Source organism: Pseudomonas sp. TH49 (assembly GCF_016650625.1).
Taxonomy (GTDB): Bacteria; Pseudomonadota; Gammaproteobacteria; order Pseudomonadales; family Pseudomonadaceae; genus Aquipseudomonas; species Aquipseudomonas fluorescens_H.
On sequence record NZ_JAEKFL010000001.1, the window covers coordinates 767,501 to 824,986 of the forward strand.

The 57,486-nt window shown below is 61.2% G+C and carries 51 protein-coding genes and 1 rRNA gene (2 of these 52 only partly in view); 33 read left to right on the forward strand and 19 right to left on the reverse strand.

The annotated features are described in order from the left end of the window. From JFU48_RS03620 to JFU48_RS03630, 3 genes are all read right to left on the reverse strand, one after another. Positions 1-723, reverse strand: a 16S ribosomal RNA gene (locus tag JFU48_RS03620); it reaches 814 nt to the left of the window's first position. A 629-nt stretch (positions 724-1,352) separates the two neighbouring features. Continuing rightward, positions 1,353-2,846, reverse strand: a complete 1,494-nt coding sequence (locus JFU48_RS03625; protein WP_003221397.1) for a CoA-acylating methylmalonate-semialdehyde dehydrogenase — start codon at positions 2,844-2,846, stop codon at positions 1,353-1,355. A gap of 76 nt (positions 2,847-2,922) precedes the next feature. After that, on the reverse strand, positions 2,923-4,272 hold the full coding sequence (locus tag JFU48_RS03630) for an aspartate aminotransferase family protein (RefSeq protein WP_003221395.1): 1,350 nt from the start codon (positions 4,270-4,272) through the stop codon (positions 2,923-2,925). Positions 4,273-4,410: 138 nt separating this feature from the next. Here JFU48_RS03630 and JFU48_RS03635 point away from each other — a divergent pair, with 138 nt between their 5' ends. From JFU48_RS03635 to JFU48_RS03665, 7 genes are all read left to right on the forward strand, one after another. Continuing rightward, entirely contained in the window at positions 4,411-5,331 is a 921-nt protein-coding gene (locus JFU48_RS03635; RefSeq protein ID WP_007968115.1) for a LysR family transcriptional regulator, read from the forward strand. A gap of 121 nt (positions 5,332-5,452) precedes the next feature. Continuing rightward, positions 5,453-6,841, forward strand: coding sequence for a uracil-xanthine permease family protein (locus JFU48_RS03640; protein WP_201135867.1), 1,389 nt, complete (start codon positions 5,453-5,455; stop codon positions 6,839-6,841). 87 nt (positions 6,842-6,928) lie between these two features. Next, positions 6,929-7,579: a TetR/AcrR family transcriptional regulator gene (locus JFU48_RS03645; protein ID WP_201135868.1), complete on the forward strand. Its 651-nt coding sequence runs from the start codon at positions 6,929-6,931 to the stop codon at positions 7,577-7,579. Positions 7,580-7,586: 7 nt separating this feature from the next. Beyond that, positions 7,587-8,168, forward strand: coding sequence for an IMPACT family protein (locus JFU48_RS03650; protein ID WP_103484554.1), 582 nt, complete (start codon positions 7,587-7,589; stop codon positions 8,166-8,168). Between the two features lie 536 nt (positions 8,169-8,704). After that, the gene (locus JFU48_RS03655) at positions 8,705-10,252 is read left to right on the forward strand and encodes an ABC transporter ATP-binding protein (RefSeq protein ID WP_201135869.1); all 1,548 of its coding nucleotides are present in this window, start codon (positions 8,705-8,707) and stop codon (positions 10,250-10,252) included. Positions 10,253-10,267: 15 nt separating this feature from the next. Then, positions 10,268-11,374, forward strand: a complete 1,107-nt coding sequence (locus JFU48_RS03660; protein WP_201135870.1) for an ABC transporter permease — start codon at positions 10,268-10,270, stop codon at positions 11,372-11,374. Next, the gene (locus tag JFU48_RS03665) at positions 11,374-12,300 is read left to right on the forward strand and encodes an ABC transporter permease (protein ID WP_201135871.1); all 927 of its coding nucleotides are present in this window, start codon (positions 11,374-11,376) and stop codon (positions 12,298-12,300) included. The genes JFU48_RS03660 and JFU48_RS03665 overlap by 1 nt, the downstream gene beginning before the upstream one ends. 78 nt (positions 12,301-12,378) lie before the next feature. Here the strand turns inward: JFU48_RS03665 and JFU48_RS03670 are convergent, their stop codons facing one another. Further along, positions 12,379-12,804, reverse strand: coding sequence for a hypothetical protein (locus JFU48_RS03670; RefSeq protein WP_201135872.1), 426 nt, complete (start codon positions 12,802-12,804; stop codon positions 12,379-12,381). A gap of 82 nt (positions 12,805-12,886) precedes the next feature. Here JFU48_RS03670 and JFU48_RS03675 point away from each other — a divergent pair, with 82 nt between their 5' ends. The 3 genes from JFU48_RS03675 to JFU48_RS03685 all read left to right on the forward strand — a co-directional run bounded on the left by JFU48_RS03675 (position 12,887) and on the right by JFU48_RS03685 (position 15,567). Further along, positions 12,887-13,237, forward strand: a complete 351-nt coding sequence (locus JFU48_RS03675) for a MerR family transcriptional regulator (RefSeq protein ID WP_103484559.1) — start codon at positions 12,887-12,889, stop codon at positions 13,235-13,237. A gap of 25 nt (positions 13,238-13,262) precedes the next feature. After that, entirely contained in the window at positions 13,263-13,949 is a 687-nt protein-coding gene (locus tag JFU48_RS03680; RefSeq protein ID WP_003221379.1) for an SDR family oxidoreductase, read from the forward strand. Between the two features lie 259 nt (positions 13,950-14,208). Then, positions 14,209-15,567, forward strand: coding sequence for an 8-oxoguanine deaminase (locus JFU48_RS03685; RefSeq protein ID WP_201135873.1), 1,359 nt, complete (start codon positions 14,209-14,211; stop codon positions 15,565-15,567). Between the two features lie 124 nt (positions 15,568-15,691). Here the strand turns inward: JFU48_RS03685 and JFU48_RS03690 are convergent, their stop codons facing one another. After that, positions 15,692-16,783: a calcium:proton antiporter gene (locus JFU48_RS03690; protein ID WP_201135874.1), complete on the reverse strand. Its 1,092-nt coding sequence runs from the start codon at positions 16,781-16,783 to the stop codon at positions 15,692-15,694. Between the two features lie 289 nt (positions 16,784-17,072). Between JFU48_RS03690 and JFU48_RS03695 the strand changes: the two genes are divergently transcribed. From JFU48_RS03695 to JFU48_RS03705, 3 genes are all read left to right on the forward strand, one after another. Then, positions 17,073-18,146 (forward strand): BMP family ABC transporter substrate-binding protein, encoded by a 1,074-nt coding sequence (locus JFU48_RS03695; protein WP_201135875.1) that lies wholly within the window; start codon positions 17,073-17,075, stop codon positions 18,144-18,146. A 143-nt stretch (positions 18,147-18,289) separates the two neighbouring features. Next, positions 18,290-19,255: a 2-oxoglutarate and iron-dependent oxygenase domain-containing protein gene (locus JFU48_RS03700; RefSeq protein WP_201135876.1), complete on the forward strand. Its 966-nt coding sequence runs from the start codon at positions 18,290-18,292 to the stop codon at positions 19,253-19,255. 82 nt (positions 19,256-19,337) lie between these two features. Next, positions 19,338-20,291 (forward strand): adenosine deaminase, encoded by a 954-nt coding sequence (locus JFU48_RS03705; RefSeq protein WP_103484564.1) that lies wholly within the window; start codon positions 19,338-19,340, stop codon positions 20,289-20,291. Between the two features lie 108 nt (positions 20,292-20,399). On the opposite strand, the gene JFU48_RS03710 is transcribed toward JFU48_RS03705, so the two are convergent. The 3 genes from JFU48_RS03710 to JFU48_RS03720 all read right to left on the reverse strand — a co-directional run bounded on the left by JFU48_RS03710 (position 20,400) and on the right by JFU48_RS03720 (position 23,886). Then, positions 20,400-21,779: an MFS transporter gene (locus JFU48_RS03710; protein WP_201135877.1), complete on the reverse strand. Its 1,380-nt coding sequence runs from the start codon at positions 21,777-21,779 to the stop codon at positions 20,400-20,402. A gap of 129 nt (positions 21,780-21,908) precedes the next feature. Beyond that, a complete protein-coding gene (locus tag JFU48_RS03715; RefSeq protein ID WP_201135878.1) occupies positions 21,909-22,640 on the reverse strand; it encodes an ArsR/SmtB family transcription factor in 732 nt (243 codons plus the stop codon). A gap of 316 nt (positions 22,641-22,956) precedes the next feature. Beyond that, a complete protein-coding gene (locus JFU48_RS03720; protein WP_007962958.1) occupies positions 22,957-23,886 on the reverse strand; it encodes a LysR family transcriptional regulator in 930 nt (309 codons plus the stop codon). A 118-nt stretch (positions 23,887-24,004) separates the two neighbouring features. On the opposite strand from JFU48_RS03720, the gene JFU48_RS03725 reads away from it, so the two are divergent. From JFU48_RS03725 to JFU48_RS03735, 3 genes are all read left to right on the forward strand, one after another. After that, complete coding sequence (locus JFU48_RS03725; protein WP_003221365.1) at positions 24,005-24,298, forward strand: putative quinol monooxygenase; 294 nt, start codon at positions 24,005-24,007, stop codon at positions 24,296-24,298. Positions 24,299-24,330: 32 nt separating this feature from the next. Then, positions 24,331-25,344 carry a zinc-binding alcohol dehydrogenase family protein gene (locus JFU48_RS03730; RefSeq protein ID WP_201135879.1) on the forward strand — a complete coding sequence of 338 codons (1,014 nt, stop codon included), beginning with the start codon at positions 24,331-24,333 and terminating at the stop codon, positions 25,342-25,344. Between the two features lie 153 nt (positions 25,345-25,497). Beyond that, positions 25,498-25,671 carry a hypothetical protein gene (locus tag JFU48_RS03735; RefSeq protein WP_003221361.1) on the forward strand — a complete coding sequence of 58 codons (174 nt, stop codon included), beginning with the start codon at positions 25,498-25,500 and terminating at the stop codon, positions 25,669-25,671. Between the two features lie 4 nt (positions 25,672-25,675). Here the strand turns inward: JFU48_RS03735 and JFU48_RS03740 are convergent, their stop codons facing one another. Continuing rightward, positions 25,676-26,878 (reverse strand): multidrug effflux MFS transporter, encoded by a 1,203-nt coding sequence (locus tag JFU48_RS03740; RefSeq protein ID WP_103484569.1) that lies wholly within the window; start codon positions 26,876-26,878, stop codon positions 25,676-25,678. A gap of 233 nt (positions 26,879-27,111) precedes the next feature. After that, positions 27,112-27,312, reverse strand: a complete 201-nt coding sequence (locus tag JFU48_RS03745; protein ID WP_041067976.1) for a heavy-metal-associated domain-containing protein — start codon at positions 27,310-27,312, stop codon at positions 27,112-27,114. A 148-nt stretch (positions 27,313-27,460) separates the two neighbouring features. Between JFU48_RS03745 and JFU48_RS03750 the strand changes: the two genes are divergently transcribed. The 3 genes from JFU48_RS03750 to cueR all read left to right on the forward strand — a co-directional run bounded on the left by JFU48_RS03750 (position 27,461) and on the right by cueR (position 30,842). Next, positions 27,461-27,844 (forward strand): hypothetical protein, encoded by a 384-nt coding sequence (locus tag JFU48_RS03750; protein WP_003221355.1) that lies wholly within the window; start codon positions 27,461-27,463, stop codon positions 27,842-27,844. 194 nt (positions 27,845-28,038) lie between these two features. Then, positions 28,039-30,432, forward strand: coding sequence for a heavy metal translocating P-type ATPase (locus tag JFU48_RS03755; protein WP_201135880.1), 2,394 nt, complete (start codon positions 28,039-28,041; stop codon positions 30,430-30,432). Further along, positions 30,429-30,842, forward strand: a complete 414-nt coding sequence (gene cueR, locus JFU48_RS03760; protein ID WP_007962968.1) for a Cu(I)-responsive transcriptional regulator — start codon at positions 30,429-30,431, stop codon at positions 30,840-30,842. Before JFU48_RS03755 ends, cueR begins: the two co-directional genes overlap by 4 nt. Here the strand turns inward: cueR and JFU48_RS03765 are convergent. The 3 genes from JFU48_RS03765 to JFU48_RS03775 all read right to left on the reverse strand — a co-directional run bounded on the left by JFU48_RS03765 (position 30,796) and on the right by JFU48_RS03775 (position 34,715). Next, positions 30,796-31,998: an MFS transporter gene (locus JFU48_RS03765; RefSeq protein WP_201135881.1), complete on the reverse strand. Its 1,203-nt coding sequence runs from the start codon at positions 31,996-31,998 to the stop codon at positions 30,796-30,798. The two genes, cueR and JFU48_RS03765, sit on opposite strands and share 47 nt — an antisense overlap. Before the next feature lie 222 nt (positions 31,999-32,220). Then, complete coding sequence (locus JFU48_RS03770; RefSeq protein ID WP_003221347.1) at positions 32,221-33,117, reverse strand: PA4780 family RIO1-like protein kinase; 897 nt, start codon at positions 33,115-33,117, stop codon at positions 32,221-32,223. Between the two features lie 320 nt (positions 33,118-33,437). Beyond that, positions 33,438-34,715 carry an acetyl-CoA C-acetyltransferase gene (locus tag JFU48_RS03775; RefSeq protein WP_045122277.1) on the reverse strand — a complete coding sequence of 426 codons (1,278 nt, stop codon included), beginning with the start codon at positions 34,713-34,715 and terminating at the stop codon, positions 33,438-33,440. A 330-nt stretch (positions 34,716-35,045) separates the two neighbouring features. On the opposite strand from JFU48_RS03775, the gene JFU48_RS03780 reads away from it, so the two are divergent. The 4 genes from JFU48_RS03780 to JFU48_RS03795 all read left to right on the forward strand — a co-directional run bounded on the left by JFU48_RS03780 (position 35,046) and on the right by JFU48_RS03795 (position 41,017). Further along, complete coding sequence (locus JFU48_RS03780; protein WP_201135882.1) at positions 35,046-36,398, forward strand: 3-oxoacyl-ACP reductase; 1,353 nt, start codon at positions 35,046-35,048, stop codon at positions 36,396-36,398. 2 nt (positions 36,399-36,400) lie between these two features. Continuing rightward, on the forward strand, positions 36,401-37,255 hold the full coding sequence (locus JFU48_RS03785) for a MaoC family dehydratase (RefSeq protein WP_201135883.1): 855 nt from the start codon (positions 36,401-36,403) through the stop codon (positions 37,253-37,255). 331 nt (positions 37,256-37,586) lie between these two features. Further along, positions 37,587-39,212, forward strand: coding sequence for a collagen-like triple helix repeat-containing protein (locus JFU48_RS03790; RefSeq protein ID WP_201135884.1), 1,626 nt, complete (start codon positions 37,587-37,589; stop codon positions 39,210-39,212). A 134-nt stretch (positions 39,213-39,346) separates the two neighbouring features. Continuing rightward, on the forward strand, positions 39,347-41,017 hold the full coding sequence (locus JFU48_RS03795; RefSeq protein ID WP_201135885.1) for a ShlB/FhaC/HecB family hemolysin secretion/activation protein: 1,671 nt from the start codon (positions 39,347-39,349) through the stop codon (positions 41,015-41,017). A 169-nt stretch (positions 41,018-41,186) separates the two neighbouring features. On the opposite strand, the gene JFU48_RS03800 is transcribed toward JFU48_RS03795, so the two are convergent. From JFU48_RS03800 to JFU48_RS03815, 4 genes are all read right to left on the reverse strand, one after another. Next, the gene (locus JFU48_RS03800) at positions 41,187-43,586 is read right to left on the reverse strand and encodes an autotransporter family protein (protein WP_201135886.1); all 2,400 of its coding nucleotides are present in this window, start codon (positions 43,584-43,586) and stop codon (positions 41,187-41,189) included. Between the two features lie 186 nt (positions 43,587-43,772). Continuing rightward, positions 43,773-44,180: a response regulator gene (locus JFU48_RS03805; protein WP_201135887.1), complete on the reverse strand. Its 408-nt coding sequence runs from the start codon at positions 44,178-44,180 to the stop codon at positions 43,773-43,775. A gap of 71 nt (positions 44,181-44,251) precedes the next feature. Continuing rightward, positions 44,252-44,458: a Flp family type IVb pilin gene (locus JFU48_RS03810; protein WP_003221332.1), complete on the reverse strand. Its 207-nt coding sequence runs from the start codon at positions 44,456-44,458 to the stop codon at positions 44,252-44,254. A 30-nt stretch (positions 44,459-44,488) separates the two neighbouring features. Then, the gene (locus tag JFU48_RS03815) at positions 44,489-44,704 is read right to left on the reverse strand and encodes a Flp family type IVb pilin (protein WP_003221330.1); all 216 of its coding nucleotides are present in this window, start codon (positions 44,702-44,704) and stop codon (positions 44,489-44,491) included. A 331-nt stretch (positions 44,705-45,035) separates the two neighbouring features. Between JFU48_RS03815 and cpaB the strand changes: the two genes are divergently transcribed. Genes cpaB through JFU48_RS03855 form a run of 8 tightly spaced genes read left to right on the forward strand, consistent with a single transcriptional unit; the run spans position 45,036 to position 52,488 of the window. After that, a complete protein-coding gene (cpaB, locus tag JFU48_RS03820) occupies positions 45,036-45,974 on the forward strand; it encodes a Flp pilus assembly protein CpaB (RefSeq protein WP_201135888.1) in 939 nt (312 codons plus the stop codon). Between the two features lie 20 nt (positions 45,975-45,994). Beyond that, a complete protein-coding gene (locus JFU48_RS03825) occupies positions 45,995-47,218 on the forward strand; it encodes a type II and III secretion system protein family protein (RefSeq protein WP_045122276.1) in 1,224 nt (407 codons plus the stop codon). Next, on the forward strand, positions 47,215-48,405 hold the full coding sequence (locus tag JFU48_RS03830; protein WP_003221323.1) for an AAA family ATPase: 1,191 nt from the start codon (positions 47,215-47,217) through the stop codon (positions 48,403-48,405). The genes JFU48_RS03825 and JFU48_RS03830 overlap by 4 nt, the downstream gene beginning before the upstream one ends. Further along, positions 48,402-49,670 (forward strand): CpaF family protein, encoded by a 1,269-nt coding sequence (locus tag JFU48_RS03835; protein WP_003221319.1) that lies wholly within the window; start codon positions 48,402-48,404, stop codon positions 49,668-49,670. The genes JFU48_RS03830 and JFU48_RS03835 overlap by 4 nt, the downstream gene beginning before the upstream one ends. A gap of 18 nt (positions 49,671-49,688) precedes the next feature. Then, positions 49,689-50,573, forward strand: a complete 885-nt coding sequence (locus tag JFU48_RS03840) for a type II secretion system F family protein (RefSeq protein ID WP_103520871.1) — start codon at positions 49,689-49,691, stop codon at positions 50,571-50,573. A gap of 1 nt (position 50,574) precedes the next feature. Continuing rightward, the gene (locus JFU48_RS03845) at positions 50,575-51,459 is read left to right on the forward strand and encodes a type II secretion system F family protein (RefSeq protein WP_003221315.1); all 885 of its coding nucleotides are present in this window, start codon (positions 50,575-50,577) and stop codon (positions 51,457-51,459) included. Positions 51,460-51,482: 23 nt separating this feature from the next. Continuing rightward, positions 51,483-52,205: a tetratricopeptide repeat protein gene (locus JFU48_RS03850; protein WP_201135889.1), complete on the forward strand. Its 723-nt coding sequence runs from the start codon at positions 51,483-51,485 to the stop codon at positions 52,203-52,205. A gap of 10 nt (positions 52,206-52,215) precedes the next feature. After that, positions 52,216-52,488, forward strand: coding sequence for a DUF3613 domain-containing protein (locus JFU48_RS03855; RefSeq protein WP_201135890.1), 273 nt, complete (start codon positions 52,216-52,218; stop codon positions 52,486-52,488). 811 nt (positions 52,489-53,299) lie between these two features. On the opposite strand, the gene JFU48_RS03860 is transcribed toward JFU48_RS03855, so the two are convergent. Together JFU48_RS03860 and JFU48_RS03865 are read right to left on the reverse strand one after the other, a co-directional pair. Beyond that, the gene (locus tag JFU48_RS03860; protein WP_045122702.1) at positions 53,300-54,088 is read right to left on the reverse strand and encodes a response regulator transcription factor; all 789 of its coding nucleotides are present in this window, start codon (positions 54,086-54,088) and stop codon (positions 53,300-53,302) included. A 126-nt stretch (positions 54,089-54,214) separates the two neighbouring features. After that, the gene (locus JFU48_RS03865) at positions 54,215-54,685 is read right to left on the reverse strand and encodes an A24 family peptidase (RefSeq protein WP_201135891.1); all 471 of its coding nucleotides are present in this window, start codon (positions 54,683-54,685) and stop codon (positions 54,215-54,217) included. Between the two features lie 75 nt (positions 54,686-54,760). On the opposite strand from JFU48_RS03865, the gene JFU48_RS03870 reads away from it, so the two are divergent. After that, positions 54,761-55,222 (forward strand): TadE/TadG family type IV pilus assembly protein, encoded by a 462-nt coding sequence (locus JFU48_RS03870; protein WP_003221302.1) that lies wholly within the window; start codon positions 54,761-54,763, stop codon positions 55,220-55,222. Then, positions 55,219-57,486, forward strand: partial view of a PAS domain-containing sensor histidine kinase gene (locus tag JFU48_RS03875; protein WP_201135892.1) — the 5' portion only. 486 nt of this gene lie beyond the right edge of the window; the window shows 2,268 of its 2,754 coding nt (coding positions 1-2,268); its start codon is at positions 55,219-55,221; its stop codon lies beyond the right edge, outside the window. Before JFU48_RS03870 ends, JFU48_RS03875 begins: the two co-directional genes overlap by 4 nt.

Here is a 57,486-nt window from a genome sequence, read left to right on the forward strand (position 1 = left end):
TTCGCCACTGGTGTTCCTTCCTATATCTACGCATTTCACCGCTACACAGGAAATTCCACCACCCTCTACCATACTCTAGCTTGCCAGTTTTGGATGCAGTTCCCAGGTTGAGCCCGGGGATTTCACATCCAACTTAACAAACCACCTACGCGCGCTTTACGCCCAGTAATTCCGATTAACGCTTGCACCCTCTGTATTACCGCGGCTGCTGGCACAGAGTTAGCCGGTGCTTATTCTGTCGGTAACGTCAAAACAGCAAAGTATTAATTTACTGCCCTTCCTCCCAACTTAAAGTGCTTTACAATCCGAAGACCTTCTTCACACACGCGGCATGGCTGGATCAGGCTTTCGCCCATTGTCCAATATTCCCCACTGCTGCCTCCCGTAGGAGTCTGGACCGTGTCTCAGTTCCAGTGTGACTGATCATCCTCTCAGACCAGTTACGGATCGTCGCCTTGGTGAGCCATTACCTCACCAACTAGCTAATCCGACCTAGGCTCATCTGATAGCGCAAGGCCCGAAGGTCCCCTGCTTTCTCCCGTAGGACGTATGCGGTATTAGCGTTCCTTTCGAAACGTTGTCCCCCACTACCAGGCAGATTCCTAGGCATTACTCACCCGTCCGCCGCTGAATCCAGGAGCAAGCTCCTTTCATCCGCTCGACTTGCATGTGTTAGGCCTGCCGCCAGCGTTCAATCTGAGCCATGATCAAACTCTTCAGTTCAAACATCTTTGGGTTTTTAAGAAACCCTAAACTTGGCTCAGCAATCGTTGGTTACATCTTTGATTTCTCGCGGAGTAACTTGTGATGCTGATAATCTTGTTGACTATCAGTCTGACTCCACAAGCACCCACACGAATTGCTTGATTCAGTTGTTAAAGAGCGATTGGTTAAGATCTTTCGTCTCAACCGAGGCGCGCATTCTACAGCAGCCTCATTTGCTGTCAAGTGATTATTTTCAGAAGTTTTCGAAGATTTCTTCAACAACTTCAACCACTTGCGCTTCCGATCTCTCGTTAGCGGGAGGCGAATTCTACAGCGTTACACGCTGCTGTCAACACCTCTTTTTCTCCGCTTTCGACCGAGAAGATCGAACCGTCAAAAGAGCCAAACATCACCGCTCTTTCAACTCTTTCCAGGCTTCGATGAACTGAAGCAAGCCGCTGTCGAAAACTGCGTAACTCATTGAATCCCAAGGAGTTTTCCGTTTCGACTGCGCCGGAAGTGGGGCGAATTATAGACCTCCAGAATCTGCCGTCAACAGCTTTTTTCACATTTCTGTCATATCGGTCAAAAAGCCCCGAAAACACGAAGGCCGACCTCTAGAGGTCGGCCTTCGTCGTGCCTTCTACTTACAAGCTAGGGAACGCGAATTGCGAAGCTTCATGGCTCGCACGTTGCGGCCAGCGCTGAGTGATGGCCTTGCGACGCGTGTAAAAGCGCACACCGTCCGGGCCATAGGCATGCAGGTCGCCGAACAGCGAACGCTTCCAGCCGCCGAAGCTGTGGTAGGCAACCGGTACCGGCAGCGGTACGTTAACGCCGACCATGCCGACTTCGATCTCGTCGCAGAACAGACGCGCTGCTTCACCGTCACGGGTAAAGATGCAGGTGCCGTTGCCGTATTCGTGATCGTTGATCAGCTTCATCGCCTCTTCCAGGCTGTTGACCCGGACCACGCACAACACCGGCCCGAAGATCTCTTCCTTATAGATGCGCATTTCAGGGGTGACGTTGTCGAACAGGCAGCCGCCGAGGAAGAAGCCCTCTTCATGACCCGGAATGCTCAAGCCACGACCATCGACCACCAGGGTTGCGCCCGCTGCCACGCCGTCATCGACATAACCGCTGACCTTGTCCCGCGCCTGACCGGTTACCAGTGGGCCCATGTCCAGACCGCACGAAGTGCCGGCACCGATTTTCAGCGCCTTGATCTGAGGGACCAGTTTCGCCACCAGCGCATCCGCCACCTGATCACCGACACACACCGCGACCGAAATCGCCATGCAGCGCTCACCGCAAGAACCATACGCTGCGCCCATCAGCGCGCTGACCGCATTGTCCAGATCCGCATCCGGCATCAGTACCGCATGGTTCTTCGCCCCGCCCAGTGCCTGAACGCGTTTGCCGCGCTTGGTGCCTTCGGCGTAGATGTACTCGGCAATCGGCGTCGAGCCGACGAAGCTCAATGCTTTGACTTCCGGCGCTTCGATCAGCGCGTCCACTGCAGTCTTGTCGCCATGCACCACGCTCAGCACGCCTTTGGGCAGACCGGCCTCAATCAGCAATTGAGCAATCAGCAGCGTCGAGCTTGGGTCACGCTCGGACGGCTTGAGGATGAAGCAGTTCCCGCAGACGATCGCCAGCGGGTACATCCACAGTGGCACCATCGCCGGGAAGTTGAACGGCGTGATACCGGCAACCACGCCCAGTGGCTGGAAGTCCGACCAGGCGTCGATGTTCGGGCCGACGTTGCGGCTGTACTCGCCCTTGAGAATTTCCGGGGCGGCGCAGGCGAACTCGACGTTCTCGATACCGCGCTTCAGTTCACCGGCAGCGTCTTCGAGGGTCTTGCCGTGTTCTTCGCTGATCAATTGCGAGATGCGCGCTTCGTTCTGCTCCAGCAGTTGCTTGAAACGGAACATCACTTGAGCACGTTTGGCCGGAGGGGTGTTGCGCCATGCCGGGAACGCAGCTTTGGCGGCGTCGATTGCATGTTGAATGGTTTCGCGGGTGGCCAGCGGCAGCTTGTGGATCGCCTGACCGGTGGACGGGTTGAACACATCAACCGCGCGACCGTTCTCGGTCACCAGTTCGCCATTGATCAAATGCGGGATAACGCTCATCGAAAACTCCTGAATTCTTGTGTACAGACGCCCGCATGGGGCGCCTGTTATTCGCAGGTATATATAGAGGGAAAAATCAGTCGAGCTTGTTCAGCACTTCGCCAACCGCGTCGAACAGACGATCGAGGTCTTGCGGCTTGCTGTTGAAGGTTGGGCCGAACTGCAGGGTGTCGCCGCCGAAGCGCACATAGAACCCGGCTTTCCACAGGGCCATGCCGGCTTCGAATGGACGCACGATGGCGTCGCCGTCACGGGCCGCGATCTGGATGGCACCGGCCAGGCCGTAGTTACGGATGTCGATGACGTTTTTCGAACCTTTCAGGCCGTGCAGCGCGTTTTCGAAATGCGGGGCAACCTCGGCCACGCTCTGTACCAGGTTTTCCTTTTGCAGCAGGTCGAGTGCCGCCAGGCCAGCGGCGCACGCCACCGGGTGGGCCGAGTAGGTGTAGCCGTGGGGGAATTCCACCGCGTATTCCGGAGTCGGCTGATTCATGAAGGTCTGGTAGATCTCGGAGCTGGCAATCACCGCGCCCATCGGAATCGCGCCGTTGGTCACTTGCTTGGCGATGCACATCAGATCCGGGGTCACGCCAAAGCTTTCGGCGCCGAACATCGAACCGGTGCGGCCGAAGCCGGTAATCACTTCGTCGAATACCAGCAGGATGTTGTGCTGATCACAGATCTCACGCAGGCGCTTCAGGTAACCCTGAGGCGGAACCAGCACACCAGCGGAACCGGCCATCGGCTCAACGAAAACCGCCGCGATGTTCGACGCGTCGTGCAGTTCGATCAACTTCAGCAGTTCATCGGCGAGGGCGATACCGCCCTGCTCCGGCATGCCACGGGAGAATGCGTTGCTGGCCAGCAGCGTGTGCGGCAGGTGATCGACGTCCATCATCGCCTGACCGAACAGCTTGCGGTTGCCGTTGACGCCGCCGAGGCTTGTGCCGGCGATGTTCACGCCGTGATAGCCACGGGCACGGCCGATCATTTTGGTCTTGGTCGACTGACCTTTCAGGCGCCAGTAGGCACGGACCATTTTCACCGCAGTGTCGGCACATTCGGAGCCGGAGTCGGTGAAGAACACATGGTTCAGATTGCCCGGAGTCAGGTCAGTGATTTTCTCGGCCAACTGGAACGACAACGGGTGGCCGTACTGGAAGCCTGGCGAGTAATCGAGGGTGCCCAGTTGCTTGGATACCGCTTCCTGGATTTCCTTGCGGGTGTGCCCGGCGCCGCAGGTCCACAGACCGGACAGCGAATCGTAGATCTTGCGGCCCTTGTCATCGAACAGCCAGCTGCCCTCGGCACCGACGATCAGACGCGGATCGCGCTGGAAGTTGCGGTTGGCGGTGTACGGCATCCAGTGCGCGTCCAGCTTCAGTTGGCTGGCCAGTGGCGACGGCGCGTTTTCAGGCATGTTCATCGGGCAAAACCTCGCAGGGCATAAGCATCAGGGAGATAAAAAGCGTTGTTGCAGCTAAATTGCCACGCGGATAAAGTCGGTGAAATCCAACTTTTCTAACCTTCAGTTAGAAGCCTGCTAAACAATGAGAACAACAGCATGAGCAGTCGCCGCCCCGATCCGCTGGCCCAGGTCAGTGACTTTGATATACGTCTGCTGCGAATTTTTCGTAGCGTGGTGGAATGCGGCGGCTTCTCGGCGGCGGAAACCGTGCTCGGCATCGGTCGCTCGGCAATCAGCCAGCAAATGAGCGATCTCGAACAGCGCCTCGGCCTGCGCTTGTGTCAGCGCGGCCGCGCCGGGTTTTCGCTGACTGAAGAGGGCCGCGAGGTTTACCAATCGGCGCTGCAACTATTGAGTGCGCTGGAAAGTTTCCGCACCGAGGTCAACGGCCTGCACCAGCACCTGCGTGGCGAACTGATCATCGGCCTGACCGACAACCTCGTCACCCTGCCCCACATGCGCATCACCCATGCCCTCGCCCAGCTGAAGGAGCGCGGGCCGGACGTGCAGATCCAGATCCGCATGATCGCGCCCAATGAAGTCGAACAAGGCGTACTCGACGGTCGCCTGCATGTCGGCGTGGTGCCACAGGCCAGCGCACTGTCGGGGCTGGAGTATCAGCCGTTGTACAGCGAACGCTCGCTGCTTTATTGCGCGGTCGGCCACCCGCTGTTCTATGTCGATGACAAGCAACTGGATGACGAACGTCTTAATAGTCAGGACGCAATTGCGCCGACGTTTCGTTTGCCGGCGGAGATTCAGGCGCATTATCAGGCGCTCAATTGCACCGCCAGTGCGTCCGACCGTGAGGGCATGGCGTTTTTGATTCTGACTGGGCGTTACATCGGTTATCTGCCGGATCACTACGCCAGCCTGTGGGTGCAGCAAGGGCGCTTGCGTGCGCTGAAATCGACGACGCGGTTCTACGACCTGAGCCTCGCATCGGTCACGCGCAAGGGGCGGCGCCCTCATTTGGTGCTGGAAAGCTTTCTGGAGAGCCTGGCGGCGACACGTTGAGATTCAGCAGAAGCCCAGCCACGCTGGGCCTGAGCAAGAGAAACAAACAATAACCTGAGCAAGTGGACAGCTTTTTGCAAAGCAGGATCAACCTCGATCCTTCAACAAGAAGCCCAAACCCATGCAGCCAGATTCCGCCCCCTCCAGCGACCTGATCTACGGCCTCGACGATCGTCCCAAACCACCCGCCGCGATCCTCGCCGCCCTGCAACACGTGCTCGCCAGTTTCGTCGGCATCATCACCCCGCCGTTGGTAATCGGCTCGGCCCTCGGCCTGACCGCGCATCTGCCGTACCTGATCAGCATGGCGCTGATGGTGTCCGGGGTCGGTACCTTTATTCAAGCGCGGCGGCCATTCGGCATCGGCGCCGGGATGATCTGCTTGCAGGGCACCAGTTTTGCCTTTCTCGGCGCGGTGCTGTCGGCCGGGTTTCTGGTCAAGCAGCGTGGCGGCAGCCCGGAAGACATTCTGGCGATGATCTTCGGCGTGTGTTTTTTCGGTGCCGTGGTGCAGATCATTCTCAGCCGTTTCATCGGTCAGTTGCGCCGGGTCGTCACGCCGCTGGTGACCGGAATTGTCATCACCCTGATCGGCATCAGTCTGATCAAGGTCGGCATCACCGATCTGGGCGGTGGTTTCAATGCGCCGGACTTCGGCGCGCCGGGCAATCTGGCGCTGGGTGTGTTCGTGTTGCTGACGATCATCCTGCTCAATCGCTCGAACACGCCGTGGGTGCGGCTGTCGGCAATCATCATCGGATTGCTGCTCGGCAGTCTGGCCGCGTGGTTCAGTGGCAAACTGGTTCCGCAGGCATTGCCTGACTTGCCCCTGGTCAGTCTTCCCACACCGTTCAAGTTCGGTTTCAGCTTTGACTGGACGGCTTTCCTGCCGGTCGCACTGATTTATCTGATCAGCACCATCGAAACCGTCGGCGACCTCACGGCCAACTGCATGCTCGCCCGCCAGCCGATCAGCGGCCCCTCTTATATAAGCCGACTGCGCGGCGGCGTGCTCGGTGACGGCGTGAGCTGCATGATCGCCGCCACCTTCAGCGCTTTCCCCAACACCACGTTTGCGCAGAACAACGGCGTGATCCAGTTGACCGGCGTCGCCAGCCGCTATGTCGGGCTGTACATCGGCGCGATTCTGTTTTGTCTTGGCCTGTTCCCCATGATCGGCGCGGTGCTGCAGCAGATCCCGAAACCGGTGCTCGGCGGCGCCACCCTGGTGATGTTCGGCAGCGTAGCGGCGGCTGGGGTGCGGATTCTCGCGCAGTCGCCGCTGGACCGACGCAGCATGCTGATCATTGCCACCTCACTCGGCGTCGGCCTGGGTATTGCCGCGCAACCGAACCTGCTGCACCTGTTGCCGAAACTGGTGCAAAACCTGTTCGATTCGGCGATCACCAGCGGCGGCCTGACCGCGATCCTCCTGTGTCTGTTGCTGCCGGAGGCGAAAACCACCAGCGTCGAATCCGCCGCGCCGCTGAACAAGATCGAACAGGCGTAACGGTTTTATTGCATCAGGACTTGTCGGATGCCTGTGGGTGCGTTATCAACGCAACTGGTTGCACCCACAGACAAACCGGAAGTGCCTATGACCTTTGAAGTCCCCGCTCATGGCGGCAAACCCGCCAGCCGCATTCGTCAGAAGAACGAAGAGACCATCCTCAAAGCCGCCGAAGACGAGTTCGCCCGTCACGGTTTCAAAGGCACCAGCATGAACACCATTGCGCAGAATGCCGGGTTGCCCAAGGCGAACCTGCATTACTACTTCACCAACAAGTTGGGGTTGTACGTGGCAGTGCTGAGCAACATCATCGAACTGTGGGACAGCACCTTCAACACCCTGACGGCCGAGGACGATCCGGCCGAAGCGCTGACCCGCTACATTCGCGCCAAGATGGAATTCTCCCGCCGCCAACCGCAAGCCTCGCGGATCTTCGCGATGGAAGTGATCAGTGGCGGCGAATGCCTGACCGAGTATTTCAACCAGGATTACCGCGCCTGGTTCCAGGGCCGCGCGGCCGTGTTCCAGGCGTGGATCGATGCGGGCAAGATGGACCCGGTGGATCCGGTGCACCTGATCTTCCTGCTGTGGGGCAGCACCCAGCATTACGCCGACTTCGCCACGCAGATCTGCCGCGTCAGCGGTCGCAGCAAGCTGACCAGGCAGGACATGGAAGACGCCGGCAACAACCTGATCCGCATCATTCTCAAAGGCTGCGGCCTCACCCCGACTATTTAAGACGTTTATGCCTTTCACCCTCAGCGGTTTTTGCGAGTACCGCGAAGAGATTCGCAAGAGCCGCTTCATCACCTTCGCGGCGCCGATCGGCAGCCCCGCCGACGCGCAGGCGTTCTTCGAACAACACAGCGACTTGAACGCCTCGCATAACTGCTGGGCGTGGAAGCTCGGTGCGCAATACCGCAGCAACGACGATGGCGAACCCGGCGGCACCGCCGGGCGACCGATTCTGGCGGCCATCGAAGCGCAGGATTGCGATCAGGTCGCAGTGCTGGTGATCCGCTGGTATGGCGGCATCCAACTGGGCACTGGCGGTTTGGCCCGGGCCTATGGCGGCGGCGCGAACAAGTGCCTGCAAGCGGCGGCGAAAGTCGAGTTGATCAGCCGTGTGCCGCTCAGTTGCGCCTGCGGCTTTGCCGAATTGGCATTGGTGAAGCTGCGGGTGGCGGATCTGGGTGGGTTAATCGTCGAAGAAAACTTCACCGCCAATGGCGTGGAGTTGCAGTTGGCGCTGGGCGAGGCGCAGATCGAGTTGCTGCAAACGCAACTGGCGGATTTGAGCCGTGGGCGGATAGTGCTGCAGCGTTAGAAGGCTGCGATCTTTTAGGGCATCGACGGATTCCTTTACTCCAATAACTTGCCCACATCTGCTGTGCACCCGACTGTGGATAACCTGAGTACATTCCGCTGTAACCCTTCTGTCACGTGGCTTTGCGGGATTTGTTCACTTTTCGCGCAATTCACATGAAGAAAGTTTAATTACGCGTAAAAACAATCAGTTAGAGCTGTTTATCGCTATTGGGAGATAGCACTCCCGCGCTTATGCCAAGGTTTTCTGATTGCGCACAAATACTGTGGAGCAACCTGTGGATAACCCGTTCATGACTCGCGCAGTCGCAGGTTCTGCATAGCTCCCGACAGTTTGCTCGTTTTTTAACCAAATATCCGCGAGCAAAACTGGAGCCTGATCAACACCTTTGCTCCCAATTGGTGCCGAAGAATTCACCGACTTTCCGCCGAGGCCCTACTCCAGCCGTTCGCACTCAAGGGATGCGGAGGTTCCTGACTCAATGGCCAGGAAATTGCTTTATCCACAGGCACAACTCCAAGTCAGTCGAGCCTGTCATGCCAAGCCCAGATTCAACGCCGCGCTTGCAACTGCGCCAGATCAGCAAACGCTACCCCGGTTGCCTGGCCAATGACGCCATCGACCTGTGCATCGCGCCCGGGGAAATCCACGCGCTGCTCGGTGAGAACGGCGCGGGCAAAAGTACCTTGATGAAGATCATCTACGGCGTGACCCAGGCCGATACGGGGGAAATGCTCTGGCAGGGTCAGCGAGTAAATATTCGCAACCCGGCGCAGGCCCGACAGTTGGGGGTCGGCATGGTGTTCCAGCATTTCTCGCTGTTCGAAACCCTCAGCGTCGCGCAGAACATTGCTCTGGCAATGGGCGCCAAGGCCGGCACGCCGAAACAGCTTGAGTCGAAGATTCGCGAAGTGTCGCGCCGCTACGGCATGGCGCTGGAGCCGGAGCGACTTGTCCACAGCCTGTCGATCGGCGAACGGCAACGGGTGGAGATCATTCGTTGCCTGATGCAGGACATTCGCCTGCTGATCCTCGACGAGCCGACCTCAGTGCTGACGCCGCAAGAGGCCGACGAACTGTTCATCACCCTGCGCCGCCTCGCCGCCGAGGGCTGCAGCATTCTGTTTATCAGCCACAAACTCGCGGAAGTGCGCGCCCTGTGCCATAGCGCCACGGTTCTACGCGGCGGGCGCGTCGCCGGGCATTGTGTGCCGGCCGAATGCTCGGATCAGCAGTTGGCGCAGATGATGGTTGGCGCAGCGGCGGCATTGATCGGCGAGTACCCGAAGGTCAGCGGCGGCGCGGACTTTCTGCGGGTCAACGGTTTGCGCTGGCACAACCCCGATCCCTTCGGCTGCTCGTTGAGCGACATCAACCTGCAAGTACGCAGCGGCGAAATCGTCGGTATCGCCGGGGTCGCGGGCAACGGACAGGATGAGTTGCTGGCGCTGCTCAGCGGTGAACAAACCCTGCCCCGCGACAGCGCGACAACCATTTGTTTCGCCGGGCAAGCGGTCGCCGATTTGCGCCCGGATGCGCGGCGCCAACTCGGTCTGGCGTTCGTCCCGGCAGAACGCCTGGGCCACGGCGCGGTGCCGGAACTGAGCCTCGCCGACAACGCCTTGCTCACGGCCTTTCAACAGGGGCTGGTGCGCAGCGGCTTGATCGAGCGCGGTAAAGTCGAAGCCCTCGCACAGCAGATCATTCAGCGTTTCGGGGTGAAAACCCCAGGCACGCACGCTGCCGCACGCAGCCTGTCCGGTGGCAATCTGCAGAAATTCATTCTTGGCCGGGAAATCCTTCAGCAACCGAAACTGCTGATCGCCGCGCACCCGACCTGGGGCGTGGACGTCGGCGCAGCGGCGACTATCCATCGCGCACTGATTGCCCTGCGCGATGCCGGCGCGGCGATCCTGGTGATCTCTGAAGACCTCGACGAACTGTTCCAGATCAGCGACCGCCTCGGCGCGCTGTGCGCGGGGCGTCTGTCGCCGCTGCAGAACACCACCGACACCCTGCTGAGCGATGTCGGCGGCTGGATGGCCGGGCACATCAACCACGCGCATTCATCGGCCACGGCCTGACGGAGTTTTCCCAACATGCTGCTTTCCCTCGAACCCCGTGGCCAACAATCGCGCCTGATGTTGTGGTGCTCGCCGCTGCTGGCGGCGCTGCTGACCCTCGGCTGCGGCTCGCTGCTGTTCATCGCCCTGGGGCATGACCCGCTGCAAACTTTGCATACGCTGTTGATCGCACCGGTCATCGATCTGTATGGCGTCTCCGAACTGCTGGTCAAGGCGCTGCCGATTCTGCTTTGCGCACTCGGTCTGGCGGTGGCTTATCAAGCGCGGATCTGGAACATCGGCGCCGAAGGCCAATTGCTCCTCGGCGCACTCGCCGGCAGCGCCTTGGCGGTGAACATCATCGACCTGCAAAGCCGCTGGGCACTGGTGCTGATCCTGCTCACCGGCACTGTCGCCGGCGCCGCTTGGGCCGGGCTGACGGCATGGCTGCGCACGCGCTTCAACGCCAACGAAATCCTCACCAGCATCATGCTCAATTACATTGCGCTGAACCTGTTGCTGTTCTGCGTGCACGGGCCGCTGAAGGATCCGGCCGGCTACAACTTTCCCGAGTCGGCGATGTTCGGCGACGCCAGTCGCCTGCCGCTGCTGATGGAGGATGGCCGGGTGCATGCCGGGGTGTATTTCGCCCTGCTCGCGCTGGTTGCAGTGTGGGTGTTGTTGCAGAAAAGCTTTGTCGGTTTCCAGATCAAGGTGCTCGGTCTGGACAAGCGTGCGGCGGGGTTTGTCGGTTTTCGCGAGAAACGTCTGATCTGGCTCGCGCTGTTGATCAGCGGTGGTTTGGCCGGGCTGGCCGGGGTCTGCGAAGTCACCGGGCCGATCGGGCAATTGGTGCCGCAAGTCTCGCCGGGGTACGGCTATGCGGCGATCACCGTAGCGTTTCTCGGCCGGCTGAATCCGATTGGCATTCTGTTCTCGAGCCTGCTGATGGCGCTGCTGTACATCGGCGGTGAGAGCGCGCAGATGACCCTGAATCTGCCGCAAGCGATCACCCAACTATTCCAGGGAATGATGCTGTTTTTCCTGCTGGCCTGCGACGTGCTGATTCTCTATCGGCCACGCCTGAAACTGCGCTGGGCACGGCGCGCGTCGACCACCGCCGTAACCGCCGGAGCGCTGTGATGGATATCGATCTGCTGAGCAATATTTTCTACGCCATGGTGCGCTGCGGCACGCCGCTGTTGTTGGTGGCGCTGGGTGAGTTGATCTGCGAGAAGAGCGGCGTGCTCAACCTCGGGCAGGAAGGGATGATGCTGTTTGGCGCGGTGATCGGTTTTATCGTCGCCCTCAACAGCGGCAACCTGTGGCTCGGCGTGTTGCTGGCGATGCTCGCGGGGATGCTCTTGTCATCGCTGTTTGCCCTGGTCGCGCTGGTGTTCAACGCCAATCAGGTGGCGACCGGGCTCGCGCTGACGATCTTCGGTGTGGGCCTGTCGACCTTTGTCGGCGCGGCGTGGGTCGGCAAGCCGCTGGCCGGATTCGAGCCGTTGGCGATTCCGTACTTGAGCGAAATTCCGCTGATCGGCCGGATGCTGTTTGCCCAGGATCTGCTGGTGTATCTGTCGTTCGCGCTGTTTGCGCTGGTGGCGTGGGTGATCATCAAGAGTCGTGTCGGCTTGATCGTTCAGGCCGTTGGCGAGAACCCTGACGCGGCCAGTGCCATGGGCTTGCCGGTGCTGACCGTGCGCACACTGGCGGTACTGTTTGGCGGAGCGATGGCCGGGTTGGCGGGGGCGTATCTGTCGCTGGCGTACACGCCGATGTGGGCGGAAAACATGACCGCCGGGCGCGGCTGGATTGCGCTGGCGCTGGTGGTGTTTGCCAGTTGGCGGGTGTGGCGCTTGTTGCTCGGGGCGTACCTGTTCGGCCTCGCCAGCATCCTGCACCTGGTGGCGCAGGGGTTGGGTCTGGCGATTCCGTCGAGTCTGCTGGCGATGCTGCCGTATGTGGCGACGATTTTGGTGTTGGTGCTGTTGTCGCGGGATGCGGTGCGGACTCGGTTGTATGCGCCGGTTTCGCTAGGGCAGCCGTGGCAGGCCGGGCATTAATGGTTGTTTACAAGGGCCTCTTCGCGAGCAAGCCCGCTCCCACAGGTTCTGCGGCGATCACACAGTTCGCGAACGACACTAACCCTGTGGGAGCGGGCTTGCTCGCGAAGGCGTCCGAACGGGCAACACCTGAGCCACGCCCCACGCCAGTTCAAAAGCCAAAAAAACCACCAGCAACGAGCTGGCGCCATGGGCCAAGGCATACCCCTGCCAAGCCGCAAACAGCAACCGCGCCACCGCGTCATAGCGCCCATAAAGCGCCTGCGGATCACGAATCCGCAGCACCGCCCACACGCACACCACCGAACCCAACAGATTCGCCATCAACATATGCGCCGGCGCGAACGCCGGCAGTTCACCGGGCAAATCCAGCGCCTGACTCAGCGCCGTCAACGCCCCATGTAACGCGGCAAAACTCCACGGCGTGGCAAACGCGGCCGTGACGATCAGGTCATACCAGGCGCTGCCGCGCACCACATTCCGATACTGGGTCGAAGTCCACATCGTCCTTGCTCCAAAATTTGAGGAGCAACCACGGTAAAGCCTGGAGTATGCTCCAGGGTCAATACCTCTTTTGAGACCCCGCATGCGCATCGGTGAATTAGCCCAGGCCAGCGCCGTCAGCCGCGATACCTTGCGCTTCTACGAGCAGCGCGGGCTGATCGCGGCGCAACGCAGTGCCAACGGTTACCGCGACTACCCGCCGGAAATGCTGCAACTGGTGCTCTACATCAAAACCGCGCAGCGCCTGGGTTTTACCCTTGGCGAAATCGGCAACAGCGTCGCCGCGTTGTGGAACGCGCCCGACCCGGAAAACGCCGTGGCGCAACTGCTGCGCGACAAACTGCAATTGATCGAAACCCGCATGAGCGAACTCGATGTGTTGCGACGAGAGTTGCAACAACGGCTCGGTCAGGCGTGTCCATTGAATCCATGAACCGTAACTTTCAAGGAATCCCGTCATGTCCCAGGCAAAAAACGCACTGATCATCGGCGCCTCCCGTGGCTTGGGCCTCGGGCTGGTGAAAACCCTGCTGGCCGACGGCTGGCAAGTGACCGCCACCGTGCGCAATCCGCAAAAGGCAGAGGCGCTGCAAGCGCTGGGTAACGTGCGGATCGAGAAACTCGACATGGACGACCAGCAAGCAGTGATCGCCCTGAGCCAACAGCTCAAGGGCGAAACCTTCGACCTGCTGTTCGTCAACGCCGGGGTCAAAGGTCCGGAGGTGCAAACCCCGGGCGGCGCGACACTGGCCGAAGTTGGCCAGCTGTTTTTCACCAACGCCGTGGCGCCGATCAACCTCGCGCAGCGCTTCGTCGGACAGATCCGCGACGGCAGCGGCGTGCTGGCGTTCATGAGTTCCGGCCTGGGCAGCGTCACCGTACCGGACGCGCCGGAGCTGGCGCTGTACAAGGCGAGCAAGGCCGCGCTGAATTCGATGACCAACAGTTTCGTCACCCAGTTGGGCGAACAGAAGCTCACCGTGCTGTCGCTGCATCCGGGCTGGGTGAAGACGGACATGGGCGGCGAAGGCGCTGACCTGGATGTGGAGACCAGCACTCGCGGGCTGATTGATCAGGTGAATGCGTATACCGGCAAGGGCGGCCATCACTTCATCAACTACAAGGGTGAAACCATTCCCTGGTAAGCACCACAGATCTTCCCTGTAGGAGTGAGCCTGCTCGCGATCGCAGTGTGTCCGTCACCGATGATATTGAATGAAAGACCGCTATCGCGAGCAGGCTCACTCCTACAAGGGGATGGTGGTGTCCTGTCGGGTTGGGCTTGCCCGATCCGGCGATTTGTTTGAAACTCCGCACCTCGTCCTTCGCGGCGACCCTGGATCAGCAGACAGGGCAACACTGAGCTGGCAACCCTGAACCCAACTTTCAGAGGAGCCGGCCACAATGCCTGCGACCCGTACCTGGTTAAAAAATCCCCTCGCCATTTTCACGGCCAACGCGCTCGATGCCCGTGGCGGTCTGGTGCTGCAAGACGGCGTGATCGTCGAAGTGCTCGCTGCCGGTCAGCAACCGTCCGCGCCATGCAATGAAGTGTTCGATGCCCGCGAGCATGTGATCCTGCCGGGCCTGATCAACACCCATCACCATTTCTATCAAACCCTGACTCGCGCCTGGGCGCCGGTGGTCAATCAGCCGTTGTTCCCGTGGCTGAAAACCCTGTACCCGGTGTGGGCGCGGCTGACCCCGGAAAAACTCGCCCTCGCGACGAAAGTGGCTTTGGCTGAATTGCTGCTGTCGGGTTGCACCACCGCCGCCGACCACCATTACCTGTTCCCGGACGGTCTGGAAAACGCCATCGACGTGCAAGTCGACACCGTGCGGGAACTGGGCATGCGCGCCATGCTCACTCGCGGTTCGATGAGCCTCGGCGAGAAGGACGGCGGTCTGCCGCCGCAACAGACGGTGCAGGAAGGTCAGGTGATTCTCGACGACAGTCAGCGCCTGATTCACGAGTACCACGAGCGCGGTGACGGCGCGCAAATCCAGATCGCCCTGGCACCGTGCTCGCCGTTCTCGGTGACCCCGGAAATCATGTCGGCCAGCGCCGAGCTGGCGAACAGACTCGACGTGCGCCTGCACACCCATCTGGCCGAAACCCTCGACGAAGAAGATTTCTGCCTGCAGCGCTTCGGCCTGCGCACCGTGGATTATCTGGACAGCGTCGGCTGGCTCGGCCCACGCACCTGGCTGGCTCACGGCATCCACTTCAACCCGGACGAAATCGCTCGCCTCGGCCAGGCCGGCACCGGTATCTGCCATTGCCCGAGTTCGAACATGCGCCTGGCCTCCGGCATCTGCCCGAGCATCGATCTGACCGATGCCGGCGCGCTGTTCGGTCTGGGCGTGGACGGCTCGGCCTCAAACGACGCGTCGAACATGATCCTCGAAGCGCGGCAGGCGTTGTACATCCAGCGTCTGCGTTATGGCGCGGAAAAAATCACCCCGGAGCGCGTGCTCGGCTGGGCAACCAAAGGCTCGGCGAGCCTGTTGGGCCGTACCGACATTGGTGAGCTGGCGGTGGGCAAGCAGGCGGATCTGGCGTTGTTCAAGCTGGATGAGCTGCGCTTCTCGGGCAGCCATGATCCGATTTCGGCGCTGTTGTTGTGCGGTGCGGATCGTGCGGATCGGGTGATGATTGGCGGCAAGTGGCGGGTGATTGATGGCCAGGTTGAAGGGCTGGATCTGAAGGGCCTGATCGCTGATCACAGCCAGGCGGCTCGCCAGTTGATCGCCGGGACCTGATCCCAACACTAAACCCTGTGGGAGCGGGCTTGCTCGCGAAAGCGGTGTGTCATTCAGATTTAACCTGCCTGACACACCGCTTTCGCGAGCAAGCCCGCTCCCACATTTGGATTTGTGTATGTCCTTAAAGGCCCAGCAGGGAGAGCATGATAAACGTCGCAAACAGCACAAAGTGAGTCATGCCTTCGATGGCATTGGTCTCGCCGTCATTCAGGTTGATCGCACTGACGATCAGCGTGATGAAGATCATCACCGTCTGCACCGGGGTCATCGCCATTTGAAACGGTTGACCGGTGTAGAGCGCCATCGCTTCCATCACCGGCACGGTGAGGATCACCGTCGACAGTGACGCGCCCATCGCGATGTTGACCACCGACTGCATGCGGTTGGCCAACGCGGCACGCAACGCCGTCAGAATCTCCGGCGCAGCGGAAATCGCCGCCACCAGAATCGCCGTGATCACCGGCGGTGCGCCCGTGCCTTCCAGGCCCAGATCGAGGGTCTTGGACATCACTTCGGCCAGTGCGCCGATCACCACCACCCCGAACACCAGAATGCCGATCGACCACGCCAGGCTCAGCGGTTTCGGCTCATCCTCCACCGGTTCTTTCTTGCGGCGCTTGTCCGGGTAGCTGTAGCTGAAAAAGTAACTGTGCGGCCCGACCTGCATGCGCAGAAACAACGCATAAAGCACCACCATCGCACCGATGGTGAACGCCGAGTAAATCTTCCAGTTGGCCGCCGGAATAAACTCCGGCACCACCATCGATACGCCCATCGCGGTGAGGATCATCACGCTGTAGCTGCGCGCCGAATCATCGTTGTACGACTGCTCGCCATGCTTGAGCCCGCCCATCAACGCGGCGAGGCCGAGGATGCCGTTGATGTCGAGCATCACCGCCGAATAAATCGTGTCACGCACCAGTGTGGCGGACGCCTCGTTGCTCATCATGATCGCCAGGATCACCACTTCCACCAGCACCGCCGCGAGGGTCAGGATCATCGTGCCGTAGGGGTCGCCGACTTTTTCCGCGAGCAGTTCAGCATGATGGGCGACGCGCATCGACGCGGCGACGATGAAGGCGATCAGCACCAGGCCAGAAATCAGCGCGACGATCTGTCCGCTTTGCAGCATCCAGTGTTCCAGCGGATAGGCGATGCACGCGGCAATCACCGCCAGCAGCAGAAAGCTTTCTTGCTTGAGGATCGTGAGCATGGCGGGCCTTTTTTGCCGAGAGGTTCGAATGAGCTACTGACTGCGGCGCGGCGCTAACGTTTCGTTACACCTTAGCGCACCAGCCGATGGCAGCTGGTTTCAGCCATGCACTTTTATCGTTCCTGCCGGCCTCTTCGCGAGCAAGCCCGCTCCCACATTTGGAATGCATTCCCCTGTGGGAGCGGGCTTGCTCGCGAAGGCCGCGCCTCGGTTTCGGATTGTTTGTTGTCCTGTTGGTCAGCAATTTGCATTGCCCCTGTCCACACACAACAAAATGGAGCTCCAATTCATGCAAATACGTCCGCTGCACAAACTGCTGTGCGCCGCCATCGGTCTGGGGATCAGCCTGAGCGCCAGCGCTGCCGATCCGCTGAAGGTCGGTTTCGTCTACATCGGCCCGATCGGCGACCACGGCTGGACGTATCAGCATGAGCAGGGGCGCAAGGCGCTGGCGGAGAAATTCGGCGCGCAGATCACCACCAATTACGTCGAGAACGTGGCCGAGGGCGCTGACGCCGAGCGGGTGATCCGCAACATGGCCAAGGACAACTACGACCTGATCTTCACCACCTCCTTCGGCTACATGAACCCGACGCTGAAAGTCGCCAAACAATTTCCCAAGGTCACCTTCGAACACGCCACCGGCTACAAGCAGGACAAGAACCTCGGCACCTATCTGGCGCGCACCTACGAGGGTCGTTACGTCGGCGGTTTTCTCGCGGCGAAAATGACCAAGAGCAAGAAGATCGGCTACGTCGCTTCGTTCCCGATTCCGGAAGTGATCCGCGACATCAACGCCATCCAGCTGGCGCTGAACAAGTACAACCCTGGCACCGAGATCAAGGTGGTGTGGGTCAACTCGTGGTTCGACCCGGGCAAGGAAGCCGATGCCGCCAACGCGCTGATCGATCAGGGTGTGGACGTGGTGTTCCAGCACACCGACAGCCCGGCGCCGATCCAGGCCGCCGAACGGCGTGGCGTGTACGCCGTGGGTTACGCCTCGGACATGGCGCACTTCGGCCCGAAAGCGGTGCTGACCTCGATCGTCAACGACTGGGCGCCGCACTACATTCAAGCCACGCAAAGCGTGATCGACCACAGCTGGAAATCCCAGGATTACTGGGGCGGGTTGAAGGAAGGCACGGTTGAACTGCCGATCAGCGATCTGGTACCGGCGCCGGTGAAAGCCGAGGCCGAGCAGATCATCGCCGACATCAAGAGCGGCGCGTTGCAACCGTTCACCGGGCCGATCAAGGATCAGGCCGGGGTCGAGAAAATCCCGGCCGGAGTGAGCGCGAGCAATGCGGAGCTGGCGTCGATGAACTATTACGTGGAAGGGATGAAGGCCGAGATGCCGAAGTAATCCCGGCCCCACCACCCTTCCCCTGTGGGAGCGGGCTTGCTCGCGAAAGCGGTGTGTCAGGCACCGATGATGCTGAATGACACACCGCTATCGCGAGCAGGCTCACTCCTACAATGGTTCTTCAGCGTTCTTTAGGATTGTGTATGAACAGTCTTCCGATCATCGACATCTCACCGCTCTATAGCGACGACCAAAACGCCTGGCCCGCCGTCGCCGCGAAGATCGACCACGCCTGCCGCGAATGGGGCTTTTTCTACATCAAGGGCCACCCGATTTCCGCGCAGCGCATCGACTCGCTGCTCGACCACGCCCAGCGCTTTTTTGCGCTACCGGCAGAAGAAAAACTCCAGATCGACATCACCCAGACCCGCCATCATCGCGGCTACGGCGCCATCGCCACCGAACAGCTCGACCCGGACAAACCCAGCGACCTCAAAGAAACCTTCGACATGGGCCTGCACCTGCTGGCGAACCATCCCGAGGTGCTCGCGGAAAAACCCTTGCGCGGGCCCAACCGTCATCCGCCAATCGCCGGTTGGGAAGCGCTGATGGAGCAGCACTACCTCGACATGCAGGCGCTTGCACAAACCCTGTTAAGCGCAATGACCATCGCGCTGGACATCGAGCGCGACTTCTTCGACACCCGCTTCCATCAGCCGGTCAGTGTGCTGCGGATGATCCACTACCCGCCGCGCCACACCGCCAGCAGCGCCGAGCAGCAAGGCGCCGGAGCGCACACCGATTATGGCTGCATCACCCTGCTCTATCAGGACAGCGCTGGCGGCCTGCAGGTCAAGAACGTGCGAGGCGAATGGATCGACGCGCCGCCCATAGACGGCACCTTCGTGGTCAACCTCGGCGACATGATGGCGCGCTGGAGCAATGACCGTTATCGCTCGACGCCGCACCGGGTCATCAGTCCGCTGGGGATGGATCGCTATTCGATGCCGTTCTTCGCCGAGCCGCATCCGGACACCCGTATCGAATGCCTGCCCGGTTGCCAGGACGCACAGCATCCGGCGAAATATCCGACCACCACCTGCGCCGAATTCCTGCTGTCGCGCTTCGCCGATACCTACGCCTATCGTCGCGAGCCGCAAGCAGTGTGATGGATCGCTTGGTCAGGTTTTGCCAATTGTTTCGGCGCGCATCTGTAGAATGGCCGCCATCTGCACCTGATGAGAAAAGAATATGTACGATTGGCTCAACGCCCTGCCCAAGGCCGAACTGCACCTGCATCTGGAAGGCTCGCTGGAGCCTGAGTTGCTGTTCGCCCTGGCCGAACGCAACAAGATCGCCCTGCCGTGGAGCGATGTCGAAACCCTGCGCAAGGCCTACGCCTTCAACAACCTGCAGGAATTTCTCGACCTGTATTACCAGGGCGCCGATGTGCTGCGCACCTCGCAGGACTTCTACGACCTGACCTGGGCCTACCTGCTGCGCTGCAAAGCGCAGAACGTGATTCACACCGAACCGTTCTTCGACCCGCAGACCCACACCGACCGTGGCATCCCGTTCGAAGTGGTGCTCAACGGCATCGCCGCGGCACTCAAGGATGGCGAGCAGCAACTGGGCATCACCAGCGGTTTGATCCTGAGCTTCCTGCGCCACCTGAGCGAAGACGAAGCACAGAAAACCCTCGATCAGGCGCTGCCGTTCCGTGATGCGTTTGTCGCCGTCGGCCTCGACAGTTCCGAGATGGGTCACCCGCCAAGCAAGTTCCAGCGTGTGTTCGACCGCGCCCGTGACGAAGGCTTCCTGACCGTCGCCCATGCCGGTGAAGAAGGCCCGCCGGAGTACATCTGGGAAGCTATCGACCTGCTGAAAATCCAGCGCATCGACCATGGCGTACGCGCCATCGAAGACGAGCGCCTGATGCAGCGGATCATCGACGAGCAGATCCCGCTGACCGTGTGCCCACTGTCGAACACCAAGCTCTGCGTGTTCGATCACATGTCGCAGCACAACATCCTCGACATGCTCGAGCGTGGGGTGAAGGTCACCGTCAACTCGGATGACCCGGCGTACTTCGGCGGTTATGTCACCGAGAACTTCCATGCGCTGCATGAACACCTGGGCATGACCCAGGATCAGGCCAAGCGCCTGGCGCAGAACAGCCTGGATGCGCGTCTGGTAAAACCGTAAAAACGCTGAAGTTCCAATGTGGGAGCGAGCCTGCTCGCGAAGGCTTCGTGTCAGTCACAGTTTGAGTTGTCTGACACACCGCTTTCGCGAGCAGGCTCGCTCCCACATTTATACCGGTGTCGACTCTGCCAGCTCCTCCAGCGTCCTGCCCCGCGTCTCCATCCCGAACAGCCACACCACCCCCGCCGCAATCGCAAAGCACAGCGCCCCCAGCGCAAACACCCCACCCTGCCCGGTAACCGGGAACACCAGCCCGGTCACAAACGGCCCGAGCAACGAGCCGACGCGACCAATCGCCGAGGCAAAGCCCGAGCCGGTCGCACGCGCCGAGGTCGGGTACAACTCCGGCGTGTAGGTGTAGAGCACTGCCCACATGCCGAACAGGAAAAACTGCATCAGTAGCCCGGAGCTGATCAGCAACGCGACGTTGCCGCCGAACACCGCGCTCTGTCCGTAGAGAAACGCCATCACCCCGCCGCCGAGCAACGTCACGATGCACACCGGCTTGCGCCCCCAGCGTTCCACCAGCCACGCCGCCATCAGGAACCCGGGAATTCCGCCCAGCGATATCAGCACGGTGTAATACACCGACTGGGTCACGGCGAAACCCGACTGTTGCAACAACGCACTGAGCCACGATGTCAGCCCGTAAAACCCGAGCAAGGCGAAAAACCACAGGCTCCAGATCATCGTCGTGCGCTGGCGGTATTGTGGCGACCAGATCTGCTTGAGCGCCGAGAAGAAGTTGCCCGGCGGCGTCACTGTCCTTGGCAGACGCACCGGCTCCGGCAGCGTCGCGACACCGAGCGATGTACGCACGCGCGCCTCGATGGCGCTCAGGACCTTATCCGCGGCTTCGTGGCGTCCGGCCTGTTCCAGCCAGCGCGGCGACTCGGGGATAAAGAACCGGATCGCCAGCACGAATACCGCCGGCACCGCCAACACCAGAAAGATGTCGCGCCAGCCAATCAACGGCAGCAAGAAGTACGACAGCACCCCGGCAGCAACGAAACCCAGCGGCCAGAAACCGTCCATCAATGCAATGTAGCGCCCGCGCCGTTGCGCCGGGATCAGCTCCGAAAGCATCGACTGCGCAATCGGAAACTCCATGCCCATGCCGATTCCGAGCAGGATGCGGAACAGCGTCAGGCCCTCCACCGTTTGCGCGGTCGAACACAGGTAACTGGCCACGCCCCACAGCACGATGCTCCACTGGAACACCGGTTTGCGCCCGAAGCGGTCGGCGAGCATGCCCGACAGCGACGCCCCCAGCACCATGCCGAAGAAACTCGAACTGGCGAGCAGGCCCGCTTGCGCACTGCTCAAGCCAAACTCGGTTTTGATCGAGCCGAGCAGGAACGTCATCATGGCCAGGTCCATGGAATCGAAAAAGAACGCCAGGGCGATGATGATGAAAATGCCCCGGTGATAACCGCTGAGCGGTAGCCGTTCCAGGCGTTCTGCCGCGCTGAAGTTTCGCGTATCCATGTCCCATCCCCCCTCCACAATGTGTGCGGATCGAGTGTGCGGGATTACGCCTCAGCGCTTTTTCTGGATACGACCTGTTCGCAGTCACAGGCGACGCCAGCGTCGAAGTGTCGGCCGGCGAACGCTCTACTACGCCAATTCCAGCTCGGTTTCCTTGGCGAAACGGTGGATTTCACGTTGCCCGGCCGGGGTCACCTGCAACGCGCGGGAGTCCTTGGGCAGCGCCAGCCAGCCGGACTGCATGAACAGTTGCAGCACTGCCGCGCCGAGTGAGCCGCCCAGGTGCGGGCGACGTTCGCTCCAGTCCGGACAGGCGCACGCCACCTGGGCCTTGCGATGGGCGAGGGCCTGAATGAACACCCCGCGGTTGGCCAGTTGCGTCGAGCCTTTGAGCGTCACCACGACCCGCTGCTCGATCTGTTCGAGCCAGCCGGCATCGAGCAGACGCTGATACAGATCGGCGGCCAGCGTGCCCCCCAAATGGTCATCGCAAAAGCGCGCACGCAGCAGTGAAGACGGCGCAGTCCGGGGGTTGACGCTCGGCGTCGAGCGTTTGAATACGTGAGGAATTTCTCGTGGTGCGCTGGCGATCGTGGCACTGGCCAGGGCCTCGATGGCCGCCGCGATCTCCGGGGCTGCCAGGCGGAAAAAGCGCTTGCGTCCACGGACCTCGACTTTCAACAGCCCCCCGCCGGACAAACGCCCCAGATGCGCACTGGCCGAGGATGGCGACAACCCTGCCAGCAGCGCCAGCTCTTCGGTCTGGCGGGCCGAGCCATCCATCAACGCCCACATCATCGCACTGCGCTTGGGGTCGGCCAGCAGCGTGGCGATCTGGCTGATGCAAGGTGCATGTTCCATGTATTCACTCCCTGTTGAATCGTATCGTCTACTGCTCGAAGACATCTTGACCACTAATGTGTCGTCGGCCAAGACGGGTAAAACGCCATGAACCGGAGCACGCCAGGCCAGTGCTGCTGCCCCCGTCAATGGCGTGTCCGCGGCGTTTGTACAGCGCTCGCCCGGCCCTGCAAAAACCGGCCGGATTCTGTCCTGGCCGGTTATCGGTGCAGGTTTGAGGCGGTGGCTAGTATAAGCGGGATGCACGCCGCTTCCTGCGCCGTGGCTGACACGAATGGTGATAGTTCCTGAGAGAAATTTCGCTAATTGCCTGCGACTAATGATCAACTTTCGGGAAATGGGGAAATTGACTACTCAATTCGGCGCATCGGCTGGCGAGCATTTCCCTCAAAAGGTTCACCGGCTTACTCAATTGTGCGCGATGGGCGCACAACAGATTCAGCGGAGCACGCTCGCAAAGCAGTTCCGGCAGCAACACTTTGAGGCGTCCGGCGAGGACATCCGCGCCGACATCGAGCCACGACTTGTAGGCGATTCCTGCCCCCGCCACCGCCCACAACCGCACGACGTCGGCATCATCGCTGAAGCGATCGCCACTGACCGTCAGCCCGACTTCACGTTTGCCGTCATGAAAACTCCAATGGTCGTGTACCCGGCTGCCGAGCATGTACAGCAGGCAATTGTGCTGCGCCAGTTGTTCGAGCTGACGCGGCTCACCGTGGCGCGCCAGGTACGCTGGAGATGCGCAAAGCACGCGGCGATTGTCCGGGGCGATGGGTAAGGCGACCAGACTCGAGTCCTCCGGCTCGCCATAGCGCAGGGCGATGTCCACCGGCTGGCGGAACAGGTCGGCGATCCGGTCACCGAGCAGCAGGCGCACGGTCAGTTTCGGATGCTCGCGCTGAAACTCGTCGAGCCATGGCAACAACAGGTTGCGGCCGAAATCCGAAGGCGCCGACAACTGCAGGATGCCGCTGACCTGATCCTGCGCGCTGGAGAGAAAACGCCGGCCTTCGTCCAGCGAACTCAACGCGGCCCGGGCATATTCGAGAAAGCCTTCGCCCTCGGCAGTCAGGCGCAGGCTGCGGGTCGAGCGCGCCAGCAGACGCACACCCAGTTGCTGTTCGATACGTTTGAGCGCGGCGCTGGCCACCGCGGCAGACATGTCCATCACCCGCGCCGCCGCCGACAGGCTGCCCAGATCCGCGGCGCGAACGAACAACTGCAAATCGTCGAAACGCAGCATTCTCAGCCTCGATTATCAAAAAAATATTGAAAGAGACTGCTCTTTTAGCCGGTTTTATCGTGCCGAGAAATAGCCAATGATCTGCTCAAGCGAAATTATCCCGCGACTGGAGCCAAACATGTCCCAAGCATTCACCGCCATCGCCACCCTGATCGCCAAACCCGGCCAGCAGGACACCCTCGAAAACGCCCTGCGCGCACTGGTTGAACCGAGCCGCGCCGAGGAGGGTTGCAGCCAGTACGACCTGCACCGCGACCTGGCCGATCCGCTGACTTTTTATGTGATCGAACATTGGGCCAGCGAGGAAATCCTCCAGGCGCACAACGCCAGCGCGCATTTTCAGAACTTCCAGGCCGCCGCCGGCCACTGCATCGAACACTTCCAATTGAAACGTCTGGGCGCCATCGCCTGAGCCCTTCTTCTATTACCGTTACGGAGCAAGTCATGAAAGCCATCGCCTATTACGCCTCCCTGCCGATCAGCGACGAAAAATCCCTGCAAGACATCGAACTGCCGGAGCCGGTCGCCGGGCCGCGCGACCTGCTGGTGGAAGTCAAAGCCATCTCGGTCAACCCGGTCGACACCAAGGTGCGGCAGAACGTGGCGCCGGAAAACGGCGCAGCAAAAGTGCTGGGCTGGGACGTCGCCGGTGTGGTCAAGGCCGTCGGCAGTGAAGTGACGCTGTTCAAGGCCGGCGACAAAGTGTTTTACGCCGGCTCCATCGCCCGTGCCGGTGGCAACAGCGAGCTGCACGTGGTCGATGAGCGCATTGTTGGCCACATGCCGAAATCCCTCGGCTTCGCCGAAGCTGCTGCACTGCCGCTGACCGCGATCACCGCGTGGGAGCTGCTGTTCGAACGCCTGCAGATCCGTGAGGGCACGACCGATGAAGGTCAAAGCCTGCTGATCGTCGGCGCCGCTGGCGGCGTCGGTTCGATCCTCACCCAACTGGCCCGCCAGTTGACCGGCCTGAAGGTCATTGGCACCGCGTCCCGTGCACAGACTCGCGACTGGGTGACGGAGCTGGGCGCCGACCTGGTGATCGACCACAGCCAGCCGCTGAGCGAAGAACTGAAACGCGCCGGCATCGATCACGTGACCCACGTCGCCAGCCTGACCCAGACCGAGCAGCACCTCGATCAACTGGTCGAGGCGCTGGCACCGCAAGGCAAACTGGCGCTGATCGACGATCCGAAGTCACTGGACGTGAGCAAGCTCAAGCGCAAGAGCCTGTCGCTGCACTGGGAGTTCATGTACACCCGCTCGCTGTTCGAAACACCGGACATGATCGAACAACACAAACTGCTCAACCGCGTGGCCGAGCTGATTGATGCGGGAACGTTGAAGACTACGGTGGGCGAGCATTTCGGCACGATCAACGCGGCGAACCTGCGTCGCGCGCATGAGTTGCTGGAAAGTGGCAAAGCCAAGGGGAAAATTGTTTTAGAAAGTTTCTAAGAATCCGAAGGCCGCAATCAGCGCCAGACCATTCAAGGGCTGGCGCTGATTTTTGCCGTCAGTCAGATGCTTCTCCGTTGTCACAAATGCGATCGTATTCAGGTCTACACTCGAAGCCTCTGCGATACATCTTTTACGCAAGGGAGGTCAGCAATGAAGATCCTGATAAAAGAAGTGGCAAAGTCCCAATGGCAGGTTCGTCTGGACCAGCACGCCGTGACATTTCGCAGTGAAGCCGAGGCCCTCGCCTTCACCCGCACCCTTGAAGCGCGCCTGCACGCGCCCCATCAGATTCCCGACTCCGGACAGCAACGCGCTGCTGGCTGACGTATCAGGCTTCGGCCTGTGCTTGCGCCAACGCCCGGGCATTCTGCAAATGCCGGGTGTACATCGCGACACTCACCACCAGTAATCCACACAGGCTGATGACCATGGCCATCGGTATGGCACTGCCGTCGTGCAGAACGCCCACCAGCGAAGCCGCGCCGGAAGCCACGCTGAACTGCAGGCAACCCATCAGTGCCGAGGCACTGCCGGCGCGCGCGCCCTGACCGTTCATCGCACACGCCGCTGCGTTTGGCAGGATGCAGCCGAGGCTGGCAATACACACGAACAACGGAATCAACAGCGGCCACAAGGCTTCGGTGTGCAACGAGCTGACCGCGAGCAAAGAGACACCGGCCAACAGATACACCCACACCGCCCGCGACAGCAGGAAGGCCGGACCGCGCTTGGCCAACAGCCGCGCGTTGACCTGGGCGACCAGAATGAAACCCGCTGCGTTGGTGCCGAACAGCCAGCCGAAATGCTCGGCCGGTACGCCGTAGAGTTTGATGAAGACGAACGGCGAACCGGCGATGTAGGAAAACATCCCGGCAACCGCGATGCCGCCGGTCAGGGCGTGGCCGAGAAACACCCGGTCGCCGAACAACCGGCCGTATTGGCGCAACGCACCGGACAACGGCTGGCGCGGCACGTAGTCCGGCAGACTTTCCGGCAGACCCAGTGCCACAGCGAGGCCGGCCAGTGCGCTGAAGCCGGTCAGCACGAGGAAGATCGACTGCCAGCCCGTGGTGTTGACCAGCAGACCGCCGAGCAGCGGCGCGAGGATCGGCGCCAGCCCCATCACCAGCATCAACTGCGAAAAGACTTTCGCCGAACCGACCGCATCGCACTTGTCGCTGACCACCGCCCGGGAAATCACCATTCCCGCGCAGCCGCCCAGCGCCTGAACGAAACGCGCGCCGATCAGCCACTCCAGATTTGGTGCATAGGCACAGGCCAGCGATGCCAGGGTGAACAGCCCGACACCGACCAGCAGTGGCAGGCGCCGCCCAAAACGGTCGGCCACCGGGCCGTATAGCAATTGACCGATCGACAGGCCGGCGAAATAGGCCGCCAAGGTCAGTTGCACATGCTTTTCATCAGTGCCAAAGGCCAGCGCCATCGACGGGAACGCCGGCAAATAGAAGTCGATCGCCAGCGGACCGAAGGCGCTCAAGGCACCGAGAATCAGAATGGTACGGAAGTTCATCAGGCATCCAGGTTGGATAGAAGTCGGCAGCCCGACAGTCTAGCCGCGCTGAGACACCTTGAACATTCCGATAGCTCGCTAACTATTAGAAATCAGATGACCTACACCTGAAACCTGTGGCGAGGGAGCTTGCTCCCGCTGGACTGCGCAGCAGGCCCAGTGTTTTTCAATTGGAATAAAGGGCCGCTTCGCGACCCGGCGGGAGCAAGCTCCCTCGCCACAGGGATTTATCGTTATCCGGCGAGTTTTACCGGGTAGCCCTCTTCGCTGATAACCTCGATCACCTGCTCCGCGCTGAGCGAACTCTCGACGCCGACTTCTTTGGCCGCCAGATCGACCCGCACGCTGGCCGCCGGATCTTTCGCCTGCACGGCGTTGGTGATGGCTTTGACGCAGTGACCGCAAGACATGCCTTGAACGCTGAACACTTGCATGGATGGACTCCTTTGAGTGAGGTTGCCGGCAGTGTCGAGCTTGCCACCATGGCAAGGTCAAGTTCTGGAAAAAAATGCCGGGCTGGCAATCGGCGCTGCGCTCAGCCAAGCTGCGCACACCAATGACTCAAACTCAGGAGATTCAGCCATGCGCTGGTCAGCTTTCAGCCTGTTTGGCTTGCTCAGCCTCTTTGCCGCCCTGCCCCAGGCCAACGCGACCGGTGAGGATTACGCCGTTCTGATCATCTCGCGCGAGCGTCTGGAAGTGCCGACTCCCTGCGAGATTGGCGTGTACGTCAATGATGAACTCGCTGGGCGCCTGCTGCAGGAACAGACCACTTCCTTCAACCTGCCCCACGGGACGATTTCCATTCGTCTGAAACAGTTGCCTGGCCAGGTGCCGGGTTGCCAGGCAGGCATGCTCGCACCTCCCGCGCAGGAGATCTCGCTCAAGGCCGGCGATGTGGTGAAGTACCGGATCGCGGCAAATGCCAAAGGCTTGTACCTGCGACCTGCCGCCCTCGAATACTAAGCGAAACGCCAAATGTGGGAGCGGGCTTGCTCGCGAATGCGGTGTGCCTTTCAGCGATGATGTTGACTGACACAGCGCTTTCGCGAGCAAGCCCGCTCCCACATTGGTTTTGTGCTGAGTCAAATATTGGCGCTTGACCTTGCCCGCGTGGCAAGGTTGATCCTTGTAGGCATCTTCTACAGGGAGTAAGACCGATGTCCGATTCCATCACCTTCGACCTGCCGATTGCCGGCATGACCTGCGCCAGTTGCGCCGGGCGTGTCGAGCGGGCGTTGCGCAAAGTCAGCGGCGCCAGTGGCGTCAGCGTCAATCTCGCCACCGAACAGGCCCGCGTCCAGGCGCCGGGTGGCAGCTTGCCGGCGTTGATGGAGGCGGTGCAGCGCGCCGGTTACAGCGTGCCGCAGCAGACCATGGAATTGAGCATCGACGGCATGACCTGTGCCTCGTGCGTCGGTCGCGTCGAACGCGCCCTGAACAAAGTCCCCGGGGTGAAGAGCGTCAGCGTCAACCTCGCCAACGAACACGCACACCTCGAATTGCTCGGTCAGGTCGACCCGCAATCGCTGCTCGACGCGGTGAGCAAGGCCGGCTACTCGGCCAGCGTCTGGCAAGCCGATCACCCCACTACCGATAACCAGCAACAGCGCCTGCAACATGAACGCTGGGCACTGATCTGCGCCATCGCCCTGGCCTTGCCGCTGGTGCTGCCGATGTTGCTACAACCGTTCGGCATCCACTGGATGCTCCCGGCCTGGGCGCAATTCGCCCTCGCCACCCCGGTGCAATTCATTTTCGGTGCGCGGTTTTACGTGGCCGCGTGGAAAGCCGTGCGCGCCGGGGCCGGTAACATGGACTTGCTGGTCGCCCTCGGCACCAGCGCCGGTTATGGCTTGAGCCTGTACGAATGGGCCACCGCCGCCGGGCGCATGCCGCATCTGTATTTCGAAGCCTCGGCGGTGGTGATCGCCCTGGTGCTCCTCGGCAAATACCTGGAAAGCCGCGCCAAACGCCAGACCGCCAGCGCCATCCGCGCCCTCGAAGCCTTGCGTCCGGAACGGGCGATTCAGGTCATTGACGGTCGCGAGCAAGACGTGGCGATCAGCGCTCTGCGCCTGAATGATCAGGTGCTGGTCAAACCCGGCGAACGTTTCCCGGTCGACGGCGAAGTGCTCGAAGGGCAGAGCCACGCTGACGAAGCGCTGATCAGCGGCGAAAGCCTGCCAGTGCCAAAACAACCGGGCGACAAAGTCACCGGCGGTGCGATCAACGGTGAAGGTCGACTGCTGGTGCGCACCACCGCCCTCGGTGCGGAAAGTGTATTAGCGCGGATCATCCGTCTGGTCGAGGACGCTCAGGCGGCGAAAGCGCCGATCCAGAAACTGGTGGATAAAGTCAGCCAGGTGTTCGTGCCCACCGTGTTGCTGATCGCTTTGGCGACACTGATCGGCTGGTGGCTGTACGGCGCGCCCATGGAGACCGCATTGATCAACGCGGTCGCTGTGCTGGTGATTGCCTGTCCGTGCGCCCTCGGCCTCGCCACGCCGACGGCGATCATGGCCGGTACGGGTGTGGCTGCGCGTCACGGCATTCTGATCAAGGACGCCGAAGCGCTGGAACGTGCCCATGAAGTCGACAACGTGGTCTTCGACAAGACCGGCACGCTGACTTCCGGCACCCCGCGCATCGCGCATTTCAGTGCGCTGGATGGCGATGAAAATACCCTGCTGACACTGGCCGGTGCCCTGCAACGCGGCAGTGAGCACCCGCTGGCCAAAGCCGTGCTGGACGCTGCCGCCGAGCGCGGCTTGCAGGTGCCGGATGTCCGCGACAGCCAGTCCCTGACCGGGCGCGGCATCGCCGGCACGCTTGCCGGTCGGCGCCTGGCGCTGGGCAATCGGCGCTTGCTGGAAGAACGCGGTTTGAGCGCCGGCCACTTCGCCGAGTCAGCCAAGGCCTGGGAAAACCAAGGCCGGACCTTGTCGTGGTTGATCGAGCAAAGCCCAGAAGCGCGGGTGCTTGGATTGTTCGCCTTCGGTGACATGCTCAAGCCCGGCGCACTGCAAGCGGTACAGCAATTGGCCGCCCGAGGGATCCACAGTCATCTGCTGACTGGCGACAACCGTGGCAGCGCGCGCGTGGTGGCCGAGGCGCTGGGCATTGAAAATGTTCACGCCGAAGTGCTCCCCGCCGACAAAGCCGCGACCGTCGCCGAACTGAAGAAAACCGGTGTGGTGGCGATGGTCGGCGACGGCATCAACGACGCCCCGGCACTGGCGGCGGCCGACATTGGCATTGCCATGGGTGGCGGCACCGACGTGGCGATGCATGCCGCCGGCATCACCTTGATGCGCGGCGATCCACGGCTGGTGCCGGCGGCGCTGGAGATCAGCCGCAAGACCTACGCGAAGATCCGCCAGAACCTGTTCTGGGCCTTCGTCTACAACCTGATCGGCATTCCGCTGGCGGCGTTCGGCTTCCTCAACCCGGTGCTGGCCGGCGCGGCGATGGCATTGTCGAGCGTCAGCGTGGTGAGCAATGCGCTACTGTTGAAAACCTGGAAACCGAAGGATCTGGAGGAACAGCGATGAACATCGGCCAAGCGGCCCGGCACAGTGGCCTGAGCGCAAAGATGATCCGCTATTACGAGTCGATCGGCCTGCTCAAGGCTGCCCATCGCACCGACAGCGGCTACCGGGTCTACAGCGATGATGACCTGCACACGCTGGCGTTCATCAAGCGCTCGCGGGATCTGGGATTTTCTCTGGAGGAAGTCGGCAAGCTGCTGACCCTGTGGCAGGACCGGCAACGCGCCAGCGCTGATGTGAAAGCCCTGGCGCGTCAGCACATCGACGAGCTGAACCAGAAGATCCGCGAGCTCGGCGAGTTGCGCGACACCCTGCAGGACCTGGTCGAGCACTGCAACGGCGACCATCGCCCCGACTGCCCGATCCTCAAGGAACTGGCGTCGGGCTGCTGCGCGCAACCCGCCCGCGCCTGAGCGCCAGCAGCTTCACGGTCAACAGCGTACCCAGCGGGATGCCGTGGAACAGCATGACCACGGCACCCGGCGTCCACCAGCCGTAAAACGGCGCGGCAACCAGCATGCCGACGCCGAACCCGGTCATTTGCAGCAAGGTCAGGAAACTGAAAATCGGCAGGCGCAAATGCTCCGGTTCACGCTGCAGACGCGACATCAGGCTGACTTCGGAGAAACCGTCCCCCAGCCCCGCCGGCAGCGAAAACAGCAGCAGACCGTAAAGGCTGTGCTGCTGGAACATCAGGATAAAACCGCAGGACATCAACGCCACGCCGAAGAAATACCGTCGCTCCAGATCACGGTTATCCGTGCCTTTGAGGCGACTGGCAATCCGTGCGCCGAGCAGTTTGCCGCTGGCCCATACCGCCAGCATCAGGCCCAGCGTGGTGCTGGCCGAATCAGGGGTCAGCAGTTTGGAGATGATCGGGAATCCGACGTTGTGCGCGGCACTGCCCAAGGTGTCGGCCATGGTCACGGCAAGCATCGCGGCGATCACCGGAGCGCTGCGCAGGCCCTGCTTGAGAGCTGACCATTCGCCGCGTTCGCTGGTTGATTGCTCGCTGACTTCTGCAACGGCGAAGCGCAACGGCGCAATCAACAGCGCCGCCAACACATAGGTCAGTGCGTTGAGCGCAAACACCGTTGCGAAACCGAATGCCGCCACCAGCAAGCCGGAGACCAGACTGCCGCCGACCATCGCTGCGGATGACGCCGAGGTGATCCAGGCATTGGTTTTCAGTAGCTGCGCCGGGTCGATCAGCCTCGGCAACTGGCTGTTGAGGCCGATGGCGAACATCGAATTGCCAAAACCCAGGCCGAACGCGATTACCGGCAACAGCAGCGCCTGCTGGCTCACTGGCAGGATCAACAGCAGGCCAAGCAGCGCCGCGCGCAGCAGATCGAAGGCGATCAGCGGCACCCGGCCACTCCAGCGCCGATAGAAGCGCGTACCGATCAGACTGGCAAAAATCCCCCCGCCAACCCGGCTGGCGAGAAAGATCCCGACGCTCATGGCGCTGTTGCTCAGCAGGTAGACATAGGTAGCCAGCGCGACCATGTTGAGAAAGGCGCCGAAGTCGGAGATCAGCCGGGCGGTGATGATGAGGCGGGCGTTCACATTCAATCCTTGAGTGTGCGAGGGGCGACAAGATTCCCACACACATTCCAGGAACACCACAAATCCCTGTAGGAGTGAGCCTGCTCGCGATGGCTGTGTATCAGACAACACTCTTGCTGAATGACACACCGCCATCGCGAGCAGGCTCACTCCTACAAGGGATCTTCGGTGTTTCGGGCAGCCACAAAAAACCCGGCCGAAGCCGGGTTTCTGTTCAAGCGCTTACTGCATCCACGGTGGCGGCGGTGGTTCGTCGGACTTGCCCTTGGGCTCGTCATCCGCCGCACGGATCGCCTGCTTGCGCTCTTCGTCGAGACGCGCCGCTTCGATCTCGCGCAACACACCGCCAACGTCGGCCAGATCTTCCGGATCATCGAACTCACCGGTCAGCACGCTGTTGGGGTGCAAGGTGCCGGCTTCGTACAACGCCCACATTTCCTTCGCGTAGCGGGTCTGCTTCAGCTCCGGGGCAAAGCGCCCGAAGTACGACGCCATGTTGCCCACATCGCGCTCGAGCATGCTGAACGCGTGGTTGTTACCGGCGGCATCCACCGCCTGCGGCAGGTCGATGATCACCGGGCCGGTCGGGGTCAGCAGCACGTTGAACTCCGAGAGGTCACCGTGCACCAGACCGGTACACAACATCAGCACGATCTGCGAGATCAGGAACGCGTGATACTCGCGGGCCTGATCCGGCTCCAGCACCACGTCGTTCAGACGCGGCGCGGCATCGCCATACTCATCGGCCACCAGTTCCATCAGCAGCACGCCATCCAGAAAGTCGTATGGTTTGGGCACTCGCACACCGGCACCGGCCAGACGGAACAGCGCCGCGACTTCGGCGTTCTGCCAGGCGTCTTCGGTCTCTTTGCGACCGAATTTCGAGCCCTTGGCCATCGCCCGGGCCTGCCGGCTGTTACGCACCTTGCGACCTTCCTGATACTCGGCTGCCTGGCGGAAACTGCGTTTGTTCGCCTCCTTGTAGACCTTCGCGCAACGTAACTGGTTACCGCAGCGCACCACATAAACAGCTGCTTCTTTACCACTCATGAGTGGGCGCAGCACTTCGTCGACCAGACCGTCTTCGATCAGGGGTTCAATGCGTTTTGGAGTCTTCATCAGCTTTTATTGTGGGTCCTTTATTACCAAACACGCGAATGTCACTCGTTATACGGCAATCCTCGCGCTACGGGGAGGGGGTGCCGACCTGTGAACCCTATGGATGCACACACTGTGCCGAAATAATCGAGCTTTGCCGATCATAGCTGAGCCGGTTTGAAATGTTGGTAATCGGCGTCGAGGGCATTTGCGACAGAATCTGACATAGGCATTCATTTCCCCTGTGGGAGCGGGCTTGCTCGCGAAAGCGGTCTGTCAGACACAATGACGGCGCCTGACACGCCCCCTTCGCGAGCAAGCCCGCTCCCAGGGGATTGCGCTCAACGTTCGATAATTGCGGTGACACCTTGGCCGCCAGCAGCACAGATCGAGACCAGCCCCCTGCCCTTGCCTGCCGCATCCAGCAGTTTCGCCAGGTTCGCGACAATTCGCCCACCGGTCGCGGCAAACGGATGCCCCGCCGCCAGCGAGCTGCCTTTCACATTCAATCGACTGCGGTCGATCGAGCCCAGCGGCGCGTCCAGCCCCAGGCGCGTCTTGCAGTATTCGGGATCTTCCCAGGCCTTGAGCGTACACAGCACCTGCGCAGCGAATGCTTCATGAATTTCGTAGTAATCGAAATCCTGCAAGGTCAGCCCATTACGCGCCAGCAAGCGCGGCACGGCATACACCGGCGCCATCAACAGACCTTCGGCGCCGTTGACGAAATCCACCGCCGCCGCTTCGCCATCGCGCAGATACGCGAGGATCGGCAAACCACGTTCTTTCGCCCATTCCTCGCTGCCCAGCAGCACCACTGAGGCGCCGTCGGTGAGTGGCGTGGAGTTGCCTGCCGTCAGCGTGCCCTTGGCGCTTTTTTCGAAAGCGGGTTTGAGCGTGGCGAGTTTTTCCAGGGTCAGGTCGGGGCGCAGATTGTTGTCGCGGGTCAGGCCGAGAAACGGCGTCATCAGATCGTTGTGCCAGCCTTCGCTGTAGGACGCGGCGAGTTTGTGATGGCTTTCGAGGGCCAGTTGATCCTGTTCTTCACGGGGAATGTTCCAGGTCTGCGCCATCAGTTCGCAGTGCTGGCCCATCGACAGGCCGGTACGTGGCTCGCCATTACGCGGGAACTCCGGGATCAAGTGCCGTGGTCGCAGTTGCAGAAAGGTTTTCAGCTTGTCGCCGGTGGTCTTGGCGCGGTTGGCCTGCAGGAGGATTTTGCGCAGGCCTTCGCTGACGCTGATCGGCGCGTCCGAGGTGGTGTCGACGCCACCGGCAATGCCGCAGTCAATCTGGCCGAGGGCGATTTTGTTGGCCACCAGCAGCGCAGCTTCCAACCCGGTGCCGCAGGCTTGCTGGATGTCATAGGCCGGGGTGGCCGGTGACAGCCGCGAGCCGAGCACGCATTCGCGGGTCAGGTTCATATCCCGTGACAATTTAAGCACCGCACCCGCCACCACTTCGCCAATCCGCAGGCCGTGCAGGTTATAGCGTTCGATCAGGCCTTCAAGCGCGGCGGTGAGCATCACCTGATTGCTGGCAGTGGCGTACGGCCCGTTGGAGCGGGCGAAAGGGATACGGTTACCACCGATGATGGCGACGCGGCGCAGCTGACTCATGAAAAGCTCCTTTTCCAAATGGTCGAATTCACCTGAATCCTTGTAGGAGTGAGCCTTGTGGGGAGGGGATTCATCCCCGATGGGTCGCGTAGCGGCCCCACACATTGCAATCGCTATACATTGCGACTGCTTCGCAGCCGATCGGGGATGAATCCCCTCGCCACAGGTCACACCTACAGGGTTCAACGTTGTTTCTGAATTTGTGGTTGGCCACACAACCATCAGCGGCCAACTACTCTGCTGTTCTAGCGTAGGCCTTATTGTGTGGATCGAACGATTGATTGCCGTTGGTAGTCCACACTTTGAACCCCAACATTTGGAGAGCGTTCCATGTCTGACCGCTATATCGACTTCGCCAACTCATCCATCGGCCACCGTCTGGTCGGGGCTTTGGGCCTGCCGTCGCCGGTGCGGCTGGAACGCTGGCAGGCCGGACGCCTGCGGCCGGTGGACGGCGCGCTGCTGATCGGCGGCGGGCCGCTGGCCGAGCGGGTCAATGCGTTTGCCAACCGCCTGACCGATGCGATTTACAGCTACGGCACCGAACCGTCGCTGGCCACCGCGTGGATTCCCGGGCACGGGCCGAAACTCAAGGCCGTGGTATTCGACGCCAGCGATCTGCAGCACACCGACCAGCTCAAACAGCTGCGCGAGTTCTTCCAGCCGCTGATGAAAAATCTCGACAGCAGCGCACATCTGGTGATTCTCGGTCGCGCCCCGGAAACCCTGCGCGAGCCCTTCGCCTCCAGTGCGCAACGGGCGCTCGAAGGTTTTTCACGCTCGCTGGCCAAGGAGCTGCGCAGTGGCGGCACGCTGCAACTGATCTATGTCGGTGAGGGTGCCGAAGATCAACTGGAAGGCCCGCTGCGGTTTTTCCTTTCGCCGAAAAGTGCCTTTGTCTCCGGGCAGGTGATTCGCCTGAGCCCATGCGCCACGCCGGTCACCGATTGGACCCGGCCATTGGCCGGACGCAGGGCGCTGGTCACCGGCGCGGCACGCGGGATCGGCGCATCAATCGCCGAAACCCTCGCCCGCGATGGCGCCGAGGTGATTCTGCTCGACGTCCCCCCGGCCAAGAATGATCTGGAAGCCCTCGCCGCACGTCTTGGCGGCCGGGCGATCACCCTTGATATCTGCGCCGAAGATGCCGCCGCGCAACTGATCGAACAACTGCCGGACGGCCTCGACATTCTGGTGCACAACGCCGGGATCACTCGCGACAAGACCCTGGCCAACATGACCCCGGAATTCTGGGATGCGGTGCTCGCGGTCAACCTCAACGCCCCGCAAGTGCTGACCAAGGCTCTGCTCGACAGCGGCACCCTGCACGACAATGCGCGAGTGATTCTGCTGGCCTCGATCAGCGGCATCGCCGGCAATCGCGGACAGACCAACTACGCCGCGAGCAAGGCCGGCCTCATCGGTCTGGCGCAGGCCTGGGCGCCAACGCTGCACGAACGCGGCATCAGCATCAACGCCGTGGCCCCGGGCTTCATTGAAACCCAGATGACCGCGCACATTCCGTTCGCCTTGCGCGAAGCCGGGCGGCGCATGAGTTCGCTGGGCCAGGGCGGTTTGCCGCAGGACGTCGCCGAAGCCGTCGCGTGGCTGGCCCAACCGGGCACCGGCGCGTTCACCGGGCAGGCGCTGCGGGTCTGTGGACAAAGTGTTCTGGGGGCCTAGGCATGAGCATCGAATGGCACACGCTGGATCGCGAACCGAGTCTGCCCGGCCTGTATGCGCGGGCCGCTACACGACGCAAGATCACCGGCACCACCCTGCCCGACAGCGGTTTGCGCTGTTGGATCGACATCGACGGCAAGCGGCTGGCGGACTATCGCAAGGTCTGTGGATTTACCGATGACGGACTGCTGCCGCCGACTTATCCACACATCCTCGCGTTCGCCCTGCAGATGCAATTGCTCACGGCGAAGGAGTTTCCATTCCCGCTGCTGGGGCTGATTCACCTGAGCAACCGCATTCGCGTGTTGCGGCCGATGGGCGGGATCAGTCGCGCGCAAGTCAGTGTGCGGGTGCACAATCTGCAGCCGCATCCCAAAGGCGCGATCTTCGATGTGCTGACCACTCTCGATGATCAACTCGGGCCGCTGTGGGAAGCGGAAAGCCAGATGCTCTGTCGCGGCGTGAAACTCGACGGCGAACCCGTCGAGCAACGTTGGGAACCCACGCAGATCCTGACGCAGGTTGCGCAGTGGAAAGCACCGGCCGATATCGGTCGGCAATACGCCAAAGTCTCGGGCGACTACAACCCGATTCACCTGAGCGCCGCCAGTGCCAAGCTCTTCGGCTTCCCCACGGCCATCGCTCACGGTTTGTGGAACAAGGCCCGTACGCTCGCAGCGCTGAGTGATCACCTGCCCAAGGCCAACCTTGAGGTCAGCGTGTTTTTTCACAAACCGGTGCGTTTACCCAGTGAGGTGACTTTGCTGGCGAGTGCAGCAGGCTCCAGCGGTGAACTGCGTTTGATCGGTGCAGGCGACCTGGAGCACATGGTCGGTCAGTGGCAGCCGATTGCCTGATCGCTGAAGAGGGGGCTTTGTCTCCCTCTTCAAGGCCGGCCAAGCCTGTAAATTGTGTATATATCACTTAAGTTTTCACCCGCACGAGCCCTTTTCCGGCAACGCACCAAGCCTTGATTCTCAAGGCTTTTTTTTGCCCGTTTATACCTTGGGTATTAGTCCTTAGGTCCTGTACACCGCTATGTATATAAAGGCGTTAATACCAACTTGAGAATGGCGAGGATCCAGTCGCGCGATTGATATGAGCACAACGGACGGAGGCATTGCCGGCGCTAGAACCGGCGGGCCATCGAATACAACGAACGTTGTGACAGGTGCAAGGAACTCAATCATGAAAACTCAATTTGCGTGGTCCAAATCAGCAATCGCTTTGGCATTGATCTTCTCCCTCGGCCTCGCTGGTTGCAGCAGTGGCGGTGGCGGGCATCACAGCAGTTCCGGCAGTTCGTCTCCAGCCAGTGGTACGGCAGGAACGTCCGGGTCTTCGGGCAGCTCCGGTACAGATGGCACGAGCGGTACTGGCGGCACGGGCGGTACTTCCGGAACCGGCGGCACCGGTGGAACTGGCGGCACGACAGTGATTACCGGTCCGGTCGGGCCGACCGGACCTACAGGGCCAACTGGCCCGACAGGCCCCACCGGCCCCACCGGCCCCACGGGTCCAACTGGCCCGACTACCCCAACTACCCCGACCACCACTCCGGTAGTGACCAACTCGCTAGTGCAGGATGTCGGCAAAACCGTCGCCGGCGTCGGCGATGGCGTCGGCCAGATCGGCGACTCCCTGGGCACTGTTCCTGTCGTCGGTGGCGTCGTACAAAGCGCAGCCAACACCGCCGGCAACGTAGTCAGCACGTTGGGTAATGGCTTGACCAACGGCATCGGCAAGCTGGGAACAGTCGACAATGGCCTCGGTGTGACCGCTTCCTCGGTTGGCGGCGTGGTCACCGATGTCGGCAACGGCGTCTCTGATCTGAGCGGGAAACTGGCCACGGCGACCAGCAGCGTTCCGGTGGTGGGTGGCGTGGTCACCAAAGTCGCACCGGTGCTCAACGGCGTTGGCGAAAAAGTCACCATGCTCGGTGACACCCTCAGCACGGCAACAACGACCGGCCCACTCGGTTCAGTGACCAAGAGTGTCGGCAACGGACTGGTGCCGGTGATCGCCATGGTTGAAAGCACCACCGACAAAATCGGTGACACGACCGGGCTGGGCACACCGCTTAACGGTGTCCTGCAACAAGTCGGCGGCGCCGTAAACGGGCTGGGTACACAGGTCACCGGCACTGGCAATGGCAATCCCGTGACCAACACCCTCGGCGGCGCACTGAGCAACGTCGGCACCACGGTCAGCACGGCTGGCGGCCTGGTCAGCAGCGGCACAAGCACCGGTGGAGGCACGGGTGGCGGTCTTGGCGGAGGCCTCGGCGGTACCGGCCTGCTGCAAACCGTTGGCGGTGCAGTGGTCAACGTCGGCACAGGATTGAACGCAGGCAACAACAATGGTCTGGTGAGCGCAGGCGGCGTGGCCGGCGCATCGGCGGGCAACGTAATCGCCTCGCTCAATACCGTTCTGGGTGGTTCCGGTACACCGATAACCAGCACCACAGCGCCACTGGCAGCACTGGGCAGCAACGTCGGCGCCGCACTCAACCCGGTTACCACAGCAGTCTCCGGCCTGACCCAACAAGTCGGCGCCGCGACCGGCCTCGGCAGCCCGGTTGCCGGCCTGACCAATCAGGTAGGTGGCGCGGTCAGTGGTCTGGGCGGTGCAATCGCCGCAACGAATAATCCGGTAGGCACCGCAGTCGGCGGTCTCGTCAGTAACGTCGGCGCTACCGTTGGTGCGGTCGGCGGACTGGTCAGCGGCGGCACCACCACTGGAGGCACCGCAACCGGTGGCCTGGGTGGCGTACTCGGTGGCCTGACCGGCGCTCTTGGAGGTAACAAACGCTAAATTGCACCTGGCCGATTCGACGGCCTCACCTACAGCGCCTACGCTTGGTTGAGGGCGGAAGATTCCCACGAATCTTCCGCTTTTTTCTTAGGAAAAAAACAGCCCTGTGCTGCGACCTGACCACGGAGTGTCCTATGCGCGTAATGGCATCCCTGCTGTTCCTCAGTCTCAGTTCCGCCGCTTTCGCCGACACCCTCCCCAGCTTTCTCAACAGCAACGAAACCATTCGCAATCTGCCCGTGCCGAATCTGCCGGCCGATGCCTATCGCCCGGCCACCACCCCGGTGCAAGTGCCGGAACCCGGCGCGGCCAGTGCCCAGCCGCTGATGATGGAAACCAGAATCACCCTGAAGACGGTGCAGATTGAAGGCGGGACGATCTATCCGCTCGGCGAACTGGCCGAGATCTACAAACCCCTGATCGGTCACCAGACCAGCCTTGCCGACCTGATCGAAGCCACCCGCAACATCACCCGCCGCTACCAACAGGACGGTTATCTGCTGTCCTACGCGTTCTTGCCTCAACAAAAGTTCGACGACGGGGTAGCGCGGGTGGTGTTGGTGGAAGGCTACGTCAGGGATATCCAGATGCAGGGCGACGTCGGCCGGGTCAAAGGCCTGCTCGATAAACTGGCGGCGAAGATCCAGGCCGAACGGCCGCTGACCCGCAAGACCTTCGAGCGCTATACCACACTGATGACCCGCATTCCCGGAGTGACGGTACAGGCCCAGGTGCCTCCGCCCGGCACCACCGACGGTGCCACGACCCTGGTCGCCCAGGCCAGTCGCAAACCGTTCACCAGCACCCTGAGCACCACCGAAGACAATCGTAACGGCACTCAGGCATTGCTCGGCGTGAGCAGCAACTCGCAAACGGCCATGGGCGAACAACTGACCCTCAGCGGCCTGTTTCCGCCAGGGCACGACGCAGAGCATTACTATCGCCTGGACTACAACCAGTTCCTCAATAGCGAAGGCACCCAATTGAGTCTGTTTGCCTCGCGCTACCGTGCCGATCCGGGCACCAACGTGCAACTGGATAACGGTCTGGAACTCAAGCCGCATCAGGAAGACGATCGCTACTCTATCGGTTTCAGTCACCCGATCATCGCTTCGCCCAACGAGTTGCTCAGCGCCGGCGCAAGGCTTTATGCGGTCGACGATACCACCCGCTATAACGTCGTCGGCTACCCCTTGAGTGTCGAAGAACGCACCGACATCCGCGCCGTCGCCATCGAAGGTGACTGGCGCAAGTCAGACGCCCGGCAACTACGGATTCTCAGCGCGGGCCTGTACCAGGGCATCGACGGCATGGGCGCGCACACCAATAACCCGGATCTGGATATCAACTTTTTCCGGATGCGCCTGTCCGGCGTACAGAGCGACAAGTTCTTCGACAACTGGCAGGGCGTGCTGTCGGCGGCGCTGTACTGGAGTGATGACACGCTGCCCGACAGTGAGCGTGCGGTGTTCGGCGGGCAGAATTTCGGCCGTGGCTACCCGGACGATCAGGCGTCGGGGGACAAGGGCTGGGGGGCGGCCTACGAGGTCAACTACAGCTTCAACCGCGACGGCAAATGGGTGCGCATCCTGCAGCCGTACGTGGTGCTGGACCGTTCGAAAACCTGGTTCAACAAACTGGCGGTGCAGAGCAACGACCTGTCATCGGCGGCCGTCGGCCTGCGCTTTGGCGATGCCAAGTACTACAACATTGCGCTGGAAGCGGCCAAGCCGATGGCCGATGAAGCACTGGACACCTACAACCGCCGGATGAGGTACAGCATCAGTTTCAGCTATCAGCTGTAGGAAATCAGATCAATCAACTGAGCGGACAGACCGCTTGCTCTCACATTGCAGCGCACATCCCTGTGGGAGCGGGCTTGCTCGCGAAAGCGGTGGATCAGCCAGCATTTTTGCCGACTGACACTACGCCTTCGCGAGCAGGCTCGCTCCCACAGGTTTTACGCGATGTGGATCAGAACGCGTAACGCACCTTCGCAGTAAAGCTGTCGGAGTCGAAACCGCTCGAAGTCAGATAGTTGTAAGAACCGCCGACGCTCCACGCGCCCATCCGGTAGTTGGCGCCCAGACCCAGTTCATAACTGTCACGCACCGGTGTGGTACCGCGGCTGACGGACGACTCACCACCCAGCACGAAGGCCGAAGTGGTGCTGACCTTGTCACCGATGAAGTCATGCCAGGCCATCAGCTTGGCTTCCGGTTCCAGGCTACCGCTGCCAACGTCGAACGCTGCAGCCAGGCGTGCACCGACGCCCATCTCACCGACTTCGTAACGCTGGCTGCCGACGTTGAGCGACGCCGAGCTGCCCTTCTCGCGATAGGCATCCATGCCCACATTGGCATAGCGTGCGCCGACCTGGGGTTCCAGCACCACATCAGGCATCAGCCGCAGGCTGTAACCGGCCAATGCGCTCATGCCAAATACGTCACTGTCGTAATCCGCCTTGGCCCGAGTGCCGGCGATGTAACGTCTGGATTCATTGTCGTTCCAGCCGTACATCAGCGACGAGTCGACGAACCAGTTGTCATGCACCCAGTTGCTGTACAACGTCAGCGCATGACCAGTGACTTGGGTCTTGTTGCCCAGATCGGACTTCACATCGGTATCGAGGTAGCTGTAGGCCAAACCCAGCGTGGTATCGGCATTCAACTGGCCATCGGCACCGACCGCGATCCCGTGGCTGTCGGCGTCATAACCGGCGACACCGCGACGCTCATCCTGATTGGCATCGCTGCTCAGGGCTTGCAGCCACACGCCTTTTTCCGGGGCTCCGGTGGCTGAACGCGCGCGACTGGAGCGATCATTGATCACGCCCGAGACCAGCGTCTGGCTGTTGGTGGCCGCGTGAAGTACACCGCGGCTGACATCCGGGTTGAGGGATTCACCCAGTCGCGCCAGCTCGACATCGGTGCCGGCATTGGCGAAGGCCTGGAATACCGGATCCTGCTCGTCGAGGCGCGCCAGCAGCGCCGACACATGCCCCACCTTCGTCGCCGCATTACCACTGCCACCGACCGCCAGCGTGTTCTCGGCCAGTTCCTCGCTCGACTTGGTCGTCACCACACTGGTGATGTCGTTGCCGACCACGCCAAAGCTCTTGACGTCCAGCAGCGCGGAGCTCGATGTCACGCTCAGGTTGTTGCCACCCACCAGATTGCCCGAGCTGATCAGGGTGTAGCGGGTACCGCCGGGGGTTACGCGAAAATCACTGGAGCGAGCCAGCAGGCGCAATTGCGCGCCCGGGGCAATATCGGTGGTGCCGGTGACTTTCAGCACCGGCAACGCCGGATTGGTGTCGTTGCCCAGGTACATCTCCAGCACCGAGTTGGACTCTTCCATGTCGAAGTCGCCGATGAAGGTGGTGTGAGGCTTCATCAGGGTCAGCGTGCCCTCTTCGATGGTGACGTAGCCGGAGCGGATGGTTGAGCCGTCGAAAGTCGCATCGCCGTCAACCTTGACCCCGGACAACCCGAGCAGATCACCCTTCACAGCGCCGCCATAAAAATAGAAATAGCTCGCGCCGTCATCGACCTGGATCGCCGCCTTGCCCCCCTCGATCAACCCGTTCATTTGATAGATGCCAAAAGGCAGGGCGCCACTGGTCTGGTCGCTGACATGCACACCGATATCCTCGCCGGAGATGGTTCCGCCGTTCCATAGTGCGGTGGCGTTGGCACCTACTGGACCGCTGAACTTGACCCCCTCGAATACCAATGCCTCGGCATTGGCACCGGTTGCACGGATTGTCCCCGTGTTGTTGACCGACAGGCTCAGCGTCGCGCCGTCGAGCAAAACGCCCAATGCGTCGGTACCGCTTGCGCTGATGGTGCCTCGGTTGCTGAGCCCGGTCATGCTGGTATGTACCAGCGACAGGCCGCTGGCAGTCTGGCCGCTGACGTCGATGCTGCCGCTATTGACCAATGAGTTGCCCAGCGTGCTGCCGAGATCGGAAATACCGGTGGAAGTGCCAGCGTCAGGCAACCCGTGAATCGCAATGGAGCCATTGTTGATCAGTGCGCCGGCGATATGGCTCGCCACCGCACCGGCAGAGTTCAGGCTGATGCCCACGCCGAATTTGGCACCGTCAATCCGGATGTTGCCGTTGTTACGCAACTGGTCTGCATTCAGCCCCGCGAACTGCGCGCCGTAGGTCAGCGTCGCCGGTGAGCCGGGAGCGATCGTCCCGTTGCCGCTCAAGTCGACAAGACCCAGGTTCTGCAGATTGCTGTTCAGCGATCCGCCGCTCAAGTCGTAATTGAGGTTGGCGCCGGCCGCTGCTGCGAGGGAGGCGTGCAACGTGGCGGCGGTGATGGAGAGCGCCAGCAGGGAGCGGCGCAGGCATGCGATATTCAAGTGAGAATCCCTTCCAGAACAAAACAGTTCAGCAGGGTTCACACATTCATGATGGCATCCCTACCGGCCAGCCAGAGAGAACCGGCGAGGCGCGGGGGAATTTACAGGAGCCATCATTTAGACACCATCAAAATGTCATAGGATTGGCGCCAATAATCAAAGAGCTGGTGAAAGGCGCAAGGCGCGTCAGCCGACATTTACCTTGGGAATGGGAAACAGATTGTTCAGCGTCTCAAGCAACCTGACGTGATAGATCGGCTTGCGAAACAGATCCAGCACCTGCAAGCGCAGCATGTCGCTGACATCTTCCATATCCGCATGCCCGGACGTCACGATGACCGGCAAATGCTGACGCGACGTGTGCTCGCGCAAACGCTTGATCAGCGACATGCCGGACTCCTCCGGCATGCGCAGATCCGTAATCACCAGCGCAATATCGGGATGCCGGGTCAGATGGTGCAACGCAAGCTTCACCGATGTCGCGGTAAGGCAGACAAACCCCTCGCCCTCCAGCAACTCCGCCAACTCGAGCAACGCGTCCTCTTCATCGTCAACCAGAAGCAACTGTTGGCGCGGGATCGAGGAAGCAGTCATGGGCAATACCTGAAAACCGAGGGTGGAACAGAGTGTAGTGCGACAGTCGCCAAGTGCGAGTTTTATCCCGCTCAGGGCGTGGGTGCCGTTACCGCCGTACCACCCAATGCCACCAGCAGATTATTGAACATGATCAGCACTCTGGCACCGACGGGCGTGACAAAGACCACCACCACGACCGCTACCATCGCGACCACGATTGCATACTCGATCGCCGAGGCAGCTTCGGTACTGGAGAAAAAGCCCCGGGCACGCATCTTCAAGTACTCAAAGAACATCACCGTTCTCCTCAGGGATTGGCAGCGCGACTATGGTGTTGCACGGGTTTGCGCGGTGCCACCCAGTCCGACCAGAATATCGTTGAAGTACTGCAGGACGCGGTTGCCCAGTGGTGTCACAAACGCCACGACGACAACGGCAACCATGGCCACCACTATCGCGTACTCAATTGCCGACGCCGCTTCTTCGTTCTTCACGAACAGCCGGGTTCTGGCCACCATATAGTCGATGATCATCTGAAACATACGTCCACTCCTTTGCGCCTCTGGCGCCGCTAACGCTACAGCGGCAAAGCCTCCACCGTGCTATCTGAGCATTGTCAACAAACCTCCGGTCAACAACTGTAAGAACGGATTAATCACAAAGAATTAATCAGTTGGTCGTGACGCTTAGTTCAACTGTTAATTGGCGAATGCTCATACTTTAGTGAGTTATTTTCCGGCCAGTAATGGCGTTTTGGCTTGGATCAGCTAGCTTGGAAATAGCGAAATAGTTGCATGTTCATAGCTGCCTGAATGCGAAATTCCCTTGTCAGGAAATACGGGCTTGTAGTGCAGCAGGAAAGGGAGAGCCGTCATGAACAGTCGCATCACCATGGGCCTTGCAGCATTACTTCTGCTGGGAGCAATTTTTGTCGGCTATTGGGGACTGGTGCTCAGTCGTCAACCGGCGCCTGTTGCCGAAGCGCCCGCCGCCCCGGTCGCCACTGTTGAAAAAACCGTTGCCGTCGCCGAAGACCAGACCCGTCAACCCGTGGTGGTGCTGCTGCACGATGTGCCGCCGTTCACCTCACTCACTGCCGCCGACGTGACCGTGGAAAAGCTGCGCAACGCACCGGCCGGCAGCCTTAAAAGTGTCGATCAGGTCGTTGGCCGCAAACCCTGGCGGCCGCTGTCTGCCGGCACCTGGCTGAACGACGAAAGCTTCGACGCCGGCGGTGCTCTGGCCCGCATGATCCACAGCGATGAACGCGCGCTGACCGTGGCAATCGATGAAGTGATCGGCGGCGCCGGGCAACTGATTCCCGGCGACTATGTCGATGTGCTGCTGTACCTGCGTCAGGACAGCAGCAACCTGCAACAGTCGGCGCAGGTTGTCGTGCCCGCCCTGCGCGTGCTCGGCGTCGGTGACCAATACGGCTTGACCAACGACGGTCAACCCGCCACACCGGCCCTGAGCAGCGACGACAAAATCAAACAGGATCAACGCCGGATCGCCGCGCGCACCGTGGTGCTGGCGGTGCCCGAGCAATTGCTGAGCCGGATGATGCTCGCCACCCAGGTCGGCACCTTGCGGCTGGCCGTGCGCAGCAGCGAAGAACAGCGCCTGGCCAAATACTGGGCCGGCGAAACGCAGTCGCCGGCGCACCTGGACAACGCCAACAGCCAACTCTTCCAGTTCACCCAACTGGCGCTGGGCAGCGGCCCGAAAGCGCCATCCAGCGCTGAACACGGCGCTGCGCGCAAAGCGATGGAAGTGATTCGCGGCAATCAGATTTCCCAACAAGCCCCATGACTGAGCAAGGATCCAAGTGCATGCAGAGTCGATTCAGGCCGATATTAAAACCTGTACTCCGGGCCTTGATACTGACGGGACTGTCGATGAACGCGGCCTTCGCGGCCACGGGCAATTGCTCGGCGCTTTCCCGCATGCCCCCGGTGATCGAGATCGGCGAAGGATTCCAACAGGACATCCAGTCGCCAGTGACGATCACCCGCGTGGCAATCGGCGACCCGAAAATCGCTGACGTGCACGACACCGGTCACTCATCTTTTCTGCTGACCGGGGTCGCCCCCGGCGCCACCAGTCTGATGGTCTGGACGTCATGCTCCAGCGAACCCCGCCAGAGCATGGTGTTTGTTCAAGGCAGCGCCACCGCTGCCTTGACCAACGCCAGCCGGATGCCTTCCGATGATCCGACGCTGCCCTCGCAAGTGCAGACCGACATTCGCTTCGTCGAAGTCAGCCGCACCAAACTCAAAGAAGCCACCGCCTCGCTGATCGGCACCCGTGGCAATTTCCTGTTCGGCTCCCCGGGTACGCTGCCGCCCATCGACGGTGTACCGACCCCGAAACTGCCGGTGGACAACACCCTGTTCAACTTCTCGTGGATCGGCGGCAAGACCATGGCGATCATCAACGCCCTGGAAAGCAGTGGCTTCGCCTACACCCTCGCGCGGCCGAGCCTGGTGGCACTGAGCGGGCAGAGCGCGAGCTTTCTGGCCGGGGGTGAAATCCCGATTCCGGTGCCCAGTTCCGGCAGCGACAACGTGTCGATCGAATACAAGGAGTTCGGCATCCGCCTGACCCTCACCCCGACCGTCATCAGTCACGACCGCATCGCGCTGAAGGTCGCACCGGAAGTCAGCGAACTGGATTTGAGCAACGCCGTGCAAATCGCCGGCACCACCGTTCCGGCCCTGACCATTCGCCGCACCGACACCAGCGTCTCGCTGGCCGATGGCGAAAGCTTTGTGATCAGTGGCTTGATCAGCACCACCAACAGCTCGCAGGTGAACAAGTTTCCGGGGCTGGGCGATATCCCGGTGCTCGGTGCCTTTTTCAAAGGCTCGCAGATCAAGCGCGAAGAGCGCGAACTGCTGATGATCGTCACGCCGCATCTGGTACAGCCACTGGCGGCCGATGCGCAACTGCCGTCGCTGCCGGGGGAAAAACTGCGCAACTACGACCCGAATTTCTACCGCATGTTCTTCCTCGAAAACGGCAACTTCGACAAACGCAGCGGGTTGTCGCAATGAGCCAGAGCCTGAGCCAGACCTTCCTTGCGATCACCCGCAACAGCACCGATCTGGAGTGGCTGCAAAGCGCCCTCGCCCCCCTCGGTCAAGTGGTGAGTGCCGGTGGCGGCAGCCTCGACGAACTGCTGGCACTGGTCGACGTGACCTTTGCCAGCCTGGTGTTCGTCGGCCTCGACCGCGAGCACGTGGTGGCGCAGAGCGCACTGATCGAAGGCGCGCTGGAAGCCAAGCCGATGCTGGCGATCGTCGCGCTGGGCGACGGCATGGACAATCAACTGGTGCTCAATGCGATGCGTGCCGGTGCCCGGGACTTCGTCGCCTATGGCTCGCGCTCCAGCGAGGTTGCCGGACTGGTGCGCCGGTTGAGCAAACGCCTGCCACCCGTGGCACCCAACACGCAACTGGGCGGCCTGACCGTGATGTACGGCGTGCAGAGCAGTTCCGACGGCGCGTTGCTGGCCAATCACATGGCGCTGGTGGTGCAAAAGAGCGGGCAGCAAACCTTGCTGCTGGACCTCGGCCTGCCCCGCGGCGACAGCCTTGCCCTGTTGGGGCTGGAGAGTTCGTTTCACTTCGGTGATGCCTTGCGCCACTTGCGCAGACTCGACGCCACACTCATCGACAGCGCCTTCACCAGCGCCGAAGCGGGCCTGCGGATTCTCGCCTACGCCAGCAACGACGAGCCACTGGAAAACACCAGCGCCGCCGAGCTGTATATGTTGCTCAGCGCGCTGCGCCAGCACTTCCAGCACATCGTCGTGAACCTCACCGGGCAAGCCGACAGCGAAGCATTGCGCACCTTCGTCAGCCACTGCGACAAGCTGCTGTGGTACACCGATCAGAACGTGCTCAACTGCCGCCGCAACCTCGCCGTGCTCAACCAGTGGCGCGAAAAAGGCATGAAACTCGATCATGGACGCCTGCTGATCGACCGTTATCTGAGCAACGTGGCGCCGAGCTCGGAAACCCTCGGCAAGACCTTCAATCTGGAAGTCATTGCGGTACTGGCGTTCAACCCTGAAGTGCGGCTCAACGCGAAAAATCAGGGCGTGAGTCTGTTCGAACTGGCGCCCCGGGAAAAACTCACCCAGAGCCTGCGCACCCTCGGTGAACGCCTGGCCAAACGCTCCGAGGGTCTGGCCAAACCGAAAGTCACCTGGTTCGACCGCTTGCGAGGTTCCTCATGAGCGCGGAAAAACTCTTCGGCGCACCGCAACGCGCAGGTCTCGGCAACACCGATCACGAAGGCCTGAAACTGGTGCTGCACCGCTACATCATCGACGCCATCGAAGAGTCGGGGAGAAACCTGCTGGAAGGCTCGCGCCAGCAGCTGGCGCAATTTGTCACCGACAAGGTCGCCGAATACATCGCCCGTTTGCACCTGGCGATTTCCCGCTATGAGATGGAGCGGCTGGCCGAAGAAATCGTCGACGAACTCACCGGCTTCGGCCCACTGGAGGTGTTGCTTCGCGATCCGTCGGTGACCGAAATCCTGGTCAACGGCCCGCATCGGGTATTCATCGAACGCGACGGCGTGCTGCATCAAAGTGACTTGCGCTTCATCGACGCACACCACGTCGAACGGGTCATGCAGCGAATTCTCGCACCGCTGGGGCGACGCCTCGACGAGTCTTCACCGATGGTCGACGCACGCCTCCCGGACGGCAGCCGGGTCAACGCGATCATCCCGCCGATCGCTCTCGACGGCCCGTGTCTGTCGATCCGGAAGTTTCGCAAGGACATGCTCAAAAGCACCGACCTGATGGCCATGCAGACGATCGACATGGCGATCTTCGACTTCTTCCAGGACGCCGTGGGCAAGCGCTGCAACATCCTCATCAGCGGTGGGACCGGCACCGGGAAAACCACGTTGCTGAATATCCTCAGCCAGCTGATCAACCCTCATGAGCGTCTGGTGACCATCGAAGACGTCGCCGAATTGCAACTCGGCCACCCGCACGTCGTGCGCCTCGAAACCCGTCCGCCGAATGCCGAGGGCCACGGCGAAGTGAAGGCCAGCGACCTGATCCGCAACGCCCTGCGGATGCGTCCCGACCGGATCATCCTCGGCGAGATTCGCGGCGTCGAAGTGGTCGACGTGCTCACCGCAATGAACACCGGCCACGACGGTTCGATGAGCACCGTGCACGCCAACAACGCGCAGGATGCCTTGCTGCGACTGGAGACGCTGGTGGGCCTTACCGGCCGCACGATCGCCGAACGCACCTTGCGCCAGATGATCTGCGCGGCGCTCGACGTGGTCATTCAGTTGACCCGCATGCCCGACGGCCGCCGCTGCGTCAGTGAAGTGGTGGAAGTGGTCGGTATCCGCGAGGACGTCTACGTCACCAACACCCTGTTCCGCCTCGACCGTCGCACCGGTTTCGGCTTCCTGCGCGAAGCCGTCAACCCGGCCGGCGACAAGTTGCGCAACGACGCCCATCCGGGCTGACGGCAAGGAGCACCGAGCATGCTTGGACCGGTCATTCTCATCATCATGTGTCTGATTCTGCTCGGGCTGTCGATCCGCCTGTTCCTGCATGGCATCCACAAGACCGCCAACGAAAAGGTACTCAATCGACTCGCCGCCGGCCAACCGCAGATCGCTGTGGAAAAAACCCGATGGGTGGGCCTTGAGCGAATGTTTCTGCGCGCCGGGCTGGGCCGCCCGACCGAGCGTTTCGGCCTGTGGCTGAGCCTGTGGGCCATCGCCATATTGCTCGGTTACCTGCTGGGCCACTGGATCGGATTGCTGGTGGCGCTCCTCGTGCCGCCGGTGATTTTGCGCCTGTACATTTCGTGGCTGTACCGCCGCCGGCTCAAACGCATGATCGAGCAACTGCCGCAGTTGCTTGATCACACCGTGCGCAGCCTCAAGTCCGGCCGCACCCTGAGCGACGCGGTCATGGGCGGAATCGAAGCCAGCGACGATCCGCTGAAAACTGCCATGGGCCGGGTACAACGCAACGTGCAACTGGGGGTCAATCTGCCGGACGCCGTCAGCGACTTCGCCGAGCTCTATGAGCAAGACGAACTGCGCATGTTTGCCCTGGGCCTGAAGGTCAATCACCGCTACGGCGGCAACGCCAGCGAGCTGCTGGAGAACCTGATCAAACTGATCCGCGAACGTGATCAGGGCGCTCGCCAATTGCGCGCGATGACCGGCGAAACCCGAATGACCGCGTGGGTGCTCGGCGCGCTGCCCGTGATACTGGTGAGTTATTTCATGCTGACCAATCCCGGCTACATGCTCGGCATGTGGCACGACTCCGGTGGCCAGACCATGCTGATTGCCGCACTGGTGCTGCAGGTGCTCGGCTGCCTTGCGCTGTGGCGCATGTTGCGGAGCGTCTGACATGATCTTTCTTGTCGCCCTCATGTTGTTGCTCGGTGCGTTTTTGCTGGTGGCCAACCACTTGCTGACCGAACGCCGCCGCGAGCGCCAGGTGACTCAACGCCTGCAAGGCAACCTGGTGCGCGAAAGCCGCCTGGGCAACTGGTTGCGCGCCTTGGGCAACAGCCGGTTTGGCCGACGCTCGGTGAGCATCGACAGCGAAACCCAGACCCTGCTCAGCCGCCTCGGCTGGCGCCGCGCCAGCGAGCGTTCGTTGTACGCGGCGTGTCAGATCGGCACTCCGCTGCTGGCGCTGGGTGTCGGACTGTTTTTGCGAGAAGTGTTCTTCCCCCACGCGCCGAACGGCTGGCTAGTGCCGATGCTCGCCACCGGCGCCGGTTACCTGCTGCCCAAACGGCTGCTGGCGTACGCCGCAGCGCGCCGGCAGAAAATCATCGCCGTAGAAATTTCGACATTCATTCCGCTGCTGCGCATCCTGTTCGAATCCGGCATGGCGGTCGAACAGGCGCTGCGTGTCCTCAGCACCGAAGGGCAAAAACTGCTGCCGGAACTGACCACCGAACTGCGCCTGATCCTCAGCCGCGTCGACTCGGGCCTGGAGCTCGGCCAGGAACTCAACAAGACCGCCGTGATGCTCGCAGTGGACGAATTCACCGACACCTGCGTGATCCTCCAACAACTGATTCAACAGGGCGGCGGCGCGATGAAATCGCTGTTGTCGCTCAAGCAATTGCTCGACGACCGACGCCTGACACGGCTGCAGGAGTACGTGTCGAAAATGTCGGCAAAGATGTCGGTGGTGATGATGCTGTTTCTATTTCCGGCCTTGCTGATCGTTCTGGCCGGTCCCGGTTTCACTGCCATTTCAAGGGCGTTTGCAAACTGACGTGGGCTCATGGAGAGCGTTTGATGAAAGTACTGATTGTCATGGCAAGTCTGTTGATGCTCGGCGGTTGCGCCACCGACGGCCAGGCGCCGTGGACGGCGATGCTGTCACCGTCCAGTTGCAGCAAATTGAGCTCTGAACAGGAGCTGTCCCTGAACCTGGCGGACGATCTGGCCAACGACGGCAAACTGCACGCCAGCCTCGCCAACCTGCAGAGCATGCCCGACAACTTGAGCGAAGTGCGCCTGCGCAAAGCCAAGGTCTACCGCCTGCTCGGCCGCAGCGAAGCCGAGCCGCTGTACCGCGGTTTGCTCGGCGGCTGCCTGACCGCCGAAGCCGAACACGGCCTGGGCCAGCTCTACGCCGCCCGCGGCGACAACGGCCAGGCCCAGGCCCACCTGCAACGCGCCGCACGCCTGGCCCCCACCGACGAAAAAATCCGCAACGACCTCGGCGTGGTCTACCTCAACCAACTACGCCTCGAAGACGCCCGCTTCGAATTCCTCACCGCCATCGAACTCAAGCAGAACAATCAACTGGCAACGATGAACCTGGTGTCGTTGCTGCTGTACCAGAACAACTGGCAACAAGCCGCCGAAATCGTCAGCCGCGCCAAACTGACCCCGGCGCAATTCACCGAAGCCCAGGAACGCGCGGAAAAACTCAAAACGCCGATCCCGGCGAAACCGGCGACCAGCAATCAAGTGGCGGTAGCGGCTGATCCGCAAACGTCGACAATCAAATAAGGAGACAGCCATGAACGCACTCAAAGGCCTGTGCTACCTGAGCTTGTTGAGCTTGCCGCTGAGCGCCTTCGCCATCGACGCCGGCCCGGCCTCCGCGCAGCAACAGGAAACCGAAGGCTGGCTGCTGCTGCAAAGCCGCAACAAAGCCGCCTCGGAAAAATCCCAGACCGCCACCGCCGCTGAACGGGAACTGGCGATGCAGCGCTGGCTGAAAAAGTACAAATACGAAATTCCGGACTTCTACGACCCGGATGCGGGCGGCAAGATCGAGACCAACAAGTGATTTGATGCTGGCCGCCATACCGCCATCGCGAGCAGGCTCACTCCTACAATGGGATGGGGTGTGTCCTGTTGGAGGTTGGGCGGCTGTCAGGCCGCCATCGCGAGCAAGCCCGCTCCCACAATGGGATGGGGTGTGGTCTGTGAAGGCTGGTCGGCTGTCAGGCCGCCTTCGCGAGCAAGCCCGCTCCCACAATGGGATGGGGTGTGGTCTGTGAAGGCTGGTCGGCTGTCAGGCCGCCATCGCGAGCAAGCCCGCTCCCACAATGGGATGGGGTGTGGTCTGTGAAGGTTGGGCGGCTGTCAGGCCGCCTTCGCGAGCAAGCCCGCTCCCACAATGGGATGGGGTGTGGCCTGTGAAGGCTGGTCGGCTGTGAGGCCGCCATCGCCAGCAGGCTGGCTCCTACAATTTAGCAAGCGCACACACCATGCGGCGAAGCCGCCCCACTCAACAGGATGAGCGCAAGCTCGGCTGCAGCTCTTGATCTTGATCTTGATCCACGGGCGACGTCGGAAGGCTGAGTGGAGGGATTGATCCGGGGGTGGGAGCGCAGCGACCGTTTGGCGCAGCCAAACACAGCGAGAGGAGGTGCAGCGAAGCAAACCGGAGGCGCTGCCCCCGGATCGATCCCGCAGCGAAGGGACCCCGAGCCCCAGCGAGCGGGCCGAACGCAGGAGCAAGCCTTTTTGGTTACTTTTTCGGCGTCTGGAAAAAGTGACTCGCCGTCAGGGCGAAACCACCAGCCGCAACACCCGCAGCAACGGATCCCCCCAAAAACCCCCCATGAACATGGCCGGCCCACAGGCCGCCAAGGTCAATGCGCCGTCACCCGCTGCCGCAAAGCCGACCCACCGGGAGACAACGCCAACGCCAACTGCGTCCGGTTATGCATATGCGTCAACCGCAAAACCTGCGACACATAAAGCTTCACTGTGTTCTCGGTAATCCCCAACTCACAGGCAATCTGATAATTGGTCTGCCCCTTGCCCACCAACCGCGCCACATCGAGCTGGCGTGGCGACAGTTGTTGAAAGATCTCCGGCATTTCCTGCTGCTCGCTGTCGGGCGCTTCCCCACCCATCACATCACGAACCACCGCCGCCGGACTGCGCCGAACCTTATCGAGATCCTGATAAAGGTCATCAATCGACTCGGACAAAAATTGCAGCTTCTGATTCAAATGCCCCAACTGCACATTTTTATGCCGTTCGTGCAAAGCCTGCTCCTGACGCTGCAAGCCCTCGAGCAATTCCGTCAAAACAATCGGCTTCTGATAGTAATCGGCAATTCCGGCACGCAACGCCTTGATCACGTCCTGCTTATCGGCGCGCCCGGTGAGCATGATCGCCTCGAACACCCGATGCTTGCCGCAGATCCGCTGCAGCGCCTGCACCAACTCGATGCCATCCATGTCCGGCATGTGCAGGTCGCACAGCACCAGGCCGATATCGGCGTCTTCACTGAAGCGCGCGATCGCCTGCTGACTGGATTCACAGGGTACGCAGCGGTAACCGCTGCTTTCGAGAAACTCGCACAACTCCTCCACGATCAAGGGCTGATCGTCAACCACGAGGACTTTTATCGCAGACGTAAGCTTGTTCACGTGCCACTCCATGCCGTAGGCCAAAGCTGACCATTCCTGTACTGCCAGACTTTGGCTGTATAACCTGCTCATTTGAAAGTAGACGCACTTTCCGACTATGTACATAGGACTAGTGGCATCGGGCGACTAATGGATCCAATGTATCGAAAGCAATACACCGATCAGCACAAACGGTGCAAATGGCAGCTTTTTTGACTTTTCCGGCTCCAGATAACGAAGATGTTCTCTAACTCGTTGACTCATATGCAGCCAGAGTCTTGGCGCTATCAGCAGCCAGATCAAACTCGCAAGGCCGGCGCCGATAAACGCGCCAAGAATGAACAGACCGTCCGTCGCAAGCCCCAGTGCTGTCATTAATTTCACATCGCCGGCCCCCATGCGACCCATGAAATACCCCGGTAGTGTTAGCACCAGCGCAATCAGAAAAGCCCAACCACCCTGCCCCGCATCGGCGCCGAGCCAGGTGTTGCCGGTCCACAGCAAATACCCCAGCGCGAGCGCACTTGCACCGAGTGTCAAAACGTTGGGAATACGCCGCTGGCGGGCGTCGAAGGCGGCACACATGGCCAGCCAGACAAGAAGGGTGAAGCTGAGCATTCGGTAAAAACCGTCCGTTTTGGCTGAATGATTCTATGCTGATACTACGCAGTGACTGTCAGGGTAGACGCACTCATGAAAACCGGCTTTCGCAAGTCGCAAAAAGGCGCGGTGGCGATTGAGTTCGCCTTGGTATTCGTGATCTTTTTTGCGGTGTTTTACGGTCTGGTCAGCTACAGCCTGCCATTCGTGATGATGCAATCGTTCAACGAAGCCACATCCGAGGCGATCCGCCGCAGCGTACAGGTCGATCCGAACACCCCCAACTATTCAACGGTGGTGGTGAACACCGCGAACGCCGCGCTCACCCAGCAATTGTCCTGGGTGCCGCCGGCCTTCAATCTGGTAATCGGGGTCGATACCAATGCGGTCTATAACACCGGCAGTGCCTATGGGCCCAATGGCACGCTGACCGTGTCGGTGAAATACCCGGTCAGCAAGCTGAATCAGGTCATCCCCTTTCTGGTACTGCCGGGGATAGGCACGGTGCCGAACCTGCCGCCCAATCTGACCGCCATTTCGAGCCTGCAATTTTGACGGCCGGCGACAATCTCTTCGGGCGTTTGCTCAAGCGCGCACCGACCGCCGCCCTCGACCTGCCCGACCCGCTCGGGACGCCGCCGGTCGGCCTGCATGTGTATCTGGACGACGACGGCGGCGTGCTGCATATGGCCGGCCCGCTGCGCCACCTGCTCGCGCAACAACCCCCGCATGAGCCGCCGTTACCGTTGCGTGCCTGCCTGCTGCCACACAGCACACTGGCGATCCACGGCCGCCCGGCAGACTGGCAAGGGCAAATGTTCGATCTGGATTTCCCCGGTCTCGGCGATCAGATTCTGCACCTGCGTGGCTGGGTGCAGCCGTCGGGCAACGGATGGCTGATGCAACTGCTGGACATCGCCGACCTGTTGCTCGAACGCCAGCAGTCCCGTCATCGCGAAGCCAGCCAGTTGATCGGCGGACAAATCAGCGAGCAGGTGCGCATCTGCGGCCTGAGTCGCCTGCCGCAGGTCGTCAGCGAACAACTGCAACTGATCGCCCAGCGCTGGCATATCCCCTGCCTGGGTCTGGCGCTGCTCGACGAGCAGACACAAGGCTGGCAAATCTATCGTCAGTTCAGCGCCTACGATGCGCCCACACTCTGGGAGGACGGCCAGCGTCTGGGCACGTCACTGGACAGCCTGAGCGGCAGCGCGCCGCAGCGGATCGGTGCGCAGCATGGCCTTGACGAACATGCGCGGGTGCAAGCCGTGTTCGGCAATGGCGAAGGGTTGGCTGTGCCCTACAGTGATGAACGCGGCGTGGTGGCCTGGCTGCTGTGCGGTTTTTTTGCGCTGGATTCGGCCGCGCCGTACCTCAAGGACCGGGACTGGATGGCCTTGACCAGTGCCCTCGCCGGCCCGTTGCTCGGGCGTTTGCGTGAGCAGCAACATCACCTGCAACTGGAGCGCCTGGAATCCTTGCAGACGCTGCTCGGCACCGGCTGGTGGGAAATTCAGGCTGACGGCAGCGAGATCCAGTTGGCCCCGTCACTGACCAGCGTCCTGCAACTGAGCAACTCGCGGCTGGCAGTCGAAGACTGGCTGGCGCTGCTTCATCCCGCCGACCGCGATGAGGTGCGCAGTCGTCTGCAGGCCTTGCAGCAACAGGGCGAGCCGCTGACGCTGTGTGTTCGCCTCAACCGACCGGAGGCCGGGCAAAACTCGACGTGGTATCGCCTGCAGGGTCAGACCAGCGGTAACGGCGAACAGCGCCGGCTGATCGGTTTCATGCTCGACATCAGCGACATCAAGAACCAGCAGCAACTCGCCGCCGCGGCGCACGCACGGCTGGACAACCTGATCGCCAGTTCTCCGGCGGTGATTTACGTGCAGCACTACCTCGAGGGGGCTTTGGTGCCGGCCTTTTTCAGCGCCAGCCTGCAACCGTTGCTGGGTTGGAGCCTGGCCGATTGCAGCGCCAGCGCACTGGTCGAAATGATTCACCCCGAAGATCGCGACGGGTATTTCCAGCGCACCCGCCAACTGCTGCGCGAGGGCTCGGTGAGTACGCGTTATCGGTTGCGCGACAGTCGCGGGGTTTATCACTGGCTGCTCGATGAGGCCAGACTGCTGCGCAACGATCTCGGCCTGCCGGTCGAAGCCGTCGGCTTGTGGCTGGACGTCACCGAGGCTACGCAAGCCGCCGAACAAGTGAGACAAAGCGAAGAGCGCTATCGGATTCTGGTGGAAGACTCACCGGCAATGATCTGCCGGTATCGACCTGATCTGACCCTGACCTTCGGCAACCGACCACTGGCGAATTACCTGGAATGCACCCCGCAGGATTTGCCGGGGGTCGATCTGGGCGGCTGGATGTCCGACGAGCAACGGAGCGCGTTCAAGCATCGCGTGTCCCTGTTGACCCCGGAACTGCCGGTGAGCACCGCGGAAATCAGCCTGCAACTGCCGGGGCGCGAGCATGCATGGTGGGTGTGGTCGGATCGCGGTGTGTTCGACGAACACGGGCAGTTGATCGAGGTACAGGCAGTGGGCCGCGACAACACCGAAGTGCGTCGCTCGCAGCAGCAACTGACACAAAGCGCAAAAATGGCCACCCTCGGCGAGATGGCCACGGGACTGGCGCACGAAATCAATCAGCCGCTGAACGTGATGCGCATGGCCATCGTCAACGTGCTCAAGCGCCTGGGCAATGGCGATGTGCAGATTGATTACCTGACCGACAAGCTCAATCGTATCGATGCGCAGGTCGAGCGCGCGGCAAAAGTGGTGGATCACATGCGCGTGTTCGGCCGCCGTTCG

Bases quoted from the DNA above. Each gene is read 5' to 3' on its own strand.
- JFU48_RS03625 (WP_003221397.1), bottom strand. From the start codon at position 2,846: ATGAGCGTTATCCCGCATTTGATCAATGGCGAACTGGTGACCGAGAAC.
- JFU48_RS03630 (WP_003221395.1), bottom strand. From the start codon at position 4,272: ATGAACATGCCTGAAAACGCGCCGTCGCCACTGGCCAGCCAACTGAAG.
- JFU48_RS03635 (WP_007968115.1), top strand. From the start codon at position 4,411: ATGAGCAGTCGCCGCCCCGATCCGCTGGCCCAGGTCAGTGACTTTGAT.
- JFU48_RS03640 (WP_201135867.1), top strand. From the start codon at position 5,453: ATGCAGCCAGATTCCGCCCCCTCCAGCGACCTGATCTACGGCCTCGAC.
- JFU48_RS03645 (WP_201135868.1), top strand. From the start codon at position 6,929: ATGACCTTTGAAGTCCCCGCTCATGGCGGCAAACCCGCCAGCCGCATT.
- JFU48_RS03650 (WP_103484554.1), top strand. From the start codon at position 7,587: ATGCCTTTCACCCTCAGCGGTTTTTGCGAGTACCGCGAAGAGATTCGC.
- JFU48_RS03655 (WP_201135869.1), top strand. From the start codon at position 8,705: ATGCCAAGCCCAGATTCAACGCCGCGCTTGCAACTGCGCCAGATCAGC.
- JFU48_RS03660 (WP_201135870.1), top strand. From the start codon at position 10,268: ATGCTGCTTTCCCTCGAACCCCGTGGCCAACAATCGCGCCTGATGTTG.
- JFU48_RS03665 (WP_201135871.1), top strand. From the start codon at position 11,374: ATGGATATCGATCTGCTGAGCAATATTTTCTACGCCATGGTGCGCTGC.
- JFU48_RS03670 (WP_201135872.1), bottom strand. From the start codon at position 12,804: ATGTGGACTTCGACCCAGTATCGGAATGTGGTGCGCGGCAGCGCCTGG.
- JFU48_RS03675 (WP_103484559.1), top strand. From the start codon at position 12,887: ATGCGCATCGGTGAATTAGCCCAGGCCAGCGCCGTCAGCCGCGATACC.
- JFU48_RS03680 (WP_003221379.1), top strand. From the start codon at position 13,263: ATGTCCCAGGCAAAAAACGCACTGATCATCGGCGCCTCCCGTGGCTTG.
- JFU48_RS03685 (WP_201135873.1), top strand. From the start codon at position 14,209: ATGCCTGCGACCCGTACCTGGTTAAAAAATCCCCTCGCCATTTTCACG.
- JFU48_RS03690 (WP_201135874.1), bottom strand. From the start codon at position 16,783: ATGCTCACGATCCTCAAGCAAGAAAGCTTTCTGCTGCTGGCGGTGATT.
- JFU48_RS03695 (WP_201135875.1), top strand. From the start codon at position 17,073: ATGCAAATACGTCCGCTGCACAAACTGCTGTGCGCCGCCATCGGTCTG.
- JFU48_RS03700 (WP_201135876.1), top strand. From the start codon at position 18,290: ATGAACAGTCTTCCGATCATCGACATCTCACCGCTCTATAGCGACGAC.
- JFU48_RS03705 (WP_103484564.1), top strand. From the start codon at position 19,338: ATGTACGATTGGCTCAACGCCCTGCCCAAGGCCGAACTGCACCTGCAT.
- JFU48_RS03710 (WP_201135877.1), bottom strand. From the start codon at position 21,779: ATGGATACGCGAAACTTCAGCGCGGCAGAACGCCTGGAACGGCTACCG.
- JFU48_RS03715 (WP_201135878.1), bottom strand. From the start codon at position 22,640: ATGGAACATGCACCTTGCATCAGCCAGATCGCCACGCTGCTGGCCGAC.
- JFU48_RS03720 (WP_007962958.1), bottom strand. From the start codon at position 23,886: ATGCTGCGTTTCGACGATTTGCAGTTGTTCGTTCGCGCCGCGGATCTG.
- JFU48_RS03725 (WP_003221365.1), top strand. From the start codon at position 24,005: ATGTCCCAAGCATTCACCGCCATCGCCACCCTGATCGCCAAACCCGGC.
- JFU48_RS03730 (WP_201135879.1), top strand. From the start codon at position 24,331: ATGAAAGCCATCGCCTATTACGCCTCCCTGCCGATCAGCGACGAAAAA.
- JFU48_RS03735 (WP_003221361.1), top strand. From the start codon at position 25,498: ATGAAGATCCTGATAAAAGAAGTGGCAAAGTCCCAATGGCAGGTTCGT.
- JFU48_RS03740 (WP_103484569.1), bottom strand. From the start codon at position 26,878: ATGAACTTCCGTACCATTCTGATTCTCGGTGCCTTGAGCGCCTTCGGT.
- JFU48_RS03745 (WP_041067976.1), bottom strand. From the start codon at position 27,312: ATGCAAGTGTTCAGCGTTCAAGGCATGTCTTGCGGTCACTGCGTCAAA.
- JFU48_RS03750 (WP_003221355.1), top strand. From the start codon at position 27,461: ATGCGCTGGTCAGCTTTCAGCCTGTTTGGCTTGCTCAGCCTCTTTGCC.
- JFU48_RS03755 (WP_201135880.1), top strand. From the start codon at position 28,039: ATGTCCGATTCCATCACCTTCGACCTGCCGATTGCCGGCATGACCTGC.
- cueR (WP_007962968.1), top strand. From the start codon at position 30,429: ATGAACATCGGCCAAGCGGCCCGGCACAGTGGCCTGAGCGCAAAGATG.
- JFU48_RS03770 (WP_003221347.1), bottom strand. From the start codon at position 33,117: ATGAAGACTCCAAAACGCATTGAACCCCTGATCGAAGACGGTCTGGTC.
- JFU48_RS03775 (WP_045122277.1), bottom strand. From the start codon at position 34,715: ATGAGTCAGCTGCGCCGCGTCGCCATCATCGGTGGTAACCGTATCCCT.
- JFU48_RS03780 (WP_201135882.1), top strand. From the start codon at position 35,046: ATGTCTGACCGCTATATCGACTTCGCCAACTCATCCATCGGCCACCGT.
- JFU48_RS03785 (WP_201135883.1), top strand. From the start codon at position 36,401: ATGAGCATCGAATGGCACACGCTGGATCGCGAACCGAGTCTGCCCGGC.
- JFU48_RS03790 (WP_201135884.1), top strand. From the start codon at position 37,587: ATGAAAACTCAATTTGCGTGGTCCAAATCAGCAATCGCTTTGGCATTG.
- JFU48_RS03795 (WP_201135885.1), top strand. From the start codon at position 39,347: ATGCGCGTAATGGCATCCCTGCTGTTCCTCAGTCTCAGTTCCGCCGCT.
- JFU48_RS03805 (WP_201135887.1), bottom strand. From the start codon at position 44,180: ATGACTGCTTCCTCGATCCCGCGCCAACAGTTGCTTCTGGTTGACGAT.
- JFU48_RS03810 (WP_003221332.1), bottom strand. From the start codon at position 44,458: ATGTTCTTTGAGTACTTGAAGATGCGTGCCCGGGGCTTTTTCTCCAGT.
- JFU48_RS03815 (WP_003221330.1), bottom strand. From the start codon at position 44,704: ATGTTTCAGATGATCATCGACTATATGGTGGCCAGAACCCGGCTGTTC.
- cpaB (WP_201135888.1), top strand. From the start codon at position 45,036: ATGAACAGTCGCATCACCATGGGCCTTGCAGCATTACTTCTGCTGGGA.
- JFU48_RS03825 (WP_045122276.1), top strand. From the start codon at position 45,995: ATGCAGAGTCGATTCAGGCCGATATTAAAACCTGTACTCCGGGCCTTG.
- JFU48_RS03830 (WP_003221323.1), top strand. From the start codon at position 47,215: ATGAGCCAGAGCCTGAGCCAGACCTTCCTTGCGATCACCCGCAACAGC.
- JFU48_RS03835 (WP_003221319.1), top strand. From the start codon at position 48,402: ATGAGCGCGGAAAAACTCTTCGGCGCACCGCAACGCGCAGGTCTCGGC.
- JFU48_RS03840 (WP_103520871.1), top strand. From the start codon at position 49,689: ATGCTTGGACCGGTCATTCTCATCATCATGTGTCTGATTCTGCTCGGG.
- JFU48_RS03845 (WP_003221315.1), top strand. From the start codon at position 50,575: ATGATCTTTCTTGTCGCCCTCATGTTGTTGCTCGGTGCGTTTTTGCTG.
- JFU48_RS03850 (WP_201135889.1), top strand. From the start codon at position 51,483: ATGAAAGTACTGATTGTCATGGCAAGTCTGTTGATGCTCGGCGGTTGC.
- JFU48_RS03855 (WP_201135890.1), top strand. From the start codon at position 52,216: ATGAACGCACTCAAAGGCCTGTGCTACCTGAGCTTGTTGAGCTTGCCG.
- JFU48_RS03865 (WP_201135891.1), bottom strand. From the start codon at position 54,685: ATGCTCAGCTTCACCCTTCTTGTCTGGCTGGCCATGTGTGCCGCCTTC.
- JFU48_RS03870 (WP_003221302.1), top strand. From the start codon at position 54,761: ATGAAAACCGGCTTTCGCAAGTCGCAAAAAGGCGCGGTGGCGATTGAG.